We start from the raw sequence: 51541 nt of genomic DNA, 5'->3' as shown, positions 1-51541 counted from the left end.
AGTCGATAGAGGTTACTTCTATCAAACGCCCTGGCAAGGATAATTACGTTAGGGTAGGTATGTTTGATGTATTCGGTGAGTTCAACCGCTCGGTCTGGATTATCAATGGCAATCACCAACATCTTGGCTTCTGCTATACCCGCGGTATGCAACAAGTCGGGTTGAGTTGCATCACCATAAAAACTCTTGGTATTAATCTTTCTGAGGTTTTCAACTTGTTGAGCCTCATGATCAAGCACCACGGTTTTAAAGCCATTAGTCACTAAAAGGCGATTCACTATCTGACCAAATCGACCAACCCCCGCAATGATGACCGTCCCTTTCTCATCGATAACATCAGGCTCTCGCATGTTTTCTGTTTGCTCGTAGCGAGGCAAAATGACTTTATCAAACAAAATAAAGAGTCCAGGCGTGAGGAACATCGATATAGCTACCACTAGAGACAGTATTTGGGCTAAATCAACCGGAATGACATGGTTTTGTACGGTATAGCTCAGAAGTACGAAACCAAATTCACCAGCTTGTGCAAGGCTTAATGCAAATAACCAGCGGTCGCTATTTTTGATCTTAAAGATCATTGCCAGTAACAGTAATACCGTTGCTTTAATGAGAATAACACCTAAAGTCATCGCCATTACTGGGCCAATATTGGTGGCCAGTACATCAAAGTCGATACCCGCCCCTACAGTGATAAAAAACAGGCCGAGCAATAAACCTTTAAAAGGTTCGATGACGGACTCAAGTTCATGTCTAAATTCACTGTTGGCCAATACGACGCCGGCCAAGAAGGTACCTAAAGCGGGAGATAATCCAACAAGGCTCATTAACGCCGCAATACCGATGACCAACATTAATGCTGTCGCAGTAAAAATCTCCCGCAAGTTAGAACTGGCAACGTATCGAAACAATGGCCGGCTTAAGTAATTGCCGCCGACAACCACAATAGCGATAGCGCTTAAAACAACAATGCCATACGCCCAACCCGGTAGGCCAGCGACCAAAGACATCTGTTCATGATGTTCTGCCGCGGTGGCTGCGGCTGACTGTGCCTTTTCTATGAGTTCTGGCAGCGCTAGCAGTGGAATTAGCGCCAACATAGGAATGACAGCGATATCTTGAAATAGCAGTACAGAGAATGCGTTTTTACCGCCTTCTGTTTTGGTTAGGTTCTTTTCATTAAAGGTTTGCAGCACGATCGCGGTTGATGACAGTGAAAAAATCATACCGATAGTAAGTGCAATACTCCAATTAAAGCCGAAAGCAAATGCAATGCCCATAACCACCAATGTAGATAGTCCAACTTGAAGACCGCCTAAGCCGATGAGTTTATGACGCATATTCCACAACATGCGAGGTTCAAGCTCTAAACCGACTAAAAATAGCATCATCACCACGCCAAACTCAGCAAAGTGTTGCAAGGTACTTGTTTCATTGCCCACTAAACCCGCTATGGGTCCAATGACGACTCCGGCAATTAAATATCCTAATACCGACCCCAAACCTAACCGCTTAGCCAGCGGGACGGCAATAACGGCGGCCGCTAGGTAGATAAAAGCTTGTATAAAATAAGCGGTCATTATCAGTCCCTTATCAAAATATTGAGATTTTCATTTAGTTTTTCGAGTGACTTTCCGAGCGCTATATCTAAGGTATTATTGCTTAATGCGGATAAGATTCTCAGCCAATCTTCGATATGTGAATGTACGCGGTTTTCGTCAAAAGCACTGCGGGCACAAAAAAGGGCAAAAGGGGCGAGGTAAGTCATCCCTGTGAGGCTCGCTGTTTGTTCTAGCGGATGGAGTAATTCCCTTAAGGTAAAATGGTTATAACCATTTGCCTGATAAGCAGTTTCACTACCTCCCGCGCTAATGGCACACAAAAATGTTTTCCCCTCAAGGGCATTACCGTTTGCACCATAAGCAAAGTTGTATTCAAGTACGAGATCTTGCCACTCTTTCAAAATCGCGGGCGTAGAGTACCAATACAGTGGAAACATGAATACGATAACATCGTGATCTCGGAGTCGTTGTTGCTCTTTGTCGATGTTAATCCTAAATGTGGGATATTCGGCATATAGATCAACTGCGGTGACATGTTCCTGTTGTTGAGTGGCACGAAATAGTGGTTTATTTATCTCAGAACGCTCTTGAGAGGGGTGGGCGTAAAGTACGAGGATCTTTTTTGCAGCATCAACCATTATTTGTCCAATTTAATCATCCTAACTATCTGTTATTTAATTTAGCACAGAGAACTAGAAGCATTAACAAACTTTGAATGTAGATTGATACTTAGGTCATTTTTATTACGCCTGTCCGTGGATAAGCGTGCTATTGAATTGAGCTTTATTAGAGATGGCTATATGCCTAAGTTTCGTTCTGTTTCTAGGGTTTCGGCACGAATGATATCAATTGATTTATCTGCTTTAACACCTATGCGGTTATCTTTAAAAATATTGATCTCTATTTCGCCTAAAGAGTTGCCATATTCATCGTAGATATTGCTGAGAATAATCGCACTGTTCACTGAGCGGGTTAGAATTAACATAATACATCCTTGTATATGAACTGCTGCTCCTAGTTTAGACTAATATTTGCAGGAGGGTGGCTCAACAGAAAGGCTGATTTGGTCTTTTACGCTGCATTATCGAGTTTTACTAGTCGATATTTTAATAAAAATCAAAAGTTACAGAGGATCACTTGTTAGTGGTTCTCGGGTAAAGCAAGGTTAAGTCTGGTAGTTATTCATTTAATGTTTATTAACATCCAATGAATACCTCTAAAGGAATAATAAGATCAGAGGGATAACTACAGAGTTCACAGAAGTAAAAAACAACATGGATATCAATTGTTATCGAATTTGTTGGTCGATACACTAAAGGTATTACATAAGGTATATATAAAATGCATTTTTAAGGTAAAGCAAAACGATGTTAAATATTGACGACCCAGCAGCGACAGAAAAAATTCCCGCCTTGTTTAGGCTAGGTTTTAGACCTTTTTTTCTAGGCGGCGCTTTGGTTGCCATGTTGTTTGTACCGCTTTGGCTACTGACATGGTTTTTCCCAGAACATAGCCTATTCCAAACAGACTTTTGGGTTAAAGTTGTACCGCTTTGGTGGCATCCGCATGAGATGTTGTTTGGCTTTGCACTTGCCATTGTGTGTGGCTTTTTGTTGACGTCAGTACAGACGTGGACTAACCAACCGGGGATGAAAGGTTGGGCGTTGGCGTTGACCTTTGGCTGTTGGTTGATAGCAAGAATCATGTTGCTGTTGCCGGTTTCTATTCCACTTTGGCTGCCGGCAATATTTGACTCATTATTTTTAGGGCTCACAGCGTTAAAACTTTGGCGCTGCATCTATAAAGTGAAACAATGGCAAAATATTGGCTTTCCAATCATGCTGGTGGCCGCTTTATCGATAAACCTACTTAGTTATTATGCGCTAAGCACGAGAGATTTTTCACTTAGCCTACAGATCTGGCAAGCGATGATATGGTGGTTAGGGCTACTGATCACTATTGTTGGCGGTCGGGTTATTCCGTTCTTTACGGCAATAAGAATTAAGCAAACTAAACCCACGCCAATCGCCTTGATTGAAAAAAGCCTTATTGTGGCTATGGTTGTATTAGTTATTCAAGCGATGAGTAAAGTGCTACCAGTGGCTGTTGAACAAGCGCTTTTACTTATCGCTGGAGTGTTACACCTTATTCGTTGGTTACGTTGGTTTCCACATAAAACCCTTAAAGAACCGATGTTGTGGTCATTACACATTGCGTACCTCTTTTTGCCGATAGCCTTGTTGGCGCTTGCAGCAAAAATTCACGACACCATGGCGTACCATCATTTGATACACCTATTTGGTATCGGTACATTAGCGGGCATTTGCCTGTCGATGATTTCAAGAGTTTCGCTTGGCCACACCAGCCGAAATATCTACCAAGGCCCAAATATGACGGTTGCCTTTTTATGTATCCCAATTGCTGCAGTATTAAGATCTTTAATGCCAATCATTTCACCTGAGCATTATCAACTATGGTTGTGGTTGGCTGGCGCATTTTGGTCTTTAGCGTTTGCAATGTTTGTCGTCAATTATGCTTCGATACTATCAAAACCAAGAGTTGATGGTCGTCCAGGCTAGGCGTTGTTATTTTTAGTGTTATTTATAAATGTAATTTCAAATATTAATTAAGGTAAGTAGAGAATTAGATGAGTGTAAAAATGTTAGGTAAAGTGGTCTGTGCTTTTTTGTTTATATCCTTGACCAGCGTTGCGAGTTTAGCACAGGCGTCAGAGCCCAGTGTTGCAGCAAAAGAGCAAGCTGCGCGCGATATAAGCTTAAAAGAAAAGTTTCCTGTCCAATATAAAAGCTGGCTAGAAACTTCAGAGCAAACAGAGCGTGAAGATATGTTGGCCAGCTATCCAGCCGCTATTATTTTGTGGGCCGGTTCATCGTTTGCTAAAGAGTACCATAGCCCGCGAGGTCACCATTTTGCGGTGGCAGATATAACTCATACTCTGCGTACGGGTGTACCACCCAAAGCGGGTGATAAAGGTTTGTCTGCAAGTTGTTGGACTTGTAAAACACCAGATGCACCGCGGTTAATGAATGAACTCGGTATCGAAGGCTTTTCTGCTAAGAACTTTACAGATCTTGGCACAGAAATAAACAGCGTTGTGTATTGCACCGATTGTCATGTCGACGGTAAAGCAGAGCTGGCGTTACCGCGCCCGCATGCTCAAGACGCTATGGCGAAAGTTCATCTTCCTTTTGATAAACAAAATGAAAATATGAAAGGTGCTCAAGTGTGTGGCCAGTGCCATGTGACTTATTACTTTCAGCCAGAACGCAGTAACAAAGTTAATATCCCCTGGATTTTTGGCAATAGTGCCGATGATATAGAGAAATATTACGATACTCGCCGTTTCTATGAATGGATCCATCCTATTTCTCAAACACCCATCTTAAAAGCTCGTCATCCAGAGTTTGAACACTGGAGTCGCAGTAAACATGCTGAGGCGGGTGTGACATGCATTACTTGTCATATGCCTGAAACCAAAGATGAGCATGGCAATACCTTTACCAGCCATAAAGTGGGTAAGGCATTGGAACATTTTGACCAAGTTTGTCAAAACTGCCATAAGAGTGAGCAAAAAATCATTAGTTCACTGGCAAAGAACAAGGCAACGATTAATGCTAAAGCGCGTGAAGTTGAAGGGTTATTGGCAAAAGCGCACTACGAAGCTGGTGCGGCGTGGGATGCCGGCGCAACTTGGCCTCTAATGAATGACGCCATCATGGCCATTCGTCACTCTCAATGGCGCTGGGATTTTGCTATGGCATCTCATGGTTTATATGCCCATAACCCAGAAGAGGGTAATGCACTGCTTGATACAGCCCTTAAACAAGTTAAATATGCGCGTACTTCGTTAGCTGAAATTCTCAACAAGTTTGATGTAAAGAGTGTTAACTACCCTGATATTAGCTCGAAAGCATCAGCCCATGCAGCGGTCGGCATTGAGCTTGACAAGCTGACTGAAGCGAAGAAGATATTTATCAAAGAGGAAGTGGATGAGAATTGGTCTGAAGTGAGTCGTCATGGCTACGAGTAATTAGATATCAATTACTGATTAACTTGAGATTGTGTTCGTTAAAAAAGCCAGCTTAGATAAGCTGGCTTTTTTACGACGAGACAGTGGCTAGAAGAGCAAATCAATAATGAGGCCTATGCTAAACAAACCACTAAAAATCATGGTGAGTTTAGCTGTGCGCCCTAGTAAAGGGTTTAGCGCAGCGCCAGTGGCTTCATTAAAATCACGGCACAGATTACGCGCCAAGATAAATCCAAGACCGGCAAGCAGCACGGGTAAACCCGCGAGTGCTCCCATCAAATACCCTGTAATAATAATGGCAAAAGGTAAGTAGACTAAACTTTGATAAAAAATCCGTGCTTGCGCTAAGCCGATGCGCACAGCGAGTGTTTTCTTACCCGCTTTTATATCGGTATCCATGTCTCGGGTGTTGTTGACCAGCATAATCGCTGCATTAAGAAAACCGATAGCCGAGCCGAGTAACCATGCACTAGTACTGGTTGTATTAGCTTGCAGAAAGTAGCTACCGACCACTGCAACAAGTCCAAAAAAGACAAATGCAGCGATTTCGCCTAGTCCATGTGAGGCTAGCGGGTAAGGGCCGCCGCTATAGCCTAATGCACCTAAAACCGCTGCCGCCGCGAGCAGGGCAATAGGCCATCCACCGTGGGCGATTAAAAATGAGCCCACAATGAGGGCTAACGCAAGGGATAAGAGCATGGCATTACGCACCGCTGTGGGGCTTAACAACCCGCTTTGTGTCACTCGAATAGGCCCTACACGTTCTGCAGTATCTACACCACTTTTGAAGTCAAAATAGTCATTGGCTAGGTTAACAGCAACTTGCAATAACACGGCACAGATCATCGAAGTGACAGCGATGAACCCACTGAATTGTTCAAGTTGCAGTGCTAAAACATTACCGACCAATAATGGCCCAATCGCCGCAGGTAAGGTACGAGGGCGTATTGCTAGGATCCATGGATTCATTATTTATAATTACTTTACAGATATATATATCGCAGGATTACGACGTAACAAAGGAGTGCTGGCCTCATAGCATAGCAAAATTAACAGCGTCTAAAAAGTGGATTTTCTGTCGCTAATGGCGGCGAAGTTAACATTATCGTTAACTTGAGGCTTAGGTGAGCAGAGCGGTTTAAAATTTTAGATCTAGCGCACACCCTCCGATGAGTATTGTATGCAATATTGAGCTTCGAGCTTGAATAGCAGTATCGATATATAGGTTGTGAGTACTTGGAGCTGTTGATTGTGTTACAGGGAAGTCACCACCTAAAACTTAAATATAACGTTTGAGGGTCTAGGGATATGCGTTTTGAAGACCAAGTTGCCATTGTTACTGGTGCAGCTTCAGGCTTAGGGCGAGCTTATGCTATAGCGTTAGCAGAGCGTGGCGCGCGGGTTGTGATTATAGACAATGAAGCATTAACGAATAAAGACTCAGGGCTGCGCAGTTGCGCTGCCGCTATTACAGCGCTGGGGGGCGAGGCGCAAGTGTTTTGCTTAGACGTCAGTGACTCTTCAGCGGTGCAACAGATGGTTGATGAAGTGCTGTTAACTTGGGGGCGAGTTGATATTTTAATCAACAATGCAGGCATACATCACTCATGTCCGTTTGAACACTTAAGCGAAGCGACATGGAAACGTCAGTTTGATGTTGATGTACATGGCAGTTTTAATATGACTAAAGCAGTATGGCCGAGTATGAAGCGCAGCGGTTATGGCCGAGTGATTATGACGTGTGCCAGTTCAATATTTGGCGATATGTATGAGTCGAGCTTTAGTGCCAGCAAAATGGCGTTGATTGGGCTGGTCAATAGCCTGCACCTAGAAGGTGAAGAGTTCGGGATTGCCGTTAACACGATTACACCACATGCTGTCACTCAAATGACAGCAGAGCACCTTGCTCCGGCGGTTAGACCGCTTTTTTCCAAGACCACAGTTCTATCTGCAATGCTCTATCTATGCAGCTCCGCATGCCATTCAGGAAAGCATATTTTTGCCGCAGCGGGGGGGATAAGTCACGCGGAAGTTGTTGAATTTGCAGCAAGCCGGTTTACAGCTGAAGAGTGTACACCGGAAATTATTCATAGCCGCTGGAGTGATATCTACCGTTCTAAGCCTTATAGAGGCCGTTCTTCGGGTGAAGCACAGGTGTTAGCATGGGCAAAAGCCTCGGCAGAGCAACGTAATATCGACATAGAGTAATAGCTGGCGAGCGTTGGGGTCTTGGGTTAAGCTAGCCAATAATGGTAGCAATATTTTAGGTTCCAATGAGTCAAGTATTAGATGATTTACTCGCCTTACTTTCTTTAGAGAAAATCGAAGAGGGGTTATTCCGCGGACAAAGCCAAGATATAGGCTTTGGTCATGTGTTTGGTGGGCAAGTGATGGGCCAAGCTCTAAGTGCCGCTAAACAAACCGTCTCTCCCGATCGTAAAGTGCATTCATTGCACTCCTATTTCTTACGTGCTGGTGATGAGACATTACCCATTGTCTATGACGTAGAGAATATGCGTGATGGTGGCAGTTTCAGTGCTCGACGTGTTAAAGCGATTCAAAAAGGCCGGCCGATATTTTATATGACATGCTCATTTCAGGCCCATGAAGAGGGTTATGAGCATCAAGCCGTTATGCCTGATGTGCCAGGACCAGAAGGCTTGCTTAATCAGCAAGAACTGGCCATGACGCTGCAAGATAAAGTACCTGCTAATGTGTTAGAGAAGTTTATGGCAGATACTCCTATAGAGATGCGCTTAGTTAATCCTAGCAATCCGTTAGCAGGCAAAGCCTCTAAGCCTGTGCGCTACGTTTGGATCCGTGCAAATGGTGAAGTACCAGAGAATCTGTGCGTACATGATTATCTGCTGGCTTATGCATCTGACTTTAATTTCTTAGTCACGGCAGCTCAACCCCACGGCGTGTCATTTCTCACCCCAGGTATGCGTATGGCAACCATCGATCATGCGATGTGGTTCCACCGTCCGTTCGATTTAAGCCAGTGGTTGCTTTATAGTATTGAGAGTCCCAATGCCAGTGGTGGACGTGGTTTTGTAACGGGTCAGTTTTTTAATCAACAAGGGCAATTGGTGGCCTCTGCAACTCAAGAAGGCCTGATCCGCATGACCACTAAAAAAGCGTAATTTAGGCTATTTTAAAGATAAATATTCAGGATAAAAAGATGATTTCAGCATTAAAGAAATGGACCGTTTTACTGTGTTTATTAACACTAACCGCATGTGTAACAGTAACAGAAGCGCCCCCAGTGATGGTTAATGGTGCCGCAGGATATCTGGAAAAAATAGCGTTGCCAGAGGGATGCTCTATTACGATCGCTATCATCGATTTAGACACTCCAGGGGTTATTGTTGCACAGAAGAGCTTTAACATTGTAAGGGCGCCAGTCCCGTTTAAGTTCTTGTTACCCGAGGAGTCTATTGATGATTCAATTCATTATGGGGTGGTAGCAATGATCCAATTCAATAACCAAGTTATTTTCCAAACCTATGATCGCTTCCCTGTCATTAGCAATGGTAAGTTCACCACTGAAGTACTGATGAAAGCTGTGCCTGCGCCTAAGTCATAATACTGATTATTTAATAAAAGGAGCTTAGGCTCCTTTTATTATGATGATAGTTGAACAGCTAGCGTGTTAAGTGGATTCACTCTGAATGATAAAAGGCTTTTGCCATGATTGAGCCGAGCCAACAAATTGCTCAATGGCTTAGAGAGGATAAATACCGCTACCAAGCCCTATTGATGGCGGAAAAACTGCAATTACCGCAATGGATGTTGGCTGCAGGCTTTGTGCGTAATCTTGTATGGGATAAGTTGCATGAGACAGCGCCTAGACCGCTTAACGATATTGACCTTATCTATTTTGATGCCAGCAATCTCTGTGCGAGCCAAGACCGTGATTATGAAGAGCAGTTACGTGCACTTGCACCGGACTACCCTTGGTCGGTTAAGAATCAAGCTCGAATGCACCTTAAGAATAATGACCAAGCTTATACTTCTTGTTTAGATGCGATGAGTTTTTGGCCAGAAAAAGAAACGGCTATTGCTGTGACTATCAATCAGACAATGACGGAAAGTAGAGTCGTATCAATAGCGTCTTTACCATTAGCGCTGCAAGTCGTGACACCTTTTTGTAGCCAAAGATTATTTCAATTGACGTTAACCCATAACCCTAAAAAATCTAAGCAACTCTTCCAACATCGAGTGGATAACAAACAGTGGTTACAAGATTATCCTCTACTGCAAGTGGTCAGTGAATGAATGCGAATGTTGAACTCAAGCCATAATTGCAACAGTTGCTTACCTATAACGACTAACACTAATGGCTACCGCTAATATCTACCCCTAATTATCTGCATAAAATTAATGAAACACAGTGTCATCATTAAGTACCTATTCACTGCCTAATACCTTTATCAATGGTTCAATATCTATCACTTATTATAATATTAAAAGGTTAATTAATTGTTAATCCAAACGGTTGCGTTAGTTCGTGCGATATACGGTCTAAGTGGTCTTTTGTCACACAACCATAAGCTGCAACTTCAATATACCTTATGGAAGTGTGATCCTAGTCACTTGTAGGTACCACTAATTGGGTATTTCACGTCAGCGTTGATCTAGATCAAATTCGCGACTCGATTATTCTGGCAGGGTACACGCAAATGTATGGATATTGATAATAAAAACAGCAGCTCATGTTGTATTGATGGAGTAATATGATGAACAAAAATATCGTTTCTGGATTGATTGCTACAGCCCTATTGACTACCGGTTTTACCTCTTCTGCACTAGCACATCAAGCTGGTGATATTATTATACGAGCAGGTGTTGCAGTCGTAGCGCCAAATGAATCAAGCCAAAATATCATAACGCCAGATCTTGGAGATCTAGGTCAGTTTTCTGTAAGCAACAATACCCAGTTAGGTTTAAACTTTGGTTACATGCTCACGGATAACATTGGTATTGAGCTGCTAGCGGCATCGCCATTTACACATGACATCTCTCTAGCTGGCGTGGGTAAAGTCGCTGAAACTAAGCAGTTACCGCCAACCTTAGTTGCGCAATATTATTTTGGTTCAGCGGATTCAAAATTACGTCCTTACATCGGCCTCGGTGTTAACTTTACCAATTTTTACGATAATGAAATTACTAATGATGTAGGCGGGCGCCTATCTGATTTGAGTTTATCTAACTCTTGGGGAATAGCGGGTCAAGTTGGTTTAGATTATCAAATCAACGATAGCTGGCTTGTAAATGCTTCGGTTTGGTATGCAAAAATTAGCACTGATGCTAACTTCAACTATAAGGTACTTGAGTCAAGCACTGTTGTGCCAGTGACCATTGAAACAGACATTGATCCATGGGTTTACATGGTCAGCATAGGTTATACCTTCTAGTCAGCAGATTGACTTGGATTTCCCCCTTAAAAAAAGGAGCCTTAAGGCTCCTTTTTTTATCGATTAACGGAACTTCCCGTGACTCGACTATTCTTTTTTAGCGGCTTTTTCTGCTTGCTTTTGTTCTTTGGTTTTCCAATGGCGCGTATTGTAAACGAACTCAGGTAGCAATTTGGTCAGCCATGCTACGAGACGCCAGCGCTTAGTGACATAGACTTTACGTTTACCGGCTTTCATCGCTTTAATGACCTGGCTGGCAACTTCAGCCGGAGGAGAAAGCCAAATACGGCTTTGCTGTAAGGCAGCTTTATCGAGCAGACCCAGTTGGATGTCGGTAAGGGTTATGGGCAGCTTTAGTCGCTGAGCATGCATACACAGCCCTTCGAAGTAGTTTTCGGCGTAACTTTTAGACGCATGATAGGCAACGTTTGGTCCGCCTCTTAGGCCTGCAATCGAGTTAATTGCCGCTAGTTGGCCATAACCTTGATCACGAAATAGCCTAAAAGCTGTATTGCATATGGCTGAAAACCCTTGCACATTAACGGTGATGATATCTTGCTCTGGCTGCCAAGGCAGTTCAGGGTCATAGCTATTTAAGCCTGTATTGACCAGTACAAGATGAGCACCGCCTAGAGAGTGCCAAACTGCGGTAAGAGTTGAAATAATAGCTTGAGGATCATCTATTTGCAGTGGAAATACTTCAGACTTAGTCGGAAGCGATTGGCTAAACTCAATAAGAGATTGTGGATCTTGTGCTAATAAGGCGAGCTCTACACCGTCGTCAGCAAGCTGTTTTGCTATTTCACGGCTGAGCAATGAGCTTGCGCCCACAATTATTGCAGTTGCTTGTGTCATATAAATATTCGACTTCAAATAGGTTACTTATCATAGGAACATAAGTGTATTAGAACAAGATTAATTGTTTGTTGCTGTGACAAGGATGCTGAGTTCAGCCAAACGGAATAGAGGATCACGAGCTAATCAGAGTGATATTCATGGTAAAGTTATATAAATTTCAAGTTCGGACATATAGACTTCTAGAAGTCTTGATGTATTATTAGGAGTGTTAACATGAAAAACTACTTTAAGCCTTTATTATCTTTTGTTATCGCAGCGGGTTTATTATCGGGCTGTGCGACCTCAAATGCCGTGGTAGAGATCCAGGGAGAGGTTTGGTACAAAGAGCGTATAGCATTACCACCTGAAGCTGTTATCAGCATTAAAGTGCAAGACGTGTCGTTAATGGATGCACCTGCAGTTGTTATAGCAGAATTTGAACGCAGTGATATCAGTACGCCTACGCCTTTTCAGTTTTTGATCAACCGAGATCAGTTTGAGGCAGGGCACACTTATACGGTTGGGGCTCGTATTAGCCTTAACGACAAGCTTATGTTTATCAACGAACAAGCTTATAGAATTGATTTGGACTCTGCCGAGCCTATGTCAGTTTTGCTACAGAAAGTAGCGCGCTAAATTAACTAGCATAGCTAGTATTACAAGCGCCTCTTTCTGTTATTACTCTCATTGAATAAGAGGCGCTGTATGCCGGTTAAAATCCCTGACAATCTGCCCGCGGCAGAGATCTTGGAGTCTGAAAATATATTCGTTATGTCTGAAACGCGCGCTGCGAATCAGGACATACGACCAATGAAAGTGCTTATTCTCAATCTCATGCCAAACAAGATTGAAACTGAAACCCAATTACTGCGTTTATTGGGCAATACGCCACTGCAAGTTGATGTTGATCTGCTGCGTATTCATGACAAGGAGTCAAAGCATACCTCGATTGATCACATGAATAATTTCTACCGTGATTTTGAACAGGTACGAAATAAAAATTATGATGGTCTAATCATTACTGGGGCGCCGTTAGGTCAGGTTGAATTTGAAGACGTCTCATATTGGGATCACATTCGAGAGATTATTGACTGGTCACAGCAGCATGTCACATCAGTGTTGTTTTTATGCTGGGCGGCTCATGCTGCACTCTATCACCTGTTTGGACTCAATCGCACACTGTTAAAATCTAAGCGTGCAGGGGTCTTTGTCCATAAACGTACCAGTGAACATTTTCCATTATTGCGTGGCTTTGATGACGAATTTTACGCGCCACATTCTCGATTTGCTGAAATGAATATAGAACAACTGCGTGAGCATCCTGAGTTGCAGGTATTAACAGAGTCAGAGCAAGCGGGCGCGTATATGGTACTCAGCAAAAATAGCCGTAATTTGTTTGTCATGGGTCACCCAGAGTATCAAAAATCGACATTAAAAGATGAGTACGCTAGAGACTTGTCGCAAGGATTATCACCTGAGGTGCCGCAGAACTACTTTCGCAATGACGATCCGAGTCAACAGCCTATCGCGCGCTGGCATAGCCATGGCAGTTTGTTAGTCAGTAACTGGCTAAACTATTATGTTTATCAGTTAACACCTTACAATTTGGACGATATGATCGGTATTACCCCTTTGGAGTCTAAAGACTAAAGGCGCGGCTTATATTGCTGGGTATTAACTGCCATCGACCACTAAGGTGCAATCCACTTTTAACTGTTGGCAAATTCTAAATACACCGTCTAATACCAATCGAGTGCTTCGGTCTGCATTTATTTCTGAGGTGATAAGCAACTGCGATACTTGTGGATCAACCCTGAAAACTTTAAGGCTGGCGCTAAGGTCACCTTTGGTTAACTCAATTAAATGATTTTTCTCGTCTTGAGACACCACCTTCAACAACGAATTCCTCTTGATAGTTTGTAATGCGACTCGGTAAATATTGTCCGGTGTCGCATTAATATTAACCGTGGCAACTTCATGTTTTGCGCTTTTATAATAGGTAACAGCGCCTAATGTTGCAGCGCCTACAGCGATACAAGCACACAATGATAACGCGATAAAACTCATCAAAAATACATTTCTCATAGGAATACCTCTCTTTTTTGATTGAGCTGTCGTTACTCTTAATCGATTGTTATTTTTAGTCATTAAGGTCGTATCACGTTTGATTGCATAATAAAATGACCTAATAATAGGCTAGCGTAGAGAGGTCATAAGGCAAGTTTAAGTCTTAATTTTTACGACTTTGATAAACATCATCACCGACTATTATCCGCCGTTACGCTTTGTCGCCAGTATTAATCCCTTTGCTCCCTACCTCGCTCTGCTTTGTGTAAATTTTAAGTGACATCTCAACCTTATACTTTGGTAGATGTTTGGCTAACTTGGCTTGCTTTACGTTCGCGTAAACGTCACAGTGTGAAAATGTTGAGCGAGATCACATTTAATGGGTTAGCGGTTTTACGGCAATGCGGTATTTATACCGAGCGAATCACCTTAAGGTAAGTCGCTGTAATAGCGTAGATAAAGTCTCCTTATACCATTGAAGTACATCGCTGACCGAGCACAAAAAACAAGCCTTAAAGTATTACTGGAGTATATATGAGTTCAGAACTGTCAAACCAAGACATCGTTATTGTTGCCGCTAAGCGCACCCCTATGGGTGGATTTCAAGGTGCACTTTCAAGCGTCGCTTCTCCAAAACTTGCAGCGACTGCGATTAAAGGGTTAATACAGCACAGTGGCTTAAATGCTGATCTGGTAGATGAAGTACTCATGGGCTGCGTATTGCCTGCAGGTCTTGGTCAAGCGCCTGCACGTCAAGCCACTTTGGGAGCTGACTTGCCGCTTTCTGTCGCCGCAACAACAGTCAATAAAGTCTGTGGTTCAGGTATGAAAACCGTAATGCTTGCTCACGACTTAATTAAAGCCGGCAGTGCCAACATCGTCATTGCGGGCGGTATGGAAAATATGAGCCAAGCGCCATATCTACTCGACAAAGCCCGTAGCGGTATGCGAATGGGCCATGGCAAAGTGTTAGACCACATGTTCCTTGATGGTTTAGAAGACGCTTATACCGGTGGCGCTATGGGCACGTTTGCTCAAAATACCGCTGATGATTTCAAATTGACCCGTGAGCAGATGGATGACTTTGCACTGAGTTCACTGGAAAAAGCGAATGTCGCCATTAATGCCGGTGCTTTTGAAGCGGAAATCACCCCCGTGACTGTGGAAAACCGTCGCGGCGATATCGTGGTAGATACTGATGAACAGCCAGGTAATGCCCGTCCAGACAAAATACCGACACTACGCCCTGCATTTGCTAAAGACGGCACTATCACTGCCGCAAACTCGAGTTCAATTTCAGATGGTGCAGCCGCATTGATGCTAATGACACGTGCACAGGCAACTGAGCTAGGGCTTGACGTGATGGCAACGATCAAAGGCCATACAACCCATGCTCAAGAGCCTTCAATGTTTACTACGGCGCCAGTAGGTGCGATGAATAAGCTGCTAGAAAAAGTAAGCTGGAGTAAGGAAGAGGTTGATCTATTCGAGATAAACGAAGCGTTTGCCATGGTCACCATGTTGGCAGTGTCTGAGCTTGGACTTGATATTGAAAAGGTCAACGTCAACGGCGGTGCATGCGCTTTAGGTCACCCTATCGGCTGCTCAGGAGCACGTTTGCTGGTAACGCTAATCCATGCACTTAGAGCGCGCGGCCTTAACAAAGGTGTTGCGTCTTTATGTATTGGCGGCGGCGAAGCCACTGCGATGGCAATTGAGTTATAAATTATTCATTAAGTGATAGATAGACAGTAATCAACAAGACTCGATTTAAGTGTGAGCCAGCGGTATACATCAGTGATGCTCCGCAACATAAAATAATAATGGCCGCGCTTAAATCATCATTTTGCTCATCACTACCAATGATAGTTGATGAAAATTTAGGAAGCGATATGACTATTCAAGTTAAGCACTACATCGATGGCGAATGGATCTTAGGTAATGGCGAGCAACAGATCGCCGTCACAAACCCCGCTAATAACGAAACCATTGCCGTCGTTAACGCCGCGCTACCAAGCGAAGTTGAAACGGCAATTGCCAGCGCAAAAAAAGCATTCAAAACTTGGAAAGAGGTGCCTGTTTCTGAGCGTGCACGGGTGATGCTTAGGTATCAGCATTTGCTAAAAGAGCATCATGATGAGATCGCTACCATTCTGGCACAAGAGACGGGTAAGACATTTGATGATGCCAAGGGTGACGTTTGGCGTGGTATCGAAGTGGCAGAACATGCATGTACTATTGCGTCGATGATGATGGGCGAAACGGTTGAAAACGTGGCGCGTTCAATCGACACTTATAGCTACATCCAACCTCTTGGGGTTTGTGCGGGCATTACACCGTTTAACTTCCCTGCGATGATCCCGTTATGGATGTTCCCACTTGCCGTTGCTTGCGGTAACACCTTTGTGCTTAAGCCGTCAGAGCAAGATCCAATGACACCACAACGCCTTATTGAGTTGTTTGTCGAAGCCGGTGCGCCAAAAGGCGTTATACAGCTAGTTCATGGTGACAAAACGGCAGTGGATATTGTCTTACGTCATCCAGACATTAAAGCCATCTCTTTTGTCGGTTCCGTTAATGTGGGTCAATACATCTATAAGACAGGTACCGATAACCTTAAGCGTGTACAAGCTTTTGCAGGCGCTAAAAACCACTGCGTTATTATGCCTGATGCCAATAAGCAGCAAGTGATCAATAACTTGGTGGGCGCATCGGTTGGCGCTGCAGGTCAACGTTGCATGGCGTTGTCTGTCGCGATTTTTGTTGGCGCCGCGAAAGAGTGGATCCCTGAACTTAAAGCAGCGATTGCCAAGGTTAAACCGGGTCTTTGGGATGACAAAGAGGCGGCATACGGACCAGTCATTAGCCCTGCGGCTAAGCAACGCGTGGTGAGCCTCATTGCACAAGGTATTAAAGAGGGCGCTGACTGCTTACTCGATGGTACAGACTTTACGGTTGAGGGCTATGAGTCGGGTAACTGGGTTGGCCCAACCATGTTCGACAAAGTCACCACAGAAATGAGCGTCTATAAAGAAGAGATTTTTGGTCCGGTACTGTGTTGTATGAATGCCGAATCATTGGAACAAGCTATTGAGATTGTTAACGGTAGCCCCTACGGAAATGGTACCGCAATCTTCACTGCCAGTGGCGCCGCAGCCCGTAAATACCAGCATGAAATTGAAGTGGGTCAGGTCGGTATTAACGTGCCAATTCCAGTGCCGCTACCTTTCTTCTCATTTACCGGCTGGAAGGGCAGTTTCTATGGTGACCAACATGCATACGGTAAGCAAGCAGTGCGTTTCTACACTGAAACTAAAACCATTACAGCACGTTGGTTTGAATCTGATATTGCGGTTGCATCAGCACCCAATATGACGATTGATCTTAAGTAATGCCAGAGATGCCATCTAATTCCGTTAGATGGCAATTAGCGTTAATGAGGGTGGGGCTTACACCGCACCCGGTCAAATAACGAATAGAGGTCGGCAGCGATAAACGCATGCAAAGACCCACAGCCTTGTTAGCGCTGACCACCTTAGAGTGACTAGCTAGCGCTAAAATATTGAGGCACTCGACAGTACAACAGGAGCACCCGATGGATTTCAATCTGAATGACGATCAACGCCAATTCGCCGACTTAGCCGCTCAATTTTCAAAAGAAGAGCTTGCGCCTTTTGCGGCTCAATGGGATGCCGAACACCACTTTCCAAAAGATGTTATTCAAAAAGCCGGTGAGCTGGGCTTTTGCTCTTTGTATTCACCTGAATCTGAAGGGGGCATGGGCTTATCTCGTTTAGACTCTTCCATTATTTTTGAACAACTCTCCATGGGATGTACCGCTACGACGGCCATGTTGACGATTCACAATATGGCCACTTGGATGGTCACCAGCTTTGGCTCAGAAGCGCTGCGCAGCGAATGGTCTGAATCATTGACTACCGGTCAAAATCTAGCGTCATACTGTTTAACAGAGCCTGGCGCAGGCAGCGACGCTGCTTCACTGCAAACCAAAGCGGTGCGTGATGGTGATGACTATCTTATTTCCGGCTCTAAAGTGTTTATTTCAGGCGCGGGCGCAACAGAGCTGCTAATCGTGATGTGCCGTACAGGCGAAGCGGGTCCAAAAGGGATCTCTGCTATCGCTATTCCTGCGGACGCTGAGAGTGTTATCTACGGTAAAGCGGAAGATAAAATGGGCTGGAACGCGCAGCCCACACGTCAAATTACTTTTGACAATGTTCGCGTACCCATGAGCAATTTGCTCGGTGAAGAGGGCCAAGGTTTTACGTTCGCAATGAAAGGACTTGATGGCGGCCGTATTAATATTGCCACTTGTTCGATTGGTACTGCACAAGCGGCGCTTGAACGTGCCACCCAATATATGAATGAGCGCAAACAGTTTGGTAAACCTTTAGCGACCTTTCAAGCACTGCAGTTTAAATTAGCCGATATGGCAACAGAGTTAGTGGCGGCCAGACAATTAGTGCGTTTGGCGGCATTTAAACTGGATCAGCAAGATCCTGAAGCAACCGCGTATTGCGCGATGGCGAAACGTTTTGCTACCGATATCGGTTTTCAGGTGTGTGATGCGGCACTGCAGATCCACGGTGGTTATGGTTATATCCGTGAATACCCGCTAGAGCGTTATGTCCGAGATGTGCGTGTGCATCAGATCTTAGAGGGCACCAACGAAATTATGCGTTTGATTATTTCTCGTCGTTTATTGGATGAAAACGCCGGCGCGATTTTATAAGCCGCTTATTTGAAAACCTTTGTATCACAGATTTAAGATAATTTAACAGGAGTTTCCATGTCACTACTATTAGAGAAAATCGTCGGCCATACCGCGGTTATTAGCATGAACAACCCGCCAGCGAATACATGGACTGCAGAAAGCTTACAAGAACTTAAAGCAAAAGTGCTCAAACTCAATGATAACAAAGCTGTTTACGCACTGGTGATTACTGGTGAAGGAGACAAGTTCTTTTCCGCGGGTGCAGATTTAAAGTTATTTGCCGATGGTAATAAAAATAATGCAGCAGATATGGCACGTTATTTTGGTGAAGCATTTGAGGCGTTAAGTGCCTTTCGCGGCGTATCAATAGCAGCCATCAATGGCTACGCGATGGGTGGCGGTCTTGAAGTGGCGTTAGCCTGTGATCTTCGTATTTGCGAAGAGCAAGCGCAATTGGCATTACCAGAAGCAACGGTGGGTCTACTTCCTTGTGCGGGTGGCACCCAAAACTTAACCGCATTAGTGGGTGAAGGCTGGACTAAGAGAATGATCCTATGCGGTGAGCGTATTAAATCGGCTAAAGCTGAAGCGATAGGTCTGGTAGAAGAGGTGGTTGCCACAGGCACGAGCTTTAATGCCGCAATGGCGCTGGCAGAGCGAGTGGCGAACCAAAGCCCTAGCAGTGTTGCCGCTTGTAAACGCTTGATTCAAGCCGGCCGCACTATGCCAAGAACGCAAGCATTACCGCTAGAGCGTGAAGAGTTTGCTAACCTGTTTGATACAGAAGATCAAACCGAGGGCGTAAGTGCCTTTTTAAATAAGCGTAAAGCTGTTTGGAAGAACGGCTAATGGCAACGACAAACGCAAACAGCAACAGTGTGGTGTTCCAAACGTTGGGCACCGCATCAGGCAAACATATTGGCGTAGCAACACTTAATATCGAAAAAGCGCTTAACGCGCTTAATATTGAGATGGTGCAGGCGTTAACGAGCCAGTTAACAGCATGGCGCAATGACAACAATATCGTCGCTGTGGTGTTAGATGGCGCAGGCGAAAAAGCGTTCTGTGCCGGTGGCGATGTACGCGCTATTTATCATGCCGCGTTGGCAACGCCAGGTGAAGTGACTGCCCAAGCCACGGATTTTTTTAAGCAAGAGTACCAGTTAGATTATCTGTTACATACTTTTGCTAAACCAGTATTGGTATGGGGCGATGGCATTGTTATGGGCGGTGGACTTGGCCTAATGGCGGGCGCAAGCCACCGAGTCGTGACTGAGCATTCGCGTATTGCGATGCCAGAAGTCACTATTGGTTTATACCCTGATGTTGGCGGCAGTTATTTCCTCAATCGTATGCCAGGTAAAGCAGGCCTATTTTTGGGGATGACCGCCTACAATATGAATGGTGCTGATGCACACTATGTTGGCATCGGCAATCACTACTTAAATCGCGATGATAAAGAGTTACTGTTTGATGCAATGGCAACGCTTGCATGGGCAGACGATAAAGCGTTTAACCATGAAATGCTGCATGCGCTTATCGATGACATGCAACTCGACTGCGAGACGCCGCTGGCACCAAGTCAGCTTGAAATACATCAAGTACTGATTGATGACTTAATGGACGGCGAGTTAACTGCCATCGTTGAGCGGGTAAGTGCATTAGATGACACACTTAAACAAGCGCAGCCTTGGTTAGCTAAAGCCTGCAAAGTGATGTTGGCCGGTAGCCCTATCAGCCTGGCGTTGGTGCACAAACAATCACAACTTGGCACTCAGATGAGTTTAGCTGAGGTGTTTAAGTTCGAATTAGGTTTGAGTGTTAATTGCTGTGCTCGCGCTGATTTTGCTGAAGGTGTGCGCGCGTTGCTGATTGATAAAGATAGAAGCCCGAAGTGGTTATATAAGGATGTGGCTTCAATACCGAGCGATTTTGTGTCATCACTGATGATCTCCCCTTGGGCTGAAAGTCGCCATCCTTTAAGCGATATGCTTTAAATAATACGACTGGTTTACACGGATACGTTATTGCACTTGTCAAAGTGCACAGGAGCAAAAGATGAGTACTGTTGCATTTATTGGTTTAGGAAACATGGGCGGCCCAATGGCCGTTAATCTGATTAAAGCGGGCTTCACCGTTAAAGTGTTTGATTTGGTTCCCGCTGCAATGCAAGCGCTAGCCGAACAAGGCGCACTAACGGCAACCAGCGCGTGTGGCGCAGCCGCTAGCGCAGACATTGTGGTGACTATGTTGCCAGCGGGCAAACATGTTCGTAGCCTCTACATTGGCGATGCCGATAATAAAGGTATCGTGGATGTGGTTGCAAAAGGGACATTACTCATTGATTGCTCGACCATCGATGCGGACAGTGCACGTTTTGTGGCAAAGCATGCTGCAGACAAGGGTCTAGAGTTTATCGATGCGCCAGTCTCGGGCGGCACCGCAGGCGCAGCAGCAGGCACGCTGACCTTTATTTGTGGCGGCAGTGATAACGCATTTTCGCGCGCGCAGGATGCACTGAATGCTATGGGAGGCAATATATTCCATGCTGGTGGCCCAGGTGCTGGGCAAGTCGCTAAGATTTGTAATAATATGCTGCTCTCAGTGTTGATGGTAGCCACATCTGAATCTTTACAGATGGGCGTTGACCATGGACTCGACCCTAAAGTGCTTTCAGATATAATGAAAGTCAGTAGTGGTGGTAATTGGACATTAGATAAATATAATCCTTGCCCGGGTGTTATGGAATCGGTACCGTCTTCAAACGATTATCAAGGTGGCTTTATGGTCGACTTGATGGTGAAGGATTTGGGACTTTCTCAAGAAGCGGCTTTGTTATCAAATTCAAGCACGCCAATGGGAGCTTTAGCGCGCAGTCTTTATGTGAACCATGCACGTCAGGGTCACGGTAAACGCGATTTTTCGAGTATTTTTGAGCAGTTTGCTAATTCTCAACAGATAAAAAACAAAGGGTAATTCGATGGATTTAAAAGATAAGGTTGTTGTTATTACTGGTGGTGCGGGCGGACTAGGCTACGCGATGGCGGAGAATTTTGCGGCAGCAGGTGCCAAGTTAGCACTTATCGATGTTGACCAAGAGAAGTTGGAAAAAGCCTGTGCAAACCTTGGTGACACAACTGAAGTACAAGGTTACGCATTAGACATTACAGATGAAGAAGATGTCGTAGCGGGTTTTCAGTTTATTAAAGAAGACTTCGGCCAAGTTAACGTACTGATAAATAACGCGGGTATTCTACGTGATGGTTTAATGGTAAAAGCCAAAGATGGCCAAGTCACAGACCGTATGTCTTATGAGCAGTTTCAATCTGTTATTAACGTCAACTTAACCGGCACATTTCTGTGTGGCCGCGAAGCGGCAGCTGCAATGATTGAAACCAAGCAACAAGGTGTGATTATCAACATCTCTAGTGTTGCTCGGGCAGGCAACATGGGTCAGTCAAATTACTCAGCGTCTAAAGCGGGTGTGGCGGCGATGAGTGTAGGCTGGGCTAAAGAGCTTGCACGTCACAATATTCGTAGCGCAGCGGTAGCACCGGGCGTGATTGAAACTGAAATGACGGCTGCAATGAAGCCTGAAGCGCTTGAACGTCTTGAAAAAATGGTGCCAGTCGGACGTTTAGGTCAAGCGGAAGAGATAGCGTCTACCGTGCGTTTTATTATTGAAAACGATTATGTCAACGGCCGCGTGTTTGAGATCGATGGCGGTATCCGTTTGTAATATCGACTCACTCAATAACAACTAACGGGCTTTTGCCCGTTTTTTTATGAGAGTGACTAAGCGTTTGAATTTGAACAATAGCGAGGATTTACGTCATAATAGAAGTACTTCAAATTGCGTTTATTTTAAAAGAGGAGTCAAGGTTACAATGGACTGGTTAGAGAAAATAACCAAGGTGATGATGCTCGTGGTCGGTTGTTGTGGAGTGTTAGTGATCTATTTAGGCTTTTTTTATTTGATGTTTAGCGGCAAAAGTACCGCTATTATTCCCTGGTACATATTATTATCACCTTGGGTTTGCATCTATTTTGGATTAAACAAACGTATTCAATTTGAGATCATGCAGTGGTTTATCAAAAAGTTTACGCGTAAGTAATGCCGCTCTTACACAGCGCTTAGTGCAGCCTATACGGAAAGTGTTATATCAATTTTCCCATCCTCTGCGGACCTAAGTGACTGTATTTGAGATAGCCGCAGATATGCCTTGGATTAAGCGCATTTAACGTAAGGGGGATTCACCAATACGTAATGGAGTTGATATCATAGTCACGTTAGCTTTATCATTGCTATTAGCGCTTTAAAACATCATGGCATTCGATTACTTATATTTTACTCTGACAATACTTAGGCAGCTAATGAGATTTTTAATTGCATCGATACTGACGTTTGCAACGTTATTGATAACCGTTGGCTGCGATGTATCTAAGCCAAAGGATACGGACGCAGTCGTCTCAGAATCATTACCTGCAGGCGTAAAAATAGCGGATTTCGGTAGTTGGAATTCTCCCGTTACCGCTGAGCATGTTTATGATTTATCAGACAGTATAGGTGAAATCCAAGTCACTGCTGGCAGCCTCTATTTTACCATTCTTGATGCGAGCAATGAAGGGCGACGTGGGGTCAAACGAATAGAAACAGCGGGTACTGTTGTTGATGCCATTCCTTCCAGTTTTGATATTGGCAGTCGTGTACATGAATATGGTGGAGCCCCTTTTGTGGCGATAGGAAACAGCCTCTTTGCCACCAAGCGATCAGATCAGCTGTTGTACCGCATTGCACCCAATCAAGTACCGTTTGCATTAACCCCCGCAGGCACCCGACATGCTGACTGTATATCCAATTCCAAAGCTTCGCGTTTAATCTGTGTCAGGGAAGATCATCGAGATGCAGACAAAGTGGCTAATCAGCTGGTGGGTATTAACTTAAGTTATGCAGACGAAGGTACCGTACTCGCTACCGGCGCGGATTTTTACTCAACTCCAGTGATCTCTCCAGACCAAACTAAATTGGCATGGATAACATGGGATCACCCAAACATGCCGTGGGATAACACCAAACTATGGCTTGCAGAACTGGATAACAAAGGTGCGGTAGTCAATGTCAAACAAGTCGCTACAGAGCAAAAGGGTTCAATCACGCAACCTCTTTTTAGCCCTAATGGACAGCTTTATTTTGTCGCGGATTACACTAACTGGTGGAATATCTATCGCCTAAACGAGTTTGAGCAAACTGAGGTGGTGCTAGCGCAAGAGGCTGAGTTTGCCGTTGCTGATTGGCAACTAGGCCATCACAATTACGCATTCGAAAATGAACATACGTTAATCGCAAGCTATAGCCACGAAGGCGAAGCTGGGCTTATTCGTATTGATACTGAAAGTGGTGTGACCGATCCTATCGCGGTTGACTTTGCAGAGATTACCTATGTGACTAAAAGTGACGATGGCGTGGTTTTCGTTGGGGCTAAAGAGACACCTGAAAAAGGCATTTATAAAGTTCAAGGCCGCTCTGCTCAGCTGATCTATGCGCCAGAACTGACCGTGATGGACCCTAATTTTATCTCTAGAGCCGAGAGTGTCAGCTTTACAACGGGCAACAGTGATACGGCCCATGGTTATTTATATAAACCCGTAAATCCAGATTTTAAAGCGCCAGCAGGGCAAGAGCCACCGCTGGTGATGTTTCTGCATCCTGGCCCAACTGCACAGGCAAGCCGAGCATTTAGACGAGATATTCAGTATTGGACCAGCCGTGGTTTTGCCGTCTTTGATCTCAATTATCGTGGTAGTACAGGTTTTGGTCGGGACTATCGCAATCGCCTTTACGGTAATTGGGGGAAGTCAGATGTAGAAGATGCGGTCAGAGCCGCAGGATACTTAGTCAATAATGGCGATGTAGATGGCCGAAAACTGGCAATAAGAGGGACTCGTGCTGGTGGCTTTACTGCGCTGTCAGCCGTTGCTTATTACAGCACCTTTGGTGCAGCGGTAAGTTACTCAGGTATTAGCGACGTTGAGTTATTTAGGCGTGACTCTCATAAGTTTGAGAGTCATTATTTAGAGACGCTCATTGGTGGATTTGATAACTATAAGCGCCGCTCTGCAATGAATAACCTCTCAGGGGTCAATGAACCTTTGCTGCTTATTCAAGGGGGCAACGATTCACTCATCCCTGCAGAGCAAACGTTGCAGCTTTATAATGCTGTGAAAAAAAAGGGCAGGCCAGTAGCCTATCTTGAGCTTAATGACAATGCTGTTAATCGGGTCACCCCACAAAGCAAGAAGCGCGCTTTAGAGTCTGAACTTTCATTCTACGGCCAAGTTTTTGGCTTTACTCCCGCAGGAGATATTCCAGTGCTTACGATTGAAAATATAGAGAACTTAAGGCGTAGGTAAGCTGCAGTCTATAGCATAGTGCTAATTGCTGAGACCGTTAAGAATTGCACAGTTGGGCTGGCTGCCACCTTTACAGTCCTTAATTAAATGCTGTAGTTGGTTCCTTAAATTACTCAGTTGATCAATTCTTTGTTTAATATCATCGAGGTGATGCTGCGCGAGCGCTTTTACATCGGCGGCATTACGGCGGGTATTTTGTTGTAAGTCGAGTAATGCTTTACAATCTTCTAGCGTAAAACCAAGTGCTCTACAGTGCTGTATAAAACTCAAGGCATCCACCTCTTTTTGGCTATACTCTCGATAGCCGTTATCACTCTTTCGGCCTTCGACTAAACCAATGTCATGATAATAACGTATGCTTTTTACTGACAACTCGGTCAGTTTTGCTACTTCACCAATTTTCATAATCTCTCCGGTGCAAAATAATTTTAATTGACGTTTGACTCTCCCCCTATAGGAGACATTACCCTTGGTACATCAAAGATACAATATAATTAAAGCGGGAGCGTTTTTTATGAAAAGTATTAATCTATATGTCCCTAACATGAGCTGTGCAAGTTGTGTGGCAAAAATTGAGTCAGCTTTCTCCAAAGTGAATCTTAAAGGGGGCAACGGTAATGCGATTAGCGCCAGGGTGAACCTTGCGGACAAGCAAGTGCAGGTGTTCGGTGATATTACGCCTGAAACAGCGATTGAACTCATCAAAGGTGTGGGATACGACAGCGAACAGATGCTCGACGCTCGAAAAGGCGCGGCGAAGAAAGAAGCTGATGAGGTTAAAGAGTATCGAACGCGCGTGATACAAGCCTCAATTGGCTTAGGTCTGGGTGTTCCCCTAATGCTGTGGGGCTTACTCGGTGGTGAAATGATGGTCAACAACGCCAACCAGCAACTCGCTTGGGGTGTTGTTGGTTTGGTGACCTTTATCGTGATGGCCACAACTGGGCGTCACTTTTTTCAGGGCATGTTGCGTGCAATAAAAGCCCGTAGCGCCAATATGGACACTCTCATCGCATTAGGGACTTCTGCTGCATGGATCTATTCGATGCTGGTAGTCATCGCGCCTCAGTGGTTCCCTGCTGATACGCGTCATGTCTACTTTGAAGCCAGCGTGATGATTTTGGGTTTGATTAACTTAGGCCATGCATTGGAGCTTAGAGCGAGAGGTAAAACCAGTGAAGCGGTGCAGCGTTTACTGGGCCTACAAGCTAATACCGCAATACGCGTTACCGATACCGGCGATGAAGAGGTCGAAATTGATCAGATTAGCTTAGGTGATCATCTGCGCTTGCGACCGGGTGACAAAGTGGCGCTTGATGGTGAGATCGTCAGTGGGCAAACACTGATCAATGAATCCATGTTAACCGGCGAGCCGGTGCCAGTTCACAAAGCGCCTGCAGATAGCGTCAGTGCGGGCACTGTTAACGGTAATGGCAGTATCATCTATCAAGTGACCGCGGGGGCAACAGAGAGCAAACTGGCAAAAATTATTGAGCTCGTGCAGCAAGCGCAAACATCCAAAATGCCAATAGGGCGCTTAACAGATAAAATATCAGCTTACTTCGTTCCAGTGGTTATCGTTATTGCGCTGTTAAGTTCAGCCATTTGGTATCTATTCGGGCCAGAGCCTGCGCTATCACATGCATTAGTGGTGTTGACCAGTGTGCTGATTATTGCCTGCCCTTGTGCTTTGGGGCTCGCGACGCCAATGTCGATTATGGTGTCAGTGGGCCGCGCAGCGAAAATGGGCGTCTTAGTGAGAAATGGCGAAGCGCTGCAAACGGCAAGCAAGGTCACCACTGTGGTGCTTGATAAAACGGGCACCATTACCCAAGGTGCACCTGAGGTGACTGAGTTTATCGTGTTGCAATCGGATGTGGACAAGCATGACTTACTCAGTGATATCGCTGCGTTAGAGCAACACTCTGAACATCCGCTTGCCAGTGCGATTATTGCCAAGGCTAAGCTGTCATCTATCTTGCTTAAAGAGCCGGAACAGTTTACCAATGTGCAAGGCCGAGGAATAACCGGGGTTGTGGCTGGTATCGAATATACCATTGGTAACATGAGCCTGATGCAACAGATTGGGCTAGATGATTTTTCTGCTTATCAAGCGCAAGTGTCGTTACTTGCAAGCCAAGGGCAAACTCCTGTCTTTGTGGCAAGAGATCAAAAGCTCATTGCCATCATAGGGATAAGCGATCCGATAAAAGAGGATGCTGTTGCAGCAGTAGCCGCCATGAAAAAGAGTGGTCTAAAGGTGGTGCTACTCACGGGGGATAACGAGCAAACGGCGCAAGCTGTTGCCAATGTTGTTGGTATTACCAGCGTATTTGCCAATGTTTTACCACAGCAGAAGCAGCAAAAAGTGATTGAGTTGCAACAAGCGGGTGAAGTGGTTGCTATGGTCGGTGACGGTATTAACGATGCGCCAGCACTCATGAGCGCCGATATTGGCCTTGCGATGGGCAGTGGCACTGATATCGCCATCGAAAGTGCAGACTTTACTTTGTTATCTGCAAGGCTCATGGTAGTAGCTGAAACACTATTACTGGCAAAAGCCAGTATGAAAAATATCAAGCAAAATCTATTTGGTGCCTTTATCTATAACAGTTTAGGGATCCCATTAGCGGCAGGAGTATTGTTCCCCTTTACGGGGATGTTACTCAGCCCCGTCATCGCGGGCGCAGCCATGGCCATGTCATCACTAACCGTGGTGAGTAATGCCAATCGATTGCGTAAAACTAAGCTTGTTTGATTATCATCTTGTATTAGCATCGCGTAGAACGCACTTTTTTAATAAGATCGTCATCTGACATAACTAATCACAGTTGATAATTTAGGCTAAAATGCTATAATATCGCGCTTAATTTTATAGGCTGTGCGCGGACTTGCGCGAGTCTTCGACCAGTAAGTTGATTTAGGGTTAATGGCTCTTTTTTAATTTACTGGTTTTTGTTTTATCTATGATCTCTATAAGTCATATAACCAAAAGCGGAATGCCACTTTGATTACTACAGCTAACATCACCATGCAGTTTGGCGCTAAGCCACTGTTTGAAAACCTCTCAATAAAGTTTGGCGGCGGGAACCGTTACGGTCTTATCGGCGCTAACGGTTGTGGTAAATCAACCTTTATGAAGATCCTTGCGGGCGATCTTGAGCCAACGTCTGGTAACGTTTCACTGGATGTTAATGAGCGCTTAGGTAAGTTGAGCCAGAACCAATTTGGTTATGAAGAGTTCAACGTCATTGATACCGTTATCATGGGGCACGCCGAGCTTTGGGAAGTGAAGAAAGAGCGAGATCGTATCTACTCTTTACCTGAAATGACTGAAGAAGACGGCATCAAAGTTGCCGATCTTGAAATGGAATTTGCTGAGATGGACGGTTATACCGCCGAATCTCGTGCTGGTGAACTGTTAATGGGCGTCGGTATCGGTGTCGAACAGCATTTTGGTCTTATGGGCGCAATCGCACCAGGTTTTAAGTTGCGTGTGCTATTGGCTCAAGCCTTGTTCTCAGATCCAGATGTACTGCTACTTGACGAACCCACCAACAACTTGGATATCGACACCATTCGTTGGTTGCAAGATATGCTGAACCAACGTAACAGCACCATGATTATCATCTCGCACGATAGATATTTCTTGAACTCTGTTTGTACTCACATGGCTGATTTGGATTACGGCGAAATGCGCGTATTCCCAGGTAACTACGATGAGTACATGATGGCTGCACAGCAGTCACGTGAACGTTTGATCTCAGATAATGCTAAGAAGAAGGCACAAATCTCTGAGCTTCAAGGCTTCGTTGCTCGTTTCTCTGCTAACGCGTCTAAAGCAAAGCAGGCAACCTCACGTGCTAAGCTAATCGATAAGATTAAGCTTGATGATATTAAAGCCTCAAGCCGTGTGAATCCCTTTATTCGTTTCGAACAAGAAAAGAAATTGTTCCGTAATGCATTGATTGTTGAAGATCTAACGAAAGGCTTTGACGTTCAACTGTTTAAAGATCTTAATCTGATTGTTGAAGTCGGTGAACGTATTGCTGTTTTGGGTCATAACGGCGTGGGTAAAACCACATTGTTACGCACGTTAGTACACGATATCCCACAAGATTCAGGGACGATTCAATGGTCTGAAAACTCAGCGATTGGTTATTACGCGCAGGATCATGAATCAGATTTTGAGAACGAGATGACATTATTTGACTGGATGAGCCAATGGCGCAAACCAGAAGATGATGATCAATCTGTACGCGGCTACTTAGGCCGTATGCTGTTTGGTTCTGACGATATTAAGAAGTCAGTCAAAGTGCTTTCTGGTGGTGAGAAAGGTCGTATGTTGTTTGGTAAGCTCATTATGCAAAAGCCAAACATCTTGCTACTTGATGAGCCCACTAACCACATGGATATGGAATCAATCGAGTCGTTGAACAACGCGCTTGAAATGTACGAAGGTACATTAATGTTCGTCAGCCATGACCGTGCGTTTGTATCATCAATTGCTAACCGTATTCTTGAAGTGACGCCAAACGGCGTGAATGACTTCAGAGGAACTTATGATGAGTTCCTTGCGAGTAAAGGTATTGAAGGGTAACTTTCTGCAATAAAAAAAGCCCGATTCGTCGGGCTTTTTTGTGTCTTGAGATTAAGGGCTGTTCAAGAAATTGTTCATATAATAGTGTGACTTATTCGCGATAAAAAAAACGGCAGATTAACTGCCGTTTTTTGTTTTAGCGATGAATGTCGTTCAACACTCTATGCCAATATCTATTTAGCTTTTTATGATATGACTGGAAGATAGGTCAACACTCGCTCATCTCTGGCAATAAGAGGGTCAACAATAAGCTCTTTGAAAGTCGCACCATCTGCGTTCATAACATGGTTCATCAAGCCTGGGCTATCAGTGATCAAAGCATTCAATTTAGTCAGTTGCTCAATCAACTCAAGTGCTAAGGTATTTTCAGCCGTTGCAGCATAATTTTTGCCCTGTAACGAAATTGTCGCCACCGAACTTACTGCATCATTGGCTAAGTGAATACCTGCAAACTCGCGCCACACCCGTGCTTTTTCTTCGCCGCGGTAGTCATTGTCATGAGAAGCAAGTACAACCTGCTTTAACATCATTTGCAGTAAATTACTCTTACCCTTCATCTCTCCTGAACGATGAGTAAATCCAAAATATCGACCTAACGAGGTCGCATAGCTGGGTAATGCTTCAATCTGTTGGTCAGCGTAATCAATATCTTGAGTGTAATACTCAGGGTTTACGTCACCGCAGGATTCGGTTAACACTGGCTTAGTTAAGTAGCGGTTGATTGAGTTTACAGTATCTCCCATTGTCATCTGACACAGCATATTCTCAAGTTGGTCATGTACTTTTGCAGTATCTGCCAATGCATAGTATGTGCGCCCGGTGGTGCTTCTTGGCGACGTACGTGTCAATAGTTGGCGAACCGCTAATAGCTTGTCAGGCCACATTCCTAATACATCTCTTTCATTTACATAAGGATGATTTGGGTTTGACTGTGGTGCTTTAAGACCATTAAGCAGGTGGCCTTTATTGACCGTTACTTCAGCAATGACTTTATCTTGGTAGGCAGGAGTTAAATCCGCTTTAATGAGTAACTCTTTTAGCTTCTGTGGATCTTGGTCAAAATGGGTAATGATTTTGCCAATATCGATACCTTCCGCTAGCTGACTCCCATTGAGGCGGTAAATACGTGATAGCACATCTTCTAGTGAATGAACCTTGGTTAAGCCAACACTGTTGTCGCTTTTCATTCTATAGGTGACATGTAGATTAATGTCATTCAAGCCTGCAACTTTTAAAAATGTATCAGCTGCTTTATTGACTGCGCGCTGTGACGCACAGAACCAATAAGCTTGATGAGACGGACAGAAATCGGCTAAACCATTTTGGTCAAACGAGAATAACTCTTCAGCTGTGGCCGTGTCTTCGACGAACTGGCGAATATCATTAAAGCCTTGCAAACGATTAATGGTGTAGGGCAGTACATTATCTTCAAATAGTGTTTGACGGTTGTGGCGTACATTCATTGTGTCGTAACTATCATAGTATCTATCGACATAATATTGCGCGATGTCGTCATTATTTGTCCCTGCGTCAAAACGATTACAGTTACTGTTTAATGAGACATGGCCATCAGTACAAAAGGCAAAGTAACGCAGGTCATTTTCTGCGGCAACATTATGCAGTGCACCATATTGTGTTATGCCAGTAAGATTGCCATTTGCTAACTCTTCACGACGTTTCGCATCTTGCTCTTTTAGTGAGACTAAAGACCCATCGGCAGTTTCTACATTACGTGCATAACCAAAGCGTAGTGCAGCAAGATCGTACTTTTGATATGTGGTCGCAAAACGGTCGGCGTTATAATCCATTTGGCTGGAAAAGTCAGCTTTTGCGGTTAAATTGGGGTAACCAGCAGCGGCAAAGGCAGTTTGAAAATCAGTAATCTCTTGTTCGTTAAAAAAGTTAGCTTGATCTCGGCTACCTGCAAAGTTATGACGTAAGCCAAAGTTGTGCCCAAGTTCATGGGTTAAGGTGCCTGCGAAGGCTTGCGCCGCAAGCTTAGTCACAAGCTCTGATTGAAATGCAGTGGGCATTTTTTCTATGTCTTTCAACTGATCACCGACATTACCATCGACCCAGAACTGGCTGTCTGTCCAGTCAATTTCATGACCTTTAATGCCTCTTGGCAGCTCTCGCAGTGCACCGCCACCTAAACCAAAGGCTTCGTTGACACTCATTAGGTTATGTTCAGCCCAAAAGTCTTCCGTTTTACTTTGTTGGCTAACAAGTTCTTCAAATGATGCGGTATTGGCATCAGTGGTGGAAAGTGCAGGTATTAACGCTTGTGGCTGCTCTTTTTGCGATGGCTGTTGCGCCATTGAGTTGTCACTTGTCGCAGTTTGTTCAGCCACTAGCTTGTTGGCTGCAACTGCGGTTGCACGCGCTAGCGCTTCTGGTGACGACGTATAGTCAACACCCGTTAATGCTTTTACCGAATTAGCATCGAGCATACCGCGGTTATAATCGAGTTGAACACGACGATAGTAACGAGTAGATCCTTGCTCTAAGTTGGCACTGTACTGATCGACTCGACCGCTAATGATTTCACCGGTCAGTGGGTTGGCAGCAGATGGGCCATAACCCGCTAAACCATTATCTAGTGGCTCATCAAATAGGGTGATGTTGCTATAACGCAGATCGCCATGACGATGCTGACTCGCTTGCGCTAGTTTGATTGGGGGCAAACCGGTGTTGAACATTTTATTTTGAATATTCATCGCCGTGATGCTTTCATTGGCAGCATCTAAGAATGGCTTGTTTTTATCTTCAAAAAAGTTATTACTGAGGTAATAGGTAATAGCTTCTTTTTTAGGATTGTAGTGATTTAAGTATTGACGTACATAGCCGTCGGTACCGTCAGAGTGGTTGCCATCGCGGTAATTATGTTGGGTTCTAAAGAAGCCATAGCTACCGTTTTCATCTTCACTGTAGGGCACAACGTCAAAGTCTTTGCTCGCGAGTTGATCAAGTGCAACGATAGAAATATATTCTGTGGTCGTAAAAGATAAGTTGTCAAAGTTGCCTTTGAAAAATTGACCAAAACAGGCAGGGTTAGCTTGATAGGTGTGTTCAATTTCAAAATTGATCACTCCGGTGCTCAAGTCCATCTCATAACCTTGCCAGTTACCGTCTTTCACTAAATGTGCAGATTCGGTCTCAGTGGTGCATTGTTTGAATGTCACAAGATCTGTGTAGTTCTCTTCAGCAATTTTCGCGGCTTCAAAGTGAGGAATGAAGTACTTCTTTTGATCCCATGTGACGTTTCGGTCATTGATCTCCTCCTCTTTGTTGGTGCAATCATCCCAGTTGTCTTTCTCACATTGGAAATCGACATAATTTCCTGGAATAGTTAATACTGGTGCCTTGTTATACTCATTATCATAGCGAGATTCATGGCCTAAGCCTATGTTGTCTCTATCTATTTGTCTGACCTGTATGCCATTCTCTGTCATACGTAAGGTCACGAGTTTTTCATCGCCTTGAGAAAACCCATGAATTGGAGCTGAATATCTTGGCGCATCGCCTAAGCTACGAGTATACAAAAACAGGCGTTCTGGCTGCTTTACCGCTAACTCAGATAATGAAGTTGCTGTTGTTTGTTGACCTGTCGTGACGGTATTGTCAGTCGCAGCATTTTTGAGATCTTGGACTGAAACCATTTTCTCGTCTTTTTTTACTTCTTGATACGGTTCATCTGCCCCGCAGCCGCTCAGTGCAAACGCACTTAGTACGGCCAACGTTATGGTCGATTTATTCATGAAAACCTCTCCTCAAATTACTGTTATAGATATTTTGTCATCGACAAATAAAAAACTGAGCTTCGCTTGTCATAAAGCTCGAAGCTATGTGATTGACCTCTTTCTGGGTCATAGAATCCGCCACTGTTGTTATGGCCTACTGCGACGATCCAACTGGGAGAAAACTCCCAGCCTATCTCTTCGCTCGCGGTAAATAAGTTGTCATATCGATTAGTATTGAAGCTTTTTGCCATGCGATATGAGCCACTGACATCCACATACCAGTTGTCTATAAACTGCCAAGTCGCATCGGCTAATATGTCAATCTGGTGCTCTACAAAGTGTTCGCCTTGGCGTCCGGTTTCATATTTATATGCGTTGTATTTAAACCTGGGAGATAGGTAAAAATTCCAGTCTTTGCTCGGTCTATAAAATAGGTAACCCGCGATTCTTGGCGCCGCTTGCAGTTTGTTTTCTTGGCTGGTGTGGCTGGTGGGTAGAAATACACCGGCACTGCCTAGCAGAGTCCAATCATTAGCGAGTTCCTTACTCGGTGTACGATATTCAAGAAAGGTGTCGTAGTAATAGGATTGGTCGTGGTGCGTTTCTACTTCACCACCGACAGATACACGTAGGCTTCCCCAGTCGTCACGGTAAGCAATGCGACCATTTCCGCTAATTGATTGGTATGAACTTGGTGCAGATTGTTCAAAGATATTGCTAGTTGCCGTAGCGCTGATGTAACCGGACCAATGGGATTTGCTGGACGTATTCGCAGCGGATACATTTTCATTATCAGCAAATGCGGTAGACGTAAATGCCAGTGAAAGTCCGATAGCTGTACTGTAAATTAACGTGTTTTTATGTTTTGAACGGGACTTATTCGAAAATAAGGCACAGTTATTCAGTGACGGCATTATTCCATCCTATGAGAGTTCAGTTGTTGATGGCATAACTTGTTCAGCTAACGGTGCAGCCGCCAAGTTATCGAGAAACTATTTACTTATTATTGATAGGTGTTTAGTCGTGGATTAGAGCAAACACATAATTTGAGGTGAATTAAGTAGGGCAACCTTTAATCGGCTTTATCCAGCTGAGGACAATCGATATCATATTTATAATAATTTTTGGCGTTTTAAATTTTGATTTTTTAACGATTAAATAGCTGCTAAAGAGGAGCAGTAGACAATAAAATGCTGCTTCAATAGATAGTGTATTTAGATCAATATCTTGTATACCAATAACGATGTTAGCGATGGCTTTATCATTAACGGGTATTGTTAATAAACGGCAAAGTGGTGCAAGGATCACCATTTCAGGCAGGCAAAAACCTTTTGTAAACAATAGGTTTTCGTGCTTATGTAGTGACTGTAACGATTGGTTTTTTGAAGATGAAGCAATCTCGACTTCGCTCTTACTCGACATAACTTGACCGACCATGAATATGGCAATCAAGATAATAATGTAAGATAAAGCACTGCTGAATTTCTTCAAAATAGACTCGTTGATGTATTTATTCGCTCTAAATAATGACTGATACGAATTGATACATTTGAATTTAGGACCAAATCCCAGCATAGAAAATAAATAATGTTTTTTCAATGGCTAATTAACAGTCGAATCGAGAGTTAGGTATAGATCACGTTATTTTTTTAATACGAGTTTGTTTTGCTTAATATGTCCAACTGACTGTTAACAATTCGCTTTCATTTGAGGTCTTTAATTGATGTCGTTTACGTTTTTACTGCTTAAATTACTTTAAGAAAACGAGTGGGTAAGAGGTGATATTCTTTGTTGCTGTGCGTCGGTGGGTAAAAAGGCTTGTTGTCAGCCAATCGATTGGCTTAATGAAAATGTAGGTGAGTTTACGTTTAGATAAAAGACATTTAAAGAAACACACTGTAAAGGATGATTACTTTACAGTGTGTTATTGCGCTGCTTTAAAGTGGAGTTTAATTTCCTGTATAGGCAGTCGAATGACAAGCATCGTATTATTACAAATCGTTACTTGCAATCAACGGGTGCGAAACGATTTTGCAGGTAATCAAATACAGCTCGAATACCAAAGGCTTCTCCGCCTACTGGGCGACCCGGTAGTTTACGGTTATTCCACGCCATAACATCGAAGTGGCTCCAGCTAATGTCTGTATCAACAAAGGCTTCTAGATAAAGCGCTGCGGTGATTGCGCCGCCAAATGGCGTTTTACCACAATTGGCTAAATCGGCAATATCACTGCCGGTGAGATCAAAGTAAGGTTTATGCAGAGGCATACGCCAAACAGGATCATCGACACTTAAACCAGAGGCGGTAATATCGGCAGCCACTTGGTCGTCATTACTAAAGAACCCAGGTAGCTCAGTGCCTAACGCAATGCGCATCGCGCCGGTTAAGGTGGCAAAATCTATCATTAGCTCAGGTTTGTCGTTATTGGCTTCTGCAAGTGCATCACACAAGACTAAGCGGCCTTCGGCATCAGTATTATCAATCTCAACGGTAATACCCTTGCGCGTGGTGATCACGTCACCGGGTCTAAAGGCATTCGCTGAAACAGCGTTTTCAACGGCAGGGACTAATACACGTAAACGAATAGGCAGGTTGTTAGCCATAATAAGCTGCGCTAAACCGATAACATGCGCGGCGCCGCCCATATCTTTTTTCATAAAGCGCATGCCTGCGCCAGGTTTTAAATCGAGTCCACCTGAATCGAAACACACACCTTTACCGACAAGAGTGACTTTAGGCGCGGATTCGTCACCCCAAGTGAGGTCGATTAAACGCGGGGCATTCTCGCTCGCGCGGCCGACCATGTGAATGGTTGGGTAGTTTTGCTCAAGTAGTTCGTCACCCACTATTTGGCTGATCTTGCCGCCAAACTCGGTGGCCATTGCTGACATTGTTTCAGCCAAATCTTGTGGCATCATATCGGCTGCTGGCGTATTGACCAAATCACGCACCAATGACACCGAGCGGATGAATTTATTGGCTTCATCGGCTTGAGCTTGTGTTGGAACCACAAGCTTTGGAAACTGCTTATCGCTCTTTTTATAACGATTAAACTGATAAGCCCCTAAGCCCCAACTAAAGGCTGCGGTTTTAATCTGTTTCTCGTCAGCGGTTAATTGGTATTGCCCCGCGGGTAGTTGGCCGACTAAATCACCACAAAGCCAGTAGGAGTTGTCATTGTTACTGACAAAAATGACCTCAGATAATTCACCCTCAGTATTGGGAATTAAGCATACACCTTTGCCTGAAAACTGGGTTGTGGTTAGCCAGTTGATCACGCTTTTAGCTTGCTTTTCGCGCCACTGTGAAAATGTTTCGCTGTTAAAAATGGAAAGGGGAATGCCTGAAACACCTGAAACGATGATATTACTCATGTAGGGACTCTTTATAGTGACGAGTTTAAAAGATAGCCCCAAGAATATCAGGCTAGTCACTTTCTAGAAAGAAAAGAGATGATTTTACAGTGATTGTTTTAGATTGCTTAAGTCGAACCGAGGTGGCTTGGGCTGAGGTTATTTAGATTGGGTATTGTGGGCTTTAACGCGGTTTTTGGTTGAGGTTCTGCGCGCATTCGCTTTTCGCTCCGACATATTATTGAACGAGCTAGGTAACACATCAACACCAACCACTTTCCCCAGTTTTAACACTAATGGAATGGTAATTGGCGCAAAAGGTAAAACGGCAAATACTCCTAACCCTAGGCCCTTGAGTAGGTCGGCGAATTGCTTATTGGCCTCGACTAACTCTTCTTTACTGGCTTGCTTACGAGTATAGCGTTTGTAAGTCACCAGCATCTCTTTGGTTTCTTGTTTTTCCTGAGATAAGGCTTCTTTAACAACCAGCATATCCAGTTTTATACGCAGCCAAATACGACGCCTTCCAATACGGATAACGCGAATAGGAGCCTTGTGTAAAAGCAGGTAGATATTCATGGGCGCGATTGTCGCATAGCAGCTAGATTAAACCTATTAAAGAAAGGTAAATAACAGTCAGTTTAGTTGGATTTAAACTGACCGCGAACTATATATCCCCATCCTATCTTGAAGATGCTCGTTTCAGAGGCGTTGTGCGAGTTCAATTCTAGGCGCATTAACGTAGAAATGGTTATTCCCTTTTAAGTAAGTGCAACAACGAAGTGGGCTTGCACAACACCTTCTGCGATAGGTATTCTTTTTATACTAAGAGTAGGCTTTACTCTGTGTTATTGATTTTACTAAGGGAGCGACAATTAGTGGCAATCAATGCCTCGCCTACATGGATGTAGGTGCTTAGGTTCAGCCTGGAGCAATGAACCTGTGATTAAAGCCCATTAAACTCCCACTGAATCCTGAATCTTCAGGTAGGATGGTGATAGGCTAACCAGTGCGCAGACTGAGGATGCTTGATAACACGATCGGCTCTTGATAACGGCAAAATTTGCTGTCTTTTTTATCAATTGCATAAATTGACATACGGTCAGCTAATTCATTACCTTCGATGCCCACATGGGCGGATACATGCTTAATTGACAACTGTTCTTTAAGATTGTCATACAGTTCATGAGCCTGTTGAATGATATCGAGATTTTTGATATCGCCCGCCTTTTGGCGTTTCCAGCCCTTGGTTTTCCAACCATATGCCCAATTAGTAATGCAATTAATTGAGTATTGAGAGTCACTTAAGATCTGTACCGATTTATCAGCTTTAATTGCTTTGTCCGCTAACAGCAGAGCTTGGTGCAGTGCATTAAGCTCGGCAGAGTTATTGGTGCCATTGGCGTTGAATAGCCCATACCAAAGTTCTGTTAGCTCACCGCTTTGATAGATTGCAATACCTGAACCTGCTTTACCTGGGTTTGGCTCGCAGCCACCATCAGTAAAAATCGATACGTCATGTTGGCTTAGGTCGATTGCTTTACTGGCTTTTTCAGTTTTTGGGCCAGTGTTAGCCGTGGTCGATTTTTTTTGCGCCGCGCCGCCATAGCTGGGAACGCGCTTAAATGCAGCTTCAGCTTCAGCTTGGGTCTTAAACGACTTATATTTGGCTTGAGGGAATTTATCGACCTGTTTTTTGGTGTGATCCCAGCTAGTGAAAATACCGGTTTCACGTCCAGCCCACACTACATAGTACTTTGTTGCCATCTGGTTTCTAATCCTTAACCACCCCCGTAAGGGCTATTGTTGTTAACTTTTTTTGCAGTGTGCTAGCAATTGTACAAAAAACTCGCTGCCCTTACGCTCGGCAAAGGCTATATTGCGCTCGGGTATCGTTTCAGGGTCATCGTAATTGGCTAACGCTAACTCCATGCTGACTTCACGAATGATGTGTAACGTTGGATAGGGTGAGCGATTAGTGTAGTTTGCAGCTGCATCTTGTGCTTCGCCGTCAAAACAATAATCAGGGTGAAAACTCGCTAATTGGTATTGCCCTTCATATCCCTGTTCAAATAATAGGTCAGTGGCGATATCGACAAGATCTAGATAGGGATAAAAGCCCTCAAACCCGCGCGGTAAGATAAATAGCGTGGTTTCTACCTCTTTATGCTCATCAAGATAAATACACTCTTGGATCAATGCCTGTAGCACTTGATCAAGCTTTGACTCATCGATAACCGCATAGCGAATGCTCGCGCGTTCAACTTCACGACGCGCAAAAGGGCAAATGTTGAACTTCATAATCACTTGCTTAACCCAATTTTCGGTTTGCGTGGCGACTTGTTGCAGCTCTGGGTCGATATTGTTGGTCATTACATACTGCCTATAGCGGGTTATGGCGCGATCATAGGGATGATTGAAAGCACAAGCAAGAGCGCCATGCTGACGTTAAATATTTTTTGCTGTCTTTGATTCTTTAGTATGCGTTTTAATGCCACGCCAAACCCTAGCCAGACAAACGCACTGGGCAGGGCAACACAGAAAAAGACACTGACAATGGTGATAACTTGTGGCGCAAGTGCTTGTTGCATAGTGGTAAAGGTGGCTATAGCGCCAATGCCCATTATCCATGCTTTAGGATTGACCCACTGAAACGCCGCCGCTTGGATAAAAGTGAGCGGGGTGACGGTAACCTTACCGTTCATCTTGGCACTACTATTGGCAATCAGCCAAGCTAAATACAGTAAGTAGCTAATGCCCACACATTTAACAATGACATGCAATATAGGGTAACTTTGAAATACCGCACTTAAGCCCAAGCCTATGGCTAAAACCATTGCCGGAAAGCCAATGCAGATGCCGAAGAGATGCGGCAAGCTGCGCTTTACACCAAAGTTAACCCCAGATGACATCAGCATAATATTGTTTGGGCCAGGTGTTATTCCCGATGAGAATGCAAATAATGCAATCGTTAAAATGAGTTCCATAGGTCCGAAAATCAGAATAGAAAGGCGCGTATTCTAACGTGATCGTGTGCACCGATCAAAACCATTATGAGTGGATTAAGGTCGTTTACCATTAATCAACTAAACCATATCTTTTTGTTATATACAAAATACAAAAAAACCAACGCTGCATAATAAGTCGATAACATTAATTTATTATGCGAATGTTGGCAGTGAATATTTAGGAGTGATTTTTTTGACATCGGTTATTGGCACCTTGGGGAAGATTTAACCGATGTAGTTTAGTCACTTGATTGAAATGGAACATTACAAGGGTAAAACACTAAAAAACATCAACTTTAATTTTTCATAAATATTGCGAACTCCTTATTACTTTTGGTTGGTACTCACGATTTTTTTGTGGCCTAAAAGCACACTAACAACCTGAGTACGAAAGTATGATGTTCTATAAATATACCAGCATTGTCGTAATATAACGGGCTATAAGCGCTGACTATCCATCCTCAAACTCCCACTACCTCAGTCATTTTTTTGACTCTTGACTGTTCATTCAGTGCAGATCGTTAAATGTGACTATCTGTCACTTCTTGTACGTTTTTTACACTTGATTTTGGATACTGTATAAATTATAAACTTAATTATCTTTTTAACAAAAGATTAACAATATGAAAATAATGCAGTAACAATATCAACGTCATGCCCTATAAAAGTCTGCTTATCACTTCCCTGAATCAGGTGGTTTGACGACATAGTCGCGAATAATTGGAGTCAAACATGTCAATAGAATCATCTAAGCCTCAAGCTCAACGAGGCAAGTTTAAAATTCACGTTTTAGCATTAGCTTGCTCAGCCATCATTTTCCCTGGTGCTGCGCTAGCGAACGGAGAAATCGCCCCCACTGCTAAAGAGGCTTCAAAGCCTGCGCATGGAAAAGAGCTCAACAACCGTTTTGAAAAAGGGGCCAATATTCCCGGTCAGAAAAAGGGCATTGAGAAAAGTCAGCGACAGATGCCTGCAAAGAGTAAGCAAGCAAAAAAGATTGAAGGGCCGATGGGTGTATCTGGTCCAACAGCGGAAGCTGAAGATAATGCCTGTAGTAGTGAATTTGCAGATTTAAGTGGCCAAGCACTTTTTGATTTTGTTAGGCAAGCTGAACTTTCTTGTATCTCTGAGCTTTATTCAAGAAATGATGCCGTATCCGTTGCAGCTTACCAACCTGAAAATGTGGTAGCGGTGGCTAATCAAGTAAGCAGTATGGCTGCGACTTATGACAGCCGTAACGGCGATGAAATGCGTAACCTTTTTTACTTCTTACGCGGTGCATTTTACATTGAGTTCTATAACGATGACTTAACTTACAGTGACACTCAAGCGGCTGATGCTATTTACAGTGCGTTGCTTGAGTATTCTAAGAACCCCTATCTGTTTGATCTTAGCCAATCGGCTGGCGATACGCTGTCGGAGTTTTTCACTTCATGGGCAAGTGCCGATCATATCTTAGAAAGTGTGCCTGTTATTACCGATTATTTGCAGAGGTTTAATGCAGACTTTTTGGCAAGTAACCGTCACCGTGCAGCACTGACCAGTGCACTTACTACGCTTTATTACGGTAGCTGGGAAGAAGAATACAACAAGAAGACCATGGATCACGATGAGTTGATTGATGGGCTACTCAACATCGCCACCTCTGAGTATATTTACAGTTCAGCTTATCAATATGAATCGACCGACGCATTTCATGAATTTGGCCGCTTCTATGAATATCAAGAGTACTGGAACTTGCCAGAGAGTCTAAAAACACGCCTCAACGAGGGCGTGCAGTTATACATGAGCAAATTTGAGCGCATGTCGGCTGAGTGGGCCGATGGGGCGGGTTACCTCGATTATTACAATCCTGGTGAGTGTGAGCAGTTTGGTATTTGTGGCTGGGAAAAAGAGTTAGAACAAACAGCGTTACCAATCAACTACAGTTGTAGTGACACGATTTATATTCGCGCGCAGCAGCTCTCAAACGACGAACTGCAAAGCTCTTGTGATCTAATGGGCAGTGAAGAATCGCTATTTCATAATGTGTTAGCCACGGGCTATCAGCCTGTTGCCGATGACTTAAATGAAAGTTTAGAAGTGAACATTTTCGATAGCTATGATGATTATGCCCAGTATGCGGGGGTGATTTTTGGTATTAGCACTGACAACGGTGGTATGTACTTGGAAGGCACGCCATCTGAAGTCGGTAACCAAGCTCGATTTATTGCTCACGAGGCAACGTGGACAGATGAAATTCTAGTGTGGAATCTGCGCCATGAATACGTGCACTACCTCGATGGCCGATTTAATCAATATGGTGCATTTAATTACTTCGATATTAATACGGGTAAATCTGTTTGGTGGTCTGAAGGATTAGCTGAATATATTTCTAAGCAAAATCGTAATGACGGTGCTATCGATTTAGGCCGCTCTCAGGCTTACAGCTTAAGTGAAATTTTGTCTAATACTTATGACTCTGGTTCGGAGCGTGTTTATAGCTGGGGCTACTTAGCGGTACGTTTCTTATTTGAAAATCACAGAACGGACGTAGATGCACTGCTGGTGCTTGCTCGTGGCGGTGATGCTGAAGGTTGGTTGGCTTATATCGACAATACAGTGGGTCAAAACTATAACAGTGAATGGAATACTTGGTTGGCGTCTGTAGGCAGTAATGACGATTCAATCGATACCGGTATTGTAGCCCCCGTGGATTCAGATGGTGATGGCGTGATTGACAGCCAAGATGCATTCCCATTTGATGCAAGCGAAACCACGGATACTGACGGCGATGGTGTTGGTGATAACGCTGATGTTTTCCCATCAAATCCAAATGAAACTGTAGATAGCGATGGTGACGGTGTCGGTGACAATGGTGACCTGTTCCCAAGTGATCCCACAGAGTGGGCCGATTCTGACGGTGACGGTATTGGTGATAATGCCGACACAGACGGCCCTGTTGAACCCGTTGAACATTGCGGCGTGGCAACCATTAGTGATGGAAACTTAACCAAAGATAAGATCGAGTGTGTTAGTGGCGATGGTGTTAACTACTTCTATACCTACATCGAAGAAGACAATACCGCGCTTTATATCTCGACTGCTGGTGGTGAAGGTGATGTCGATGTTTACTTCAACCAAAACATTTGGGCAAAGCCATCGGCTTACACCGCAAAAGCTGACACAGTGGGCAATAATGAACAGCTAAATGTAATTGCTAACCGTGGTTGGGTCTATATCAGCCTCGTTGCCAGCGAAGAGTATCAAGGTGTTAGCCTAAACGTTAGTTTGACTGACGGCGACGTAGGTATAACCCCCGTCGCTGTTGCAGATGCTTGTGCAACTCAATCTCCCTATAGCTATGGCAGTGTGGAGTACGGTGCAGCAATTTGTATTGCCGATGGGCACTCAAGCTATTACTTCTATGTCCCCTCGGGAACAGAAGAGATTAGTGTGGCAAGTGGCCATGGTACGGGCGATGTAAACCTTTACGGAAATAGCCAATCTTGGGCGAATTCAAGCTCGTATGAGGTGAAGTCTGAAAGCCAAGGTAACGTAGAAAGTCTTACGATTACAGCGCCTGTTGAAGGTTGGTACTACATTAGTGCAGATGGCGCACCATCAAGTGACGGTGCAAGCTTAGTTGTGGATATTAAATAGTGACTTAACCCGTTATTGATATTCCATAGTTAGATCCAAAAAATAACCGACTCACTATGAGTCGGTTTTTTTATTGTGTTCGACAAAGTATCGCAGCCCAGTCTCCTCAGCGAAATGCTGTTATTGGCTTCGTGATAGAGACAGCTAGAACAGATAATGGGTGCAATTGTTTTTAGGTCAGGTTAGGTTAATGTTTCAAATGTTAATCTGTGACGTAATCTTAGAGATGGATTTTAAAACATGATGATAAAAAACTATGTAGCAGTTATGTTGATGGGGTTAATGGCGTTATCGGGCTGCAGCACTTCTGCAGCAACGGATATCCCCACCACTCGGACCACTATGGTCACTAGCGGGGATCTATCTCTGCTTACTAGTTCTTCAAAAGTATTCGGTTGGCACCCAACGATGTCTGCGGTTCACGCGAGCGACAAAGTTGATGACCAAGTCGTGATTGCACATATGCGCCACGCCATAACTCAAGCATTGCAAGCGAAGGGATACCGTCTTGCGACTCAATATGAAACACCCAGTATTATCGTTGGCTTTGGTTTAGCGCTTGAATCTGAAATGGATGATAAAGAGATCTTAAAAAGAGCGGGTTTAGTGCCAGGATTATCAACCCATGGGGTTGATGATAAATATGAAAAAGGTTCGGTACTGGTGGCTTTCTTTTCGCCGTATAGTCCTATGCCAATTTGGCGAGTATTAGCGCAAGGTTTTACCGAACTCGATAACAAACCCGAAGAGAGAGAGCAACGCTTTGAGCAGCTATTATCGCGAATGCTAAAACCGATCCCGACAGTATAAGATTAACTTTTCATACGGCCTCTGACTAATGCGGCTATGTGCTCGCCTTTAAAGCGTCATGCCTTAACCAAAAGACGAGTGACGTCGCGTGAATTAATTGCCTCAAGTGACTTAATCGATGATCAAATCCATAAAAACGCCCTGCAGTTGCAGGGCGTTTTTAGTTGTGCCGATCATGTAAGTGCGAATGTAAGCCCCCAAGATTCAGCAAGTTAACTTAGTAAGCTACGCTGATTTCATACGAACCAAACTTACGAATATTGATCACTCCAGTATCAAAGATCAGATATTGACCTTTAATACCTTTTAAAACACCCGACACTTCAGGGTTCTTATCAAAGTTATGTGAGGCAATCTTAGTGGGAAACTCGTTCACTGGAAAGTGGATCTGTTGGATGGGCTCATCAAGTTTTGACACTGCAAATTCACCATGTTCAGCGGTGATTTCAGCCAAACGCTCAGTGATTTGTGGGATTAAGATCGCGGCTTGCTGCTTGAGATCTAAATTGTCAGCATTGCCCTTTAACATGGTGCGCCAATTGGTTTTATCTGCAATCATTTCCGCTAAGGCTATTTCGACTAAACCTGAGATGAAACGGGTCTCAACTTTAAAGATCGGTAGACCTTGAGTTGCGCCTTGATCTATCCATCGTGTTGGCAATTGGGTATGGCGAGTGATGCCCACTTTAATGCCCGAAGTGTTAGACAGGTAGACATAATGCGGTACAAAGCAGTTAGCTTCTCCCCAAGATGGCTCGCGACAAGTTCCCGCCGCAAAGTGACACGTTTCTGGCTTCATGATGCACATATCGCAGCTAGCGAGCTTTTGCATACACACATAACAATGGCCCTGCGAGTAGCTCTTTTTCGTTTTCTTGCCGCAGTTACAACAGAGGATCTTCCCTGTATGGGTCAGCGTAAGTTCAGAGCCAATAAGTGGATTTAAATCGAGTAACTCATCGCCGACGGGTAATTGATATTGCACCAACTGATTCTCATCAAGGTGACTGCGCATTTTTCTGAGTGTTCCAAGCATGACATTTCATTTTTTATAAGTATTTGGCTCTAGTCTAACAGAATGTTAAACCCGTCTTGGAATGGTTTTTTCGATTGCTAAAAGAGATAACACGCAGTAAATCGATAACGATTATGTTATTACTCGATCTGTTTGGTAGTGGTCTTGTTCGAAGCAGTTTGTTTGGCACACTAGAGCAAGCTGGTTGTGCAGCCGCATATTGTGGTGATTTTGTCTGCCAGATAGCTAAAGACTTGATGTTTGATTGACACCATTATCTAGAACAGGCAGAGCTACAGCGAAGGTTATTCGAAATGCTAAGTAAGGAGTGAATAGCGCGCCGGTTTAAAAGACATCCCGCTAACTTAGTCATGTTAGTGGGATGTCACTGGGACTAAAAGCGGCCGTTTATAGAGGCGCCAATCGCAAAACCATCGGGGGTGTTGTCCCCATCTAAACCAAACTGTTTTGCGGCACTGAAATTAGCGGCAAAGAGTTGTGATATCTGCCACCAATATGAAGTTGAAATAGAGTAGGAGCTGTTACTGTCATCATGACTAAATTGATAATCTCCATCAGGATTGACGTAGTGACTTTTCGTATCGTATTGACCCCATAAATAACCAGCGCCAACAGACCATGACTTTGTAATGTACCAATCAGCCGTTAAGTTCACTATGTTGTTATCACTATCAGTCTTTGATTGATAATTCCGTTCAATGATTTCATTGCTTGTTTTATCTGTCATTTCGCGACTGTAATCATAGCTGCTGTCGATATAACTCCATTTGGCGAGAAAATCCAAGCCTGAAAATGATGCTAATGGAACAAAACTATGCACTTGAGCAGAGTATTTTTTATTGTCGGATTCTGAACTCGCTGAGTGGGAGTAGATATCATTGTCAAAAGAGCTACTGCCAGATGCTGAGCCAGCTTGATAGGACAGTGAGAATTCAGATGTCGGATTGAAATAGTAACCTAAGCTAAACCCATATTCAGACATATCATCCGCTAGAGAAATAATTAGCGCCCCTTCGTCATCGAAGTCGACTTCGTTGTAATTGGCGGCGACAAACCATTTCGAATTAATCACATAAGTGCCGTCGATACGATAAAGAGCACTGTTATCAAGTGTGCGAATTTGAGCATATTGTGCGCCAAGATTAGATTCTTGTGCTAGAAAACCATTGAGTGCGTAGGGACCATTATCAGTATCGACAGGGCTAAAGTAAAAACGATAATCTAAGCTCCAGAGTCCGTTATCAAAATTATCCGTGTGGCTACCAAAAGTAACATTGGCTTCATGCTGATAAGTATTGCTCGAGTTATCGTTTGCGTTGGCAGACGTAGCGACAAGCGCTAATAGTACTGCAAGAGATAGGGTTTTCTTGTTCATATGACTTCCTTGTTTGAATTATTATCAAGGAAGCTGGATAAGATAAAGTATTAAGAGGTGTCACCTCTTATATGATTAAAATCCTTTTAACGAAATGACAGCTTCCTTGTCATGCACAATATACCTGAATAATGAATCTAGTGTAACTAATTAATATTTAAGCTTATTTGTAAGTGTTTATTAAAAGTTAGGTGTGGAGGTTCTTGTTGACCCCCCCATTTTATATGCAGAAACCCCAAGAATGTGAGCTTAAATCTGTTCTATTCCCTGAACAACGGCTTGATCCATTTGGGTTGCTTTCATTGTCAGCAACGTTAACCAGAGAGGTGTCTGTTGGAATGATCACTACAGGTGTCAAAGAACGAAGACTCGATAAGCGATGGTTTTTCTCGTTTCAAATACAGATATAGAGACCGCTATTGCTTGTTAAGGTGAGTGTCGAATCAATAAGCTGCAAAAGATTCTTTTGTTTTAGGTAATAAGGCGTTTGGGAATGGCTAGGCTGTAAAGTTTACAGTTTTTAGTTAACAGCAGGGATTAACGGCGTAAAACTGAGGTTACTCGACTAATGCCAACACTAATACTGAGAGAGAGGATAAAAAAAGTGCTAAAGCGTGCTGTTGTTATGACGGCACAGGTGTTGTTGAAACTGGAACTTGTTGAATTGCATATACAGAATCTTATATATATATGGTCTCCCCACAGGGACTCGAACCCCGATCGATCGCTTAGGAGGCGACTGCTCTATCCTGTTGAGCTATAGGGAGACGTCAGTGATTATACTGGTTTTACTCCAGATGAACAGAGTACATATAAAGTCTTTGAATTCATTTGCTTGTTTATTGTTCGGTTAGAGTTTTATGGCCAGATCATTGATCTGAATATTAAGTGATGCGCTGAGGCCTTTAAGCACAGCCGTGGCACTTTCTTCGGTGACTTGGTCGATAGTGATAGTTGCTTTGCTCTTTCCAGCGACTGCACGCATGTTATCCAGTCTGTCGGGCATATTCTGTTGTAGTACCAATTGCAGTGTATCGCCGACACGAATACCGTTGCGTCGACCTATGTTGAGAATGATCCTATTAGCCTGCTTAGCAATCACTTGGCCTAACAAGGGTCGACAGTTAAGGGCTTGGTCAATATCTTGGCTAGCGTCGAGCAATACAGTGCTAATCATGGCGCCATATTCAGAACGCCAGAATTGGTCACTATTGGAGTTTACGGTTTGCTGCAGTGAAAATTCCCATTCAGCAGATTTCGAGTATTGTTTACTCCAGACCTTTTCCCCGCTAATCGCATGAAACAGCGATAACTTAAACTGAAACACTCGCATGGGGTCGTTTTCCCACAAGCCAAAAGTGCGGGTTGATGGCTCGGGTGATATATCGATGATTTCTGGCAGCAGTATGTATTGGCTGTCGGTAATTTCACCTAACCAGCTTGGCAGCCTATAACCGCGAACATCCACTAACGTCTGGTCGACATCTAAGCGCTCGTTTGCATGCAGGTGGGTAAAGCTGCTGCTTGAGTTTGCTTCAATCACTTGAGCGAGTTGTTCGGACAGGTTTTGCTCGAATAGGCCTAGGTTACCGTATCTGAGTTGTGAACGGTCTTTTATTGAGGCTTGCGGTACCAGAATAGAGGCTTTTAGCTCACTGGCTTGGCAGGCCTGCTCAAACGGTTCAATCATGTCGATGCGAATATTCACTGTTATGTAGCCGTCTTCTACCAGCTCGCTGACCATCTCAACCTGTTGGCTTTGTACATTGCGGCTTAGGGTGAAGCTGTCATTCACGAGTTGACCATTACTGACGGTCTGTTCACTTGAAAAGTGTGCGCCTGTTTTCAAGGTGGCATAGCTTATTGCTTGCTCTATGGCATCTTCTCGGGCTTTAGCAAGGTTATTGTCTACAATCTTGGCTTGGCCTGTTGCTTGGGTCCACTTTGCTTGCACGGGTGCAGTGAGAACCAAAGAGCAAGCGAGAATAACCTTGATGATGCATGAGCCAAGTTTCATATTATTTTTCCAAGTCTTTACGCCAACATTAAGGCGTAATTATAAAGGTGACTGTTTGCCAAAAAGAGGAGGCAATGGTTTGCCGACAAAATGACAGTCTGAATCGATAAGCTTCTAATAAGCAATATCTATGCCCTTTATTGCTGATGGTACTAGATTCATGGGCATTAGACTAAATAGATAGCGATTGCATTAAACACGTTGCCAATTGGGAAAGGCACTGGCTTTTCAGTTCAAAGTGCATCAACGAGATAATAGCGAGTCTGGTTTTAGTCAGTGTCACTAGAAGTGCAATGCTTGAGTGATTAGAAATGAATGAAGCGATAGCGATGAGTATTAGTCATAAAGTTATTGATGCGAGCGCCGATAACAGCATTAGATAAACATATTCGTTTCGATTGGCCGCCGTTTGAGCAAAGCACGCTGCTACTGACTTAAAGCAAAGCGCTTGGGGTTGAATAGGCCAATCTCTGTGTCTGTATAACAGGAATAAAAAGATGTATAAGACATTGATTTTGCTACCGTTACTGCTGTTATTTGGCTGTGAAAATCTGCAACCTGTAGCATCTGATCAGCAGACGCTCGTGAGCGGCAATGGTTTGCCGCATTTAGCATCGATTAACTATCTGTCACAGCAGATGGTGAACGAGTTAGTTAGGCAAAATGACAGTTTAAAGCCTACAGAGCCGTTATTAGTGGCAACGCCAGTGATGTTGTCAGATTTAGCGACCACCAATGAATTGGGTTTACAGTATCAGCAAGGGCTCATTGCGGCATTGCATGATCATCAATTTAATTTGGTCGACATGAATGTGGCTGAAACATTACGAGTGACGCCCGCCGGTGACTTTATCCTGAGCCGAGATTGGCAGCAGTTACCCAGCGATATCGACGTTAGGCATGTTGTGGTTACCACCATGAGCCCAGACAAAGAGGGTGTGGCTATTTATAGCCGCATTGTTGATGTGAGCAATAACCGTGTGGTGTCTGTGGCACAGAGCTTTGTACCCATTGCGGCAATGCCGGGCATGTTAACTCACTCGCAAAAAGTGGTGTCTGAAAACGGTTTGTTGTATCGCTCTGAAAATTCAGGGCAACGTACGGTAACGATTGAAGGAGGCCAGTAGATGAAAGCAATTATGGTATGTGCGGCGTTATTGCTGGTTGTGTTAGGTGGCTGCTCAGCGCAGGATCGTTATGTGCAGTACGAGACCGAAGCGCCTGAGTCTTTTCCGACGTTAACCGCAATTGGTTATGCCACGCTGGCGAATCAACCCTCAAGCGACCCCGCTCAACGGGTGTTGATGGCGATGCAAGCTTCAAAAATTGCGGCGTATCGCGAGTTGGCCGAGCAGGTCTACGGACAACACCTGGCAGCGTCAAGCCAAGTCAGTGATTGGATGTTGTCGAGCGATAACATTAAAGCTTCAGTTTCTGGTGTGATCCGTGGTGCCAGAGTGGTCAATAGTTATCCTGCAGGCGAGCATTATGTCACTGAGTTGGAATTGGACTTTGAACAAGTTTGGGCTTTGTACCAGCAGCAAAACCGCTCGCAGAAGGTAAAAGAGATCACTTATTTTTAAGAGCCGGTTTAAAGTCGGTTCGGGCTGAGACGGTGATAATCGGTTAAGAGCCGATTTTAAGTCGATTTAAAGCCGATTCGAGCTGAGATGGTACAAGCAGGGACGGCATAGCAAGGACGGCATAGCAAGGACGGTTCGAGCAGGGAAGATCAAAAGAGTGTTAGAAGTAGTTTGAGGGTTTTAGTCACTTAATATTATTAAGGCTATAAAGCTAACGATCTAGGTTTCTACCGTCTCGGCATCTACGGTCTTAGCATCTACCGTCTTGGCATCTACCGTCTTGGCATCTACCGTCTTGGCATCTACCGTCTTGGCATCTACCGTCTTAGCATCTACCGTCTTAGCATCTACCGTCTTAGCATCTACCGTCTTGGCATCTACCGTCTTGGCATCTACCGTCTTGGCATCTACCGTCTTGGCATCTACCGTCTTGGCATCTACCGTCTTGGCATCTGCCGTCTTAGTATCTACCGTCTTAGTATCTACCGTCTTAGTATCTACCGTCTTGGCATCTACCGTCTTGGTATCTACCGTCTTGGCATCTACCGTCTTAGCTTTTATCGAATTTTACCGGCTTCTAAGCACTTAAATTATTACCTAAGCTAGAAATACTGGATGTGCGGCCTTTTTCATCGTAGGTGAGGCTGGCTGAATTACGACTGACCTGCAGCGCCTGAGAGAAGCGATTTAAGCTGGCTAAGCTCAATTCAATTAAAGACTCGTTTTCAGCGTTGAGCTGTTGGCACTCGGCTAGCAAGGCTTTTGCTTCACTAACTTGCTGAGATAATGTGGCGTCGGTCTTTAATGTACTTTTATCTGGCTGAGTCGCTATGATCTCATCGTTATGCTTTAGGCTGTCAAGTAAGGTCGCTTTAGTACTGGCAAGTGACAACAATGTGTCAGCATCTTGAGACTGTAGCGCTTTTGTTTCTTGGCTAATAACGGCTTTAAGCTCAGTCAACACGGTATGTTGTGAGCTCAATAGATGAGATAAATTAGTCATAATGGCCTTATCTTTTATGCCTTAATCCGCGGTTTGCGGAGACATTAGTTTAAATCGCTAAGTTCATTCTCGAAGTTTGCGATATTAGTTGCAAGCTTTTCTGGATCGATTTTGTAACGACCTTCAGCGATTGCAGCCTTAATTTCATCAACCTTCTTTTGGTCAATATCGGGCATGTCGGCAATCTTAGTTTGCACATTTTGGATCTGTTGTGCCTGCGGTGTAATTGACACCGAGTCAGTTTTTTGTGCCACCGCAGTTTGCACTGGCGCAGCTGTCGCGCTTTGTGATGCAGA

General features: G+C 44.1%; 45 protein-coding genes and 1 tRNA gene. 25 read left to right on the top strand and 21 right to left on the bottom strand.

The genetic code is table 11. The features are described 5' to 3' along the window. The 3 genes from CXF82_RS03850 to CXF82_RS03840 form a co-directional block, all read right to left on the bottom strand. Positions 1–1577: monovalent cation:proton antiporter-2 (CPA2) family protein (locus CXF82_RS03850; protein ID WP_102043688.1), on the bottom strand; the 1577-nt coding region annotated here is incomplete at its 3' end. Between the two features lie 2 nt (positions 1578–1579). Beyond that, a complete protein-coding gene (locus tag CXF82_RS03845; protein WP_102043687.1) occupies positions 1580–2197 on the bottom strand; it encodes an NAD(P)H-dependent oxidoreductase in 618 nt (205 codons plus the stop codon). A gap of 158 nt (positions 2198–2355) precedes the next feature. Then, positions 2356–2544 carry a carbon storage regulator gene (locus CXF82_RS03840; protein WP_101092283.1) on the bottom strand — a complete coding sequence of 63 codons (189 nt, stop codon included), beginning with the start codon at positions 2542–2544 and terminating at the stop codon, positions 2356–2358. Between the two features lie 382 nt (positions 2545–2926). Between CXF82_RS03840 and CXF82_RS03835 the strand changes: the two genes are divergently transcribed. After that, complete coding sequence (locus CXF82_RS03835; protein WP_102043686.1) at positions 2927–4138, top strand: NnrS family protein; 1212 nt, start codon at positions 2927–2929, stop codon at positions 4136–4138. A gap of 68 nt (positions 4139–4206) precedes the next feature. Then, entirely contained in the window at positions 4207–5610 is a 1404-nt protein-coding gene (locus CXF82_RS03830; protein WP_102043685.1) for an ammonia-forming cytochrome c nitrite reductase subunit c552, read from the top strand. A gap of 87 nt (positions 5611–5697) precedes the next feature. Here CXF82_RS03830 and CXF82_RS03825 read toward each other — a convergent pair whose 3' ends face one another. Continuing rightward, the gene (locus CXF82_RS03825) at positions 5698–6579 is read right to left on the bottom strand and encodes a 1,4-dihydroxy-2-naphthoate polyprenyltransferase (protein ID WP_102043684.1); all 882 of its coding nucleotides are present in this window, start codon (positions 6577–6579) and stop codon (positions 5698–5700) included. Between the two features lie 339 nt (positions 6580–6918). Between CXF82_RS03825 and CXF82_RS03820 the strand changes: the two genes are divergently transcribed. The 5 genes from CXF82_RS03820 to ompW all read left to right on the top strand — a co-directional run bounded on the left by CXF82_RS03820 (position 6919) and on the right by ompW (position 11027). After that, the gene (locus tag CXF82_RS03820) at positions 6919–7818 is read left to right on the top strand and encodes an SDR family NAD(P)-dependent oxidoreductase (RefSeq protein WP_101092279.1); all 900 of its coding nucleotides are present in this window, start codon (positions 6919–6921) and stop codon (positions 7816–7818) included. A 65-nt stretch (positions 7819–7883) separates the two neighbouring features. Next, the gene (tesB, locus tag CXF82_RS03815; RefSeq protein WP_101092278.1) at positions 7884–8753 is read left to right on the top strand and encodes an acyl-CoA thioesterase II; all 870 of its coding nucleotides are present in this window, start codon (positions 7884–7886) and stop codon (positions 8751–8753) included. 38 nt (positions 8754–8791) lie between these two features. Beyond that, positions 8792–9196 (top strand): YbaY family lipoprotein, encoded by a 405-nt coding sequence (locus CXF82_RS03810; protein ID WP_102043683.1) that lies wholly within the window; start codon positions 8792–8794, stop codon positions 9194–9196. Between the two features lie 104 nt (positions 9197–9300). After that, positions 9301–9888, top strand: a complete 588-nt coding sequence (locus tag CXF82_RS03805) for a nucleotidyltransferase family protein (RefSeq protein ID WP_101092276.1) — start codon at positions 9301–9303, stop codon at positions 9886–9888. Positions 9889–10346: 458 nt separating this feature from the next. Beyond that, positions 10347–11027 carry an outer membrane protein OmpW gene (gene ompW / locus CXF82_RS03800; RefSeq protein WP_101092275.1) on the top strand — a complete coding sequence of 227 codons (681 nt, stop codon included), beginning with the start codon at positions 10347–10349 and terminating at the stop codon, positions 11025–11027. Between the two features lie 87 nt (positions 11028–11114). Here ompW and CXF82_RS03795 read toward each other — a convergent pair whose 3' ends face one another. After that, entirely contained in the window at positions 11115–11882 is a 768-nt protein-coding gene (locus tag CXF82_RS03795; protein WP_101092274.1) for an SDR family NAD(P)-dependent oxidoreductase, read from the bottom strand. A gap of 216 nt (positions 11883–12098) precedes the next feature. On the opposite strand from CXF82_RS03795, the gene CXF82_RS03790 reads away from it, so the two are divergent. Next, on the top strand, positions 12099–12500 hold the full coding sequence (locus CXF82_RS03790) for a YbaY family lipoprotein (protein ID WP_101092273.1): 402 nt from the start codon (positions 12099–12101) through the stop codon (positions 12498–12500). Between the two features lie 69 nt (positions 12501–12569). Continuing rightward, positions 12570–13514 carry a homoserine O-acetyltransferase MetA gene (gene metA / locus CXF82_RS03785; RefSeq protein ID WP_101092272.1) on the top strand — a complete coding sequence of 315 codons (945 nt, stop codon included), beginning with the start codon at positions 12570–12572 and terminating at the stop codon, positions 13512–13514. A gap of 24 nt (positions 13515–13538) precedes the next feature. Here metA and CXF82_RS03780 read toward each other — a convergent pair whose 3' ends face one another. Continuing rightward, the gene (locus CXF82_RS03780; protein ID WP_102043682.1) at positions 13539–13949 is read right to left on the bottom strand and encodes a DUF3568 family protein; all 411 of its coding nucleotides are present in this window, start codon (positions 13947–13949) and stop codon (positions 13539–13541) included. A gap of 516 nt (positions 13950–14465) precedes the next feature. Here CXF82_RS03780 and CXF82_RS03775 point away from each other — a divergent pair. The 9 genes from CXF82_RS03775 (at position 14466) to CXF82_RS03735 (ending at position 25077) form a co-directional block, all read left to right on the top strand. Then, positions 14466–15656, top strand: coding sequence for a thiolase family protein (locus CXF82_RS03775; protein ID WP_101092270.1), 1191 nt, complete (start codon positions 14466–14468; stop codon positions 15654–15656). A gap of 167 nt (positions 15657–15823) precedes the next feature. Further along, positions 15824–17323, top strand: coding sequence for a CoA-acylating methylmalonate-semialdehyde dehydrogenase (locus CXF82_RS03770; protein WP_101092269.1), 1500 nt, complete (start codon positions 15824–15826; stop codon positions 17321–17323). Between the two features lie 203 nt (positions 17324–17526). After that, a complete protein-coding gene (locus CXF82_RS03765) occupies positions 17527–18684 on the top strand; it encodes an acyl-CoA dehydrogenase family protein (RefSeq protein WP_102043681.1) in 1158 nt (385 codons plus the stop codon). Between the two features lie 57 nt (positions 18685–18741). Next, positions 18742–19515, top strand: a complete 774-nt coding sequence (locus CXF82_RS03760) for an enoyl-CoA hydratase (RefSeq protein ID WP_101092267.1) — start codon at positions 18742–18744, stop codon at positions 19513–19515. Then, positions 19515–20663: an enoyl-CoA hydratase/isomerase family protein gene (locus CXF82_RS03755; RefSeq protein WP_101092266.1), complete on the top strand. Its 1149-nt coding sequence runs from the start codon at positions 19515–19517 to the stop codon at positions 20661–20663. The genes CXF82_RS03760 and CXF82_RS03755 overlap by 1 nt, the downstream gene beginning before the upstream one ends. A 61-nt stretch (positions 20664–20724) precedes the next feature. Continuing rightward, positions 20725–21642, top strand: a complete 918-nt coding sequence (gene mmsB / locus CXF82_RS03750) for a 3-hydroxyisobutyrate dehydrogenase (RefSeq protein WP_101092265.1) — start codon at positions 20725–20727, stop codon at positions 21640–21642. Between the two features lie 4 nt (positions 21643–21646). After that, on the top strand, positions 21647–22405 hold the full coding sequence (locus CXF82_RS03745; protein ID WP_101092264.1) for an SDR family oxidoreductase: 759 nt from the start codon (positions 21647–21649) through the stop codon (positions 22403–22405). A gap of 148 nt (positions 22406–22553) precedes the next feature. Next, positions 22554–22781 carry a hypothetical protein gene (locus tag CXF82_RS03740; RefSeq protein ID WP_101092263.1) on the top strand — a complete coding sequence of 76 codons (228 nt, stop codon included), beginning with the start codon at positions 22554–22556 and terminating at the stop codon, positions 22779–22781. A gap of 259 nt (positions 22782–23040) precedes the next feature. Further along, positions 23041–25077 (top strand): S9 family peptidase, encoded by a 2037-nt coding sequence (locus CXF82_RS03735; protein ID WP_102043680.1) that lies wholly within the window; start codon positions 23041–23043, stop codon positions 25075–25077. A 21-nt stretch (positions 25078–25098) separates the two neighbouring features. Here CXF82_RS03735 and cueR read toward each other — a convergent pair whose 3' ends face one another. Next, the gene (cueR, locus tag CXF82_RS03730; protein ID WP_101092261.1) at positions 25099–25482 is read right to left on the bottom strand and encodes a Cu(I)-responsive transcriptional regulator; all 384 of its coding nucleotides are present in this window, start codon (positions 25480–25482) and stop codon (positions 25099–25101) included. Positions 25483–25591: 109 nt separating this feature from the next. Here cueR and CXF82_RS03725 point away from each other — a divergent pair, with 109 nt between their 5' ends. Together CXF82_RS03725 and CXF82_RS03720 are read left to right on the top strand one after the other, a co-directional pair. Then, positions 25592–27835: a heavy metal translocating P-type ATPase gene (locus tag CXF82_RS03725; RefSeq protein WP_102043679.1), complete on the top strand. Its 2244-nt coding sequence runs from the start codon at positions 25592–25594 to the stop codon at positions 27833–27835. Positions 27836–28084: 249 nt separating this feature from the next. Then, a complete protein-coding gene (locus CXF82_RS03720; RefSeq protein ID WP_101092259.1) occupies positions 28085–29677 on the top strand; it encodes an ABC-F family ATPase in 1593 nt (530 codons plus the stop codon). A gap of 185 nt (positions 29678–29862) precedes the next feature. Here CXF82_RS03720 and CXF82_RS03715 read toward each other — a convergent pair whose 3' ends face one another. The 8 genes from CXF82_RS03715 to CXF82_RS03680 all read right to left on the bottom strand — a co-directional run bounded on the left by CXF82_RS03715 (position 29863) and on the right by CXF82_RS03680 (position 39758). Next, positions 29863–33435 carry a zinc-dependent metalloprotease gene (locus CXF82_RS03715; RefSeq protein ID WP_102043678.1) on the bottom strand — a complete coding sequence of 1191 codons (3573 nt, stop codon included), beginning with the start codon at positions 33433–33435 and terminating at the stop codon, positions 29863–29865. Positions 33436–33458: 23 nt separating this feature from the next. Continuing rightward, a complete protein-coding gene (locus CXF82_RS03710) occupies positions 33459–34331 on the bottom strand; it encodes a hypothetical protein (protein WP_102043677.1) in 873 nt (290 codons plus the stop codon). A 142-nt stretch (positions 34332–34473) separates the two neighbouring features. Beyond that, on the bottom strand, positions 34474–34908 hold the full coding sequence (locus CXF82_RS03705) for a hypothetical protein (RefSeq protein ID WP_102039420.1): 435 nt from the start codon (positions 34906–34908) through the stop codon (positions 34474–34476). 510 nt (positions 34909–35418) lie between these two features. Further along, the gene (locus CXF82_RS03700) at positions 35419–36792 is read right to left on the bottom strand and encodes a leucyl aminopeptidase family protein (RefSeq protein WP_101092255.1); all 1374 of its coding nucleotides are present in this window, start codon (positions 36790–36792) and stop codon (positions 35419–35421) included. Positions 36793–36930: 138 nt separating this feature from the next. Beyond that, positions 36931–37350, bottom strand: a complete 420-nt coding sequence (locus tag CXF82_RS03695; protein ID WP_101092254.1) for a hypothetical protein — start codon at positions 37348–37350, stop codon at positions 36931–36933. Positions 37351–37773: 423 nt separating this feature from the next. Then, positions 37774–38538 carry a ribonuclease H family protein gene (locus CXF82_RS03690; protein ID WP_102043676.1) on the bottom strand — a complete coding sequence of 255 codons (765 nt, stop codon included), beginning with the start codon at positions 38536–38538 and terminating at the stop codon, positions 37774–37776. 42 nt (positions 38539–38580) lie between these two features. After that, positions 38581–39144 carry a DUF1415 domain-containing protein gene (locus CXF82_RS03685; RefSeq protein ID WP_101092252.1) on the bottom strand — a complete coding sequence of 188 codons (564 nt, stop codon included), beginning with the start codon at positions 39142–39144 and terminating at the stop codon, positions 38581–38583. Positions 39145–39164: 20 nt separating this feature from the next. Next, on the bottom strand, positions 39165–39758 hold the full coding sequence (locus CXF82_RS03680) for a LysE family translocator (RefSeq protein WP_102043675.1): 594 nt from the start codon (positions 39756–39758) through the stop codon (positions 39165–39167). A gap of 753 nt (positions 39759–40511) precedes the next feature. Here CXF82_RS03680 and CXF82_RS03675 point away from each other — a divergent pair. After that, positions 40512–43421, top strand: a complete 2910-nt coding sequence (locus CXF82_RS03675; protein WP_102043674.1) for a M9 family metallopeptidase — start codon at positions 40512–40514, stop codon at positions 43419–43421. A gap of 240 nt (positions 43422–43661) precedes the next feature. Further along, the gene (locus tag CXF82_RS03670; protein WP_232775080.1) at positions 43662–44231 is read left to right on the top strand and encodes a DUF4136 domain-containing protein; all 570 of its coding nucleotides are present in this window, start codon (positions 43662–43664) and stop codon (positions 44229–44231) included. Between the two features lie 217 nt (positions 44232–44448). Here CXF82_RS03670 and CXF82_RS03660 read toward each other — a convergent pair whose 3' ends face one another. Continuing rightward, complete coding sequence (locus tag CXF82_RS03660; RefSeq protein WP_101092248.1) at positions 44449–45267, bottom strand: DUF2797 domain-containing protein; 819 nt, start codon at positions 45265–45267, stop codon at positions 44449–44451. 74 nt (positions 45268–45341) lie between these two features. Between CXF82_RS03660 and CXF82_RS22250 the strand changes: the two genes are divergently transcribed. Further along, complete coding sequence (locus CXF82_RS22250; RefSeq protein ID WP_180961161.1) at positions 45342–45515, top strand: hypothetical protein; 174 nt, start codon at positions 45342–45344, stop codon at positions 45513–45515. Positions 45516–45640: 125 nt separating this feature from the next. On the opposite strand, the gene CXF82_RS03655 is transcribed toward CXF82_RS22250, so the two are convergent. The 3 genes from CXF82_RS03655 to CXF82_RS03645 form a co-directional block, all read right to left on the bottom strand. Further along, positions 45641–46642, bottom strand: a complete 1002-nt coding sequence (locus tag CXF82_RS03655) for a putative porin (RefSeq protein WP_102043672.1) — start codon at positions 46640–46642, stop codon at positions 45641–45643. 691 nt (positions 46643–47333) lie between these two features. After that, a tRNA-Arg gene (locus CXF82_RS03650) sits at positions 47334–47409 on the bottom strand. A gap of 83 nt (positions 47410–47492) precedes the next feature. Further along, on the bottom strand, positions 47493–48659 hold the full coding sequence (locus CXF82_RS03645; RefSeq protein ID WP_102043671.1) for a flagellar assembly protein FlgT: 1167 nt from the start codon (positions 48657–48659) through the stop codon (positions 47493–47495). Between the two features lie 497 nt (positions 48660–49156). On the opposite strand from CXF82_RS03645, the gene CXF82_RS03640 reads away from it, so the two are divergent. Further along, a complete protein-coding gene (locus CXF82_RS03640) occupies positions 49157–49786 on the top strand; it encodes a FlgO family outer membrane protein (protein WP_101092245.1) in 630 nt (209 codons plus the stop codon). Further along, positions 49787–50242, top strand: coding sequence for an LPP20 family lipoprotein (locus CXF82_RS03635; protein ID WP_101092244.1), 456 nt, complete (start codon positions 49787–49789; stop codon positions 50240–50242). Positions 50243–50819: 577 nt separating this feature from the next. On the opposite strand, the gene CXF82_RS03630 is transcribed toward CXF82_RS03635, so the two are convergent. Together CXF82_RS03630 and flgM are read right to left on the bottom strand one after the other, a co-directional pair. Then, positions 50820–51245, bottom strand: a complete 426-nt coding sequence (locus CXF82_RS03630; protein ID WP_102038510.1) for a flagella synthesis protein FlgN — start codon at positions 51243–51245, stop codon at positions 50820–50822. A gap of 44 nt (positions 51246–51289) precedes the next feature. Continuing rightward, positions 51290–51541 (bottom strand): flagellar biosynthesis anti-sigma factor FlgM (gene flgM / locus CXF82_RS03625; RefSeq protein ID WP_102043670.1); only part of this gene is annotated, 252 nt, incomplete at its 5' end.

Source organism: Shewanella sp. GutDb-MelDb (assembly GCF_002836075.1).
GTDB lineage: Bacteria > Pseudomonadota > Gammaproteobacteria > Enterobacterales > Shewanellaceae > Shewanella.
This window is presented reverse-complemented; position numbering and strand designations above follow the sequence as displayed.

Bases quoted from the DNA above. Each gene is read 5' to 3' on its own strand.
- CXF82_RS03845 (WP_102043687.1), bottom strand. From the start codon at position 2,197: ATGGTTGATGCTGCAAAAAAGATCCTCGTACTTTACGCCCACCCCTCT.
- CXF82_RS03840 (WP_101092283.1), bottom strand. From the start codon at position 2,544: ATGTTAATTCTAACCCGCTCAGTGAACAGTGCGATTATTCTCAGCAAT.
- CXF82_RS03835 (WP_102043686.1), top strand. From the start codon at position 2,927: ATGTTAAATATTGACGACCCAGCAGCGACAGAAAAAATTCCCGCCTTG.
- CXF82_RS03830 (WP_102043685.1), top strand. From the start codon at position 4,207: ATGAGTGTAAAAATGTTAGGTAAAGTGGTCTGTGCTTTTTTGTTTATA.
- CXF82_RS03825 (WP_102043684.1), bottom strand. From the start codon at position 6,579: ATGAATCCATGGATCCTAGCAATACGCCCTCGTACCTTACCTGCGGCG.
- CXF82_RS03820 (WP_101092279.1), top strand. From the start codon at position 6,919: ATGCGTTTTGAAGACCAAGTTGCCATTGTTACTGGTGCAGCTTCAGGC.
- tesB (WP_101092278.1), top strand. From the start codon at position 7,884: ATGAGTCAAGTATTAGATGATTTACTCGCCTTACTTTCTTTAGAGAAA.
- CXF82_RS03810 (WP_102043683.1), top strand. From the start codon at position 8,792: ATGATTTCAGCATTAAAGAAATGGACCGTTTTACTGTGTTTATTAACA.
- CXF82_RS03805 (WP_101092276.1), top strand. From the start codon at position 9,301: ATGATTGAGCCGAGCCAACAAATTGCTCAATGGCTTAGAGAGGATAAA.
- ompW (WP_101092275.1), top strand. From the start codon at position 10,347: ATGATGAACAAAAATATCGTTTCTGGATTGATTGCTACAGCCCTATTG.
- CXF82_RS03795 (WP_101092274.1), bottom strand. From the start codon at position 11,882: ATGACACAAGCAACTGCAATAATTGTGGGCGCAAGCTCATTGCTCAGC.
- CXF82_RS03790 (WP_101092273.1), top strand. From the start codon at position 12,099: ATGAAAAACTACTTTAAGCCTTTATTATCTTTTGTTATCGCAGCGGGT.
- metA (WP_101092272.1), top strand. From the start codon at position 12,570: ATGCCGGTTAAAATCCCTGACAATCTGCCCGCGGCAGAGATCTTGGAG.
- CXF82_RS03780 (WP_102043682.1), bottom strand. From the start codon at position 13,949: ATGAGAAATGTATTTTTGATGAGTTTTATCGCGTTATCATTGTGTGCT.
- CXF82_RS03775 (WP_101092270.1), top strand. From the start codon at position 14,466: ATGAGTTCAGAACTGTCAAACCAAGACATCGTTATTGTTGCCGCTAAG.
- CXF82_RS03770 (WP_101092269.1), top strand. From the start codon at position 15,824: ATGACTATTCAAGTTAAGCACTACATCGATGGCGAATGGATCTTAGGT.
- CXF82_RS03765 (WP_102043681.1), top strand. From the start codon at position 17,527: ATGGATTTCAATCTGAATGACGATCAACGCCAATTCGCCGACTTAGCC.
- CXF82_RS03760 (WP_101092267.1), top strand. From the start codon at position 18,742: ATGTCACTACTATTAGAGAAAATCGTCGGCCATACCGCGGTTATTAGC.
- CXF82_RS03755 (WP_101092266.1), top strand. From the start codon at position 19,515: ATGGCAACGACAAACGCAAACAGCAACAGTGTGGTGTTCCAAACGTTG.
- mmsB (WP_101092265.1), top strand. From the start codon at position 20,725: ATGAGTACTGTTGCATTTATTGGTTTAGGAAACATGGGCGGCCCAATG.
- CXF82_RS03745 (WP_101092264.1), top strand. From the start codon at position 21,647: ATGGATTTAAAAGATAAGGTTGTTGTTATTACTGGTGGTGCGGGCGGA.
- CXF82_RS03740 (WP_101092263.1), top strand. From the start codon at position 22,554: ATGGACTGGTTAGAGAAAATAACCAAGGTGATGATGCTCGTGGTCGGT.
- CXF82_RS03735 (WP_102043680.1), top strand. From the start codon at position 23,041: ATGAGATTTTTAATTGCATCGATACTGACGTTTGCAACGTTATTGATA.
- cueR (WP_101092261.1), bottom strand. From the start codon at position 25,482: ATGAAAATTGGTGAAGTAGCAAAACTGACCGAGTTGTCAGTAAAAAGC.
- CXF82_RS03725 (WP_102043679.1), top strand. From the start codon at position 25,592: ATGAAAAGTATTAATCTATATGTCCCTAACATGAGCTGTGCAAGTTGT.
- CXF82_RS03715 (WP_102043678.1), bottom strand. From the start codon at position 33,435: ATGAATAAATCGACCATAACGTTGGCCGTACTAAGTGCGTTTGCACTG.
- CXF82_RS03710 (WP_102043677.1), bottom strand. From the start codon at position 34,331: ATGCCGTCACTGAATAACTGTGCCTTATTTTCGAATAAGTCCCGTTCA.
- CXF82_RS03700 (WP_101092255.1), bottom strand. From the start codon at position 36,792: ATGAGTAATATCATCGTTTCAGGTGTTTCAGGCATTCCCCTTTCCATT.
- CXF82_RS03695 (WP_101092254.1), bottom strand. From the start codon at position 37,350: ATGAATATCTACCTGCTTTTACACAAGGCTCCTATTCGCGTTATCCGT.
- CXF82_RS03690 (WP_102043676.1), bottom strand. From the start codon at position 38,538: ATGGCAACAAAGTACTATGTAGTGTGGGCTGGACGTGAAACCGGTATT.
- CXF82_RS03685 (WP_101092252.1), bottom strand. From the start codon at position 39,144: ATGACCAACAATATCGACCCAGAGCTGCAACAAGTCGCCACGCAAACC.
- CXF82_RS03680 (WP_102043675.1), bottom strand. From the start codon at position 39,758: ATGGAACTCATTTTAACGATTGCATTATTTGCATTCTCATCGGGAATA.
- CXF82_RS03675 (WP_102043674.1), top strand. From the start codon at position 40,512: ATGTCAATAGAATCATCTAAGCCTCAAGCTCAACGAGGCAAGTTTAAA.
- CXF82_RS03670 (WP_232775080.1), top strand. From the start codon at position 43,662: ATGATGATAAAAAACTATGTAGCAGTTATGTTGATGGGGTTAATGGCG.
- CXF82_RS03660 (WP_101092248.1), bottom strand. From the start codon at position 45,267: ATGCTTGGAACACTCAGAAAAATGCGCAGTCACCTTGATGAGAATCAG.
- CXF82_RS03655 (WP_102043672.1), bottom strand. From the start codon at position 46,642: ATGAACAAGAAAACCCTATCTCTTGCAGTACTATTAGCGCTTGTCGCT.
- CXF82_RS03645 (WP_102043671.1), bottom strand. From the start codon at position 48,659: ATGAAACTTGGCTCATGCATCATCAAGGTTATTCTCGCTTGCTCTTTG.
- CXF82_RS03640 (WP_101092245.1), top strand. From the start codon at position 49,157: ATGTATAAGACATTGATTTTGCTACCGTTACTGCTGTTATTTGGCTGT.
- CXF82_RS03635 (WP_101092244.1), top strand. From the start codon at position 49,787: ATGAAAGCAATTATGGTATGTGCGGCGTTATTGCTGGTTGTGTTAGGT.
- CXF82_RS03630 (WP_102038510.1), bottom strand. From the start codon at position 51,245: ATGACTAATTTATCTCATCTATTGAGCTCACAACATACCGTGTTGACT.